The organism is Bacillus sp. N12A5, from assembly GCF_026790125.1.
Taxonomy (GTDB): Bacteria; Bacillota; Bacilli; order Bacillales; family Bacillaceae; genus Bacillus.
Genome location: NZ_JALAMR010000008.1, coordinates 169,743 through 227,413, shown reverse-complemented (window position 1 = coordinate 227,413; position 57,671 = coordinate 169,743). Strand labels below are relative to the sequence as shown.

56 protein-coding genes, 1 pseudogene and 1 other annotated feature (2 of these 58 cut by a window edge) are annotated in these 57,671 nt (G+C 45.4%); of the genes and pseudogenes, 10 read left to right on the top strand and 47 right to left on the bottom strand.

All coding sequences use genetic code 11. The features are described 5' to 3' along the window. Together pheT and pheS are read right to left on the bottom strand one after the other, a co-directional pair. On the bottom strand, nucleotides 1-2,274 hold the 5' portion of the coding sequence (gene pheT, locus MOC09_RS10505; RefSeq protein ID WP_268370469.1) for a phenylalanine--tRNA ligase subunit beta. 141 nt of this gene lie to the left of the window's left edge; 2,274 of the gene's 2,415 nt are visible here — the first part of the coding sequence; the start codon lies at nucleotides 2,272-2,274; its stop codon lies off the left edge, out of view. Between the two features lie 15 nt (nucleotides 2,275-2,289). After that, nucleotides 2,290-3,324: a phenylalanine--tRNA ligase subunit alpha gene (gene pheS / locus MOC09_RS10500; RefSeq protein WP_268359079.1), complete on the bottom strand. Its 1,035-nt coding sequence runs from the start codon at nucleotides 3,322-3,324 to the stop codon at nucleotides 2,290-2,292. Nucleotides 3,325-3,405: 81 nt separating this feature from the next. Between pheS and MOC09_RS10495 the strand changes: the two genes are divergently transcribed. Beyond that, complete coding sequence (locus tag MOC09_RS10495) at nucleotides 3,406-3,612, top strand: hypothetical protein (protein WP_268359078.1); 207 nt, start codon at nucleotides 3,406-3,408, stop codon at nucleotides 3,610-3,612. A gap of 67 nt (nucleotides 3,613-3,679) precedes the next feature. Here MOC09_RS10495 and MOC09_RS10490 read toward each other — a convergent pair whose 3' ends face one another. Then, on the bottom strand, nucleotides 3,680-4,426 hold the full coding sequence (locus tag MOC09_RS10490) for a TrmH family RNA methyltransferase (RefSeq protein WP_268370467.1): 747 nt from the start codon (nucleotides 4,424-4,426) through the stop codon (nucleotides 3,680-3,682). A 118-nt stretch (nucleotides 4,427-4,544) separates the two neighbouring features. Between MOC09_RS10490 and sspI the strand changes: the two genes are divergently transcribed. The 4 genes from sspI (at nucleotide 4,545) to MOC09_RS10470 (ending at nucleotide 8,784) form a co-directional block, all read left to right on the top strand. Next, entirely contained in the window at nucleotides 4,545-4,760 is a 216-nt protein-coding gene (sspI, locus tag MOC09_RS10485; protein WP_268359074.1) for a small acid-soluble spore protein SspI, read from the top strand. Between the two features lie 68 nt (nucleotides 4,761-4,828). Beyond that, nucleotides 4,829-5,938 (top strand): sugar diacid recognition domain-containing protein, encoded by a 1,110-nt coding sequence (locus MOC09_RS10480; protein ID WP_268370465.1) that lies wholly within the window; start codon nucleotides 4,829-4,831, stop codon nucleotides 5,936-5,938. Between the two features lie 102 nt (nucleotides 5,939-6,040). Beyond that, the gene (glcD, locus tag MOC09_RS10475; protein WP_268370463.1) at nucleotides 6,041-7,453 is read left to right on the top strand and encodes a glycolate oxidase subunit GlcD; all 1,413 of its coding nucleotides are present in this window, start codon (nucleotides 6,041-6,043) and stop codon (nucleotides 7,451-7,453) included. Next, nucleotides 7,450-8,784 carry a (Fe-S)-binding protein gene (locus MOC09_RS10470; protein WP_268370462.1) on the top strand — a complete coding sequence of 445 codons (1,335 nt, stop codon included), beginning with the start codon at nucleotides 7,450-7,452 and terminating at the stop codon, nucleotides 8,782-8,784. The genes glcD and MOC09_RS10470 overlap by 4 nt, the downstream gene beginning before the upstream one ends. A gap of 38 nt (nucleotides 8,785-8,822) precedes the next feature. Here the strand turns inward: MOC09_RS10470 and MOC09_RS10465 are convergent, their stop codons facing one another. From MOC09_RS10465 to MOC09_RS10385, 17 genes are all read right to left on the bottom strand, one after another. Continuing rightward, complete coding sequence (locus MOC09_RS10465) at nucleotides 8,823-9,203, bottom strand: VOC family protein (protein ID WP_268359068.1); 381 nt, start codon at nucleotides 9,201-9,203, stop codon at nucleotides 8,823-8,825. A 32-nt stretch (nucleotides 9,204-9,235) separates the two neighbouring features. Continuing rightward, complete coding sequence (cstA, locus tag MOC09_RS10460) at nucleotides 9,236-11,032, bottom strand: carbon starvation protein CstA (RefSeq protein ID WP_268359067.1); 1,797 nt, start codon at nucleotides 11,030-11,032, stop codon at nucleotides 9,236-9,238. Nucleotides 11,033-11,143: 111 nt separating this feature from the next. Further along, a complete protein-coding gene (locus MOC09_RS10455) occupies nucleotides 11,144-11,899 on the bottom strand; it encodes a DUF4097 family beta strand repeat-containing protein (RefSeq protein ID WP_268370460.1) in 756 nt (251 codons plus the stop codon). Continuing rightward, nucleotides 11,896-12,036: a hypothetical protein gene (locus tag MOC09_RS10450; protein ID WP_268370458.1), complete on the bottom strand. Its 141-nt coding sequence runs from the start codon at nucleotides 12,034-12,036 to the stop codon at nucleotides 11,896-11,898. The genes MOC09_RS10455 and MOC09_RS10450 overlap by 4 nt, the downstream gene beginning before the upstream one ends. Before the next feature lie 54 nt (nucleotides 12,037-12,090). Further along, complete coding sequence (locus tag MOC09_RS10445) at nucleotides 12,091-12,579, bottom strand: DUF1700 domain-containing protein (protein ID WP_419901065.1); 489 nt, start codon at nucleotides 12,577-12,579, stop codon at nucleotides 12,091-12,093. Next, nucleotides 12,576-12,902: a PadR family transcriptional regulator gene (locus tag MOC09_RS10440; RefSeq protein ID WP_268359060.1), complete on the bottom strand. Its 327-nt coding sequence runs from the start codon at nucleotides 12,900-12,902 to the stop codon at nucleotides 12,576-12,578. Before MOC09_RS10440 ends, MOC09_RS10445 begins: the two co-directional genes overlap by 4 nt. 144 nt (nucleotides 12,903-13,046) lie before the next feature. Further along, a complete protein-coding gene (gene abfA / locus MOC09_RS10435) occupies nucleotides 13,047-14,549 on the bottom strand; it encodes an alpha-L-arabinofuranosidase AbfA (RefSeq protein ID WP_268370456.1) in 1,503 nt (500 codons plus the stop codon). 18 nt (nucleotides 14,550-14,567) lie between these two features. Then, nucleotides 14,568-15,413: an arabinose ABC transporter permease AraQ gene (gene araQ, locus MOC09_RS10430; protein WP_268359056.1), complete on the bottom strand. Its 846-nt coding sequence runs from the start codon at nucleotides 15,411-15,413 to the stop codon at nucleotides 14,568-14,570. Beyond that, nucleotides 15,414-16,355 (bottom strand): carbohydrate ABC transporter permease, encoded by a 942-nt coding sequence (locus MOC09_RS10425; protein WP_268359054.1) that lies wholly within the window; start codon nucleotides 16,353-16,355, stop codon nucleotides 15,414-15,416. Nucleotides 16,356-16,390: 35 nt separating this feature from the next. Next, nucleotides 16,391-17,692, bottom strand: a complete 1,302-nt coding sequence (locus tag MOC09_RS10420) for an ABC transporter substrate-binding protein (protein ID WP_268370454.1) — start codon at nucleotides 17,690-17,692, stop codon at nucleotides 16,391-16,393. Nucleotides 17,693-17,722: 30 nt separating this feature from the next. Beyond that, entirely contained in the window at nucleotides 17,723-18,907 is a 1,185-nt protein-coding gene (egsA, locus tag MOC09_RS10415; RefSeq protein WP_268359050.1) for a sn-glycerol-1-phosphate dehydrogenase, read from the bottom strand. After that, entirely contained in the window at nucleotides 18,904-19,722 is an 819-nt protein-coding gene (locus MOC09_RS10410) for an HAD-IIA family hydrolase (RefSeq protein WP_268359120.1), read from the bottom strand. The genes egsA and MOC09_RS10410 overlap by 4 nt, the downstream gene beginning before the upstream one ends. After that, nucleotides 19,700-20,389, bottom strand: coding sequence for an L-ribulose-5-phosphate 4-epimerase (gene araD / locus MOC09_RS10405; RefSeq protein ID WP_268370452.1), 690 nt, complete (start codon nucleotides 20,387-20,389; stop codon nucleotides 19,700-19,702). Before araD ends, MOC09_RS10410 begins: the two co-directional genes overlap by 23 nt. Nucleotides 20,390-20,405: 16 nt before the next feature. Next, on the bottom strand, nucleotides 20,406-22,088 hold the full coding sequence (gene araB / locus MOC09_RS10400) for a ribulokinase (RefSeq protein WP_268370450.1): 1,683 nt from the start codon (nucleotides 22,086-22,088) through the stop codon (nucleotides 20,406-20,408). Between the two features lie 15 nt (nucleotides 22,089-22,103). After that, nucleotides 22,104-23,594 carry an L-arabinose isomerase gene (gene araA, locus MOC09_RS10395; protein WP_268359042.1) on the bottom strand — a complete coding sequence of 497 codons (1,491 nt, stop codon included), beginning with the start codon at nucleotides 23,592-23,594 and terminating at the stop codon, nucleotides 22,104-22,106. Between the two features lie 178 nt (nucleotides 23,595-23,772). Next, entirely contained in the window at nucleotides 23,773-24,744 is a 972-nt protein-coding gene (gene abnA, locus MOC09_RS10390; protein WP_268370447.1) for an arabinan endo-1,5-alpha-L-arabinosidase AbnA, read from the bottom strand. Between the two features lie 195 nt (nucleotides 24,745-24,939). Beyond that, nucleotides 24,940-26,025 (bottom strand): M42 family metallopeptidase, encoded by a 1,086-nt coding sequence (locus MOC09_RS10385; protein ID WP_268359039.1) that lies wholly within the window; start codon nucleotides 26,023-26,025, stop codon nucleotides 24,940-24,942. A 184-nt stretch (nucleotides 26,026-26,209) separates the two neighbouring features. Between MOC09_RS10385 and ysdB the strand changes: the two genes are divergently transcribed. After that, nucleotides 26,210-26,602 (top strand): sigma W pathway protein YsdB, encoded by a 393-nt coding sequence (gene ysdB / locus MOC09_RS10380; RefSeq protein WP_268359037.1) that lies wholly within the window; start codon nucleotides 26,210-26,212, stop codon nucleotides 26,600-26,602. A 16-nt stretch (nucleotides 26,603-26,618) separates the two neighbouring features. Here ysdB and MOC09_RS10375 read toward each other — a convergent pair whose 3' ends face one another. From MOC09_RS10375 to infC, 4 genes are read right to left on the bottom strand one after another with little or no spacing between them, the layout of a single operon-like run. Further along, nucleotides 26,619-26,888 (bottom strand): DUF1294 domain-containing protein, encoded by a 270-nt coding sequence (locus tag MOC09_RS10375; protein WP_268370445.1) that lies wholly within the window; start codon nucleotides 26,886-26,888, stop codon nucleotides 26,619-26,621. 55 nt (nucleotides 26,889-26,943) lie between these two features. After that, nucleotides 26,944-27,303, bottom strand: coding sequence for a 50S ribosomal protein L20 (gene rplT, locus MOC09_RS10370; protein WP_003222420.1), 360 nt, complete (start codon nucleotides 27,301-27,303; stop codon nucleotides 26,944-26,946). Between the two features lie 31 nt (nucleotides 27,304-27,334). Continuing rightward, the gene (gene rpmI / locus MOC09_RS10365; RefSeq protein ID WP_003222418.1) at nucleotides 27,335-27,535 is read right to left on the bottom strand and encodes a 50S ribosomal protein L35; all 201 of its coding nucleotides are present in this window, start codon (nucleotides 27,533-27,535) and stop codon (nucleotides 27,335-27,337) included. A gap of 12 nt (nucleotides 27,536-27,547) precedes the next feature. Continuing rightward, nucleotides 27,548-28,069, bottom strand: coding sequence for a translation initiation factor IF-3 (gene infC / locus MOC09_RS10360; RefSeq protein ID WP_010886591.1), 522 nt, complete (start codon nucleotides 28,067-28,069; stop codon nucleotides 27,548-27,550). Between the two features lie 58 nt (nucleotides 28,070-28,127). Beyond that, nucleotides 28,128-28,258: a sequence feature (ribosomal protein L20 leader region), on the bottom strand. A gap of 444 nt (nucleotides 28,259-28,702) precedes the next feature. Between infC and MOC09_RS10355 the strand changes: the two genes are divergently transcribed. Continuing rightward, nucleotides 28,703-29,365: a hypothetical protein gene (locus MOC09_RS10355; RefSeq protein ID WP_268359033.1), complete on the top strand. Its 663-nt coding sequence runs from the start codon at nucleotides 28,703-28,705 to the stop codon at nucleotides 29,363-29,365. A gap of 31 nt (nucleotides 29,366-29,396) precedes the next feature. On the opposite strand, the gene lrgB is transcribed toward MOC09_RS10355, so the two are convergent. The 4 genes from lrgB to lytS all read right to left on the bottom strand — a co-directional run bounded on the left by lrgB (nucleotide 29,397) and on the right by lytS (nucleotide 33,174). Further along, nucleotides 29,397-30,092: an antiholin-like protein LrgB gene (lrgB, locus tag MOC09_RS10350; RefSeq protein ID WP_100275556.1), complete on the bottom strand. Its 696-nt coding sequence runs from the start codon at nucleotides 30,090-30,092 to the stop codon at nucleotides 29,397-29,399. Between the two features lie 20 nt (nucleotides 30,093-30,112). Beyond that, entirely contained in the window at nucleotides 30,113-30,556 is a 444-nt protein-coding gene (lrgA, locus tag MOC09_RS10345; RefSeq protein ID WP_268359031.1) for an antiholin-like murein hydrolase modulator LrgA, read from the bottom strand. A 133-nt stretch (nucleotides 30,557-30,689) separates the two neighbouring features. Beyond that, nucleotides 30,690-31,415: a two-component system response regulator LytT gene (gene lytT / locus MOC09_RS10340; RefSeq protein WP_268370443.1), complete on the bottom strand. Its 726-nt coding sequence runs from the start codon at nucleotides 31,413-31,415 to the stop codon at nucleotides 30,690-30,692. Then, a complete protein-coding gene (gene lytS, locus MOC09_RS10335; protein ID WP_268359028.1) occupies nucleotides 31,393-33,174 on the bottom strand; it encodes a two-component system sensor histidine kinase LytS in 1,782 nt (593 codons plus the stop codon). The genes lytT and lytS overlap by 23 nt, the downstream gene beginning before the upstream one ends. A 171-nt stretch (nucleotides 33,175-33,345) precedes the next feature. Here lytS and MOC09_RS10330 point away from each other — a divergent pair, with 171 nt between their 5' ends. Then, on the top strand, nucleotides 33,346-34,128 hold the full coding sequence (locus MOC09_RS10330; protein WP_268370441.1) for an HAD family hydrolase: 783 nt from the start codon (nucleotides 33,346-33,348) through the stop codon (nucleotides 34,126-34,128). A 38-nt stretch (nucleotides 34,129-34,166) separates the two neighbouring features. Here the strand turns inward: MOC09_RS10330 and thrS are convergent, their stop codons facing one another. The 9 genes from thrS to MOC09_RS10285 form a co-directional block, all read right to left on the bottom strand. Then, nucleotides 34,167-36,098, bottom strand: coding sequence for a threonine--tRNA ligase (gene thrS / locus MOC09_RS10325; RefSeq protein ID WP_268367071.1), 1,932 nt, complete (start codon nucleotides 36,096-36,098; stop codon nucleotides 34,167-34,169). Nucleotides 36,099-36,496: 398 nt separating this feature from the next. Beyond that, the gene (gene ytxC, locus MOC09_RS10320; protein ID WP_268359023.1) at nucleotides 36,497-37,342 is read right to left on the bottom strand and encodes a putative sporulation protein YtxC; all 846 of its coding nucleotides are present in this window, start codon (nucleotides 37,340-37,342) and stop codon (nucleotides 36,497-36,499) included. A 78-nt stretch (nucleotides 37,343-37,420) separates the two neighbouring features. After that, nucleotides 37,421-38,062 (bottom strand): TVP38/TMEM64 family protein, encoded by a 642-nt coding sequence (locus tag MOC09_RS10315; protein ID WP_268370439.1) that lies wholly within the window; start codon nucleotides 38,060-38,062, stop codon nucleotides 37,421-37,423. 33 nt (nucleotides 38,063-38,095) lie between these two features. After that, nucleotides 38,096-39,031 carry a primosomal protein DnaI gene (dnaI, locus tag MOC09_RS10310; protein ID WP_268370437.1) on the bottom strand — a complete coding sequence of 312 codons (936 nt, stop codon included), beginning with the start codon at nucleotides 39,029-39,031 and terminating at the stop codon, nucleotides 38,096-38,098. Nucleotides 39,032-39,058: 27 nt separating this feature from the next. Next, a complete protein-coding gene (gene dnaB, locus MOC09_RS10305) occupies nucleotides 39,059-40,483 on the bottom strand; it encodes a replication initiation membrane attachment protein DnaB (protein ID WP_268359017.1) in 1,425 nt (474 codons plus the stop codon). Nucleotides 40,484-40,597: 114 nt separating this feature from the next. After that, entirely contained in the window at nucleotides 40,598-41,056 is a 459-nt protein-coding gene (gene nrdR / locus MOC09_RS10300; RefSeq protein ID WP_003223586.1) for a transcriptional regulator NrdR, read from the bottom strand. A 274-nt stretch (nucleotides 41,057-41,330) separates the two neighbouring features. Beyond that, on the bottom strand, nucleotides 41,331-41,711 hold the full coding sequence (gene speD, locus MOC09_RS10295) for an adenosylmethionine decarboxylase (protein WP_003223584.1): 381 nt from the start codon (nucleotides 41,709-41,711) through the stop codon (nucleotides 41,331-41,333). 238 nt (nucleotides 41,712-41,949) lie between these two features. Continuing rightward, complete coding sequence (locus MOC09_RS10290) at nucleotides 41,950-42,972, bottom strand: glyceraldehyde-3-phosphate dehydrogenase (RefSeq protein ID WP_268370435.1); 1,023 nt, start codon at nucleotides 42,970-42,972, stop codon at nucleotides 41,950-41,952. 202 nt (nucleotides 42,973-43,174) lie between these two features. Then, a complete protein-coding gene (locus MOC09_RS10285) occupies nucleotides 43,175-43,555 on the bottom strand; it encodes a winged helix-turn-helix transcriptional regulator (RefSeq protein ID WP_268359014.1) in 381 nt (126 codons plus the stop codon). Between the two features lie 183 nt (nucleotides 43,556-43,738). Here MOC09_RS10285 and MOC09_RS10280 point away from each other — a divergent pair, with 183 nt between their 5' ends. Together MOC09_RS10280 and ytbE are read left to right on the top strand one after the other, a co-directional pair. Next, a complete protein-coding gene (locus MOC09_RS10280) occupies nucleotides 43,739-44,929 on the top strand; it encodes an MFS transporter (RefSeq protein ID WP_268367070.1) in 1,191 nt (396 codons plus the stop codon). A gap of 23 nt (nucleotides 44,930-44,952) precedes the next feature. Next, nucleotides 44,953-45,795 carry an aldo/keto reductase YtbE gene (ytbE, locus tag MOC09_RS10275; RefSeq protein ID WP_268359010.1) on the top strand — a complete coding sequence of 281 codons (843 nt, stop codon included), beginning with the start codon at nucleotides 44,953-44,955 and terminating at the stop codon, nucleotides 45,793-45,795. 39 nt (nucleotides 45,796-45,834) lie between these two features. On the opposite strand, the gene coaE is transcribed toward ytbE, so the two are convergent. The 10 genes and pseudogenes from coaE to MOC09_RS10225 all read right to left on the bottom strand — a co-directional run. Then, nucleotides 45,835-46,428: a dephospho-CoA kinase gene (coaE, locus tag MOC09_RS10270; protein WP_268370433.1), complete on the bottom strand. Its 594-nt coding sequence runs from the start codon at nucleotides 46,426-46,428 to the stop codon at nucleotides 45,835-45,837. Nucleotides 46,429-46,443: 15 nt separating this feature from the next. After that, nucleotides 46,444-47,094, bottom strand: a pseudogene (gene ytaF, locus MOC09_RS10265) (sporulation membrane protein YtaF); the annotation flags it as partial. 151 nt (nucleotides 47,095-47,245) lie between these two features. Then, the gene (gene mutM, locus MOC09_RS10260) at nucleotides 47,246-48,073 is read right to left on the bottom strand and encodes a DNA-formamidopyrimidine glycosylase (protein WP_268370431.1); all 828 of its coding nucleotides are present in this window, start codon (nucleotides 48,071-48,073) and stop codon (nucleotides 47,246-47,248) included. Nucleotides 48,074-48,095: 22 nt separating this feature from the next. Next, on the bottom strand, nucleotides 48,096-50,738 hold the full coding sequence (gene polA, locus MOC09_RS10255; RefSeq protein ID WP_268359002.1) for a DNA polymerase I: 2,643 nt from the start codon (nucleotides 50,736-50,738) through the stop codon (nucleotides 48,096-48,098). Between the two features lie 240 nt (nucleotides 50,739-50,978). Further along, complete coding sequence (gene phoR, locus MOC09_RS10250; RefSeq protein ID WP_268370429.1) at nucleotides 50,979-52,718, bottom strand: sensory box histidine kinase PhoR; 1,740 nt, start codon at nucleotides 52,716-52,718, stop codon at nucleotides 50,979-50,981. Beyond that, nucleotides 52,711-53,433 carry a two-component system response regulator PhoP gene (phoP, locus tag MOC09_RS10245; protein WP_268358998.1) on the bottom strand — a complete coding sequence of 241 codons (723 nt, stop codon included), beginning with the start codon at nucleotides 53,431-53,433 and terminating at the stop codon, nucleotides 52,711-52,713. Before phoP ends, phoR begins: the two co-directional genes overlap by 8 nt. 211 nt (nucleotides 53,434-53,644) lie before the next feature. Next, on the bottom strand, nucleotides 53,645-54,583 hold the full coding sequence (mdh, locus tag MOC09_RS10240) for a malate dehydrogenase (protein WP_268358996.1): 939 nt from the start codon (nucleotides 54,581-54,583) through the stop codon (nucleotides 53,645-53,647). Between the two features lie 43 nt (nucleotides 54,584-54,626). Continuing rightward, on the bottom strand, nucleotides 54,627-55,898 hold the full coding sequence (icd, locus tag MOC09_RS10235) for an NADP-dependent isocitrate dehydrogenase (RefSeq protein WP_019259153.1): 1,272 nt from the start codon (nucleotides 55,896-55,898) through the stop codon (nucleotides 54,627-54,629). A gap of 163 nt (nucleotides 55,899-56,061) precedes the next feature. After that, nucleotides 56,062-57,180: a citrate synthase gene (gene citZ / locus MOC09_RS10230; protein WP_268358994.1), complete on the bottom strand. Its 1,119-nt coding sequence runs from the start codon at nucleotides 57,178-57,180 to the stop codon at nucleotides 56,062-56,064. Nucleotides 57,181-57,513: 333 nt separating this feature from the next. Then, nucleotides 57,514-57,671: the 3' end of a DUF441 domain-containing protein gene (locus MOC09_RS10225; RefSeq protein WP_268370427.1), read on the bottom strand. 307 nt of this gene lie beyond the right edge of the window; 158 of the gene's 465 nt are visible here — the last part of the coding sequence; its start codon lies off the right edge, out of view; it ends in the stop codon at nucleotides 57,514-57,516.

Here is a 57,671-nt window from a genome sequence, read left to right as displayed (position 1 = left end):
CATATGCTCGCCTTCGTATACGTCAAAGACGGATACTTCTTTCAGAAGCTTGCCGCCAGCCTCTTTAATGACGCTTTCGAGCTGGCCGCTTGTGACGGATTTATCTGTGACTAGCGCAATGTCACGTGTCACAAACGGATATTTTGGAATCGCCGTGTAAACAAGCGGCGCTGTTTCCGCTGCAAGCAGCGCATGAAGATCAAGCTCAAACACGTATGTCTCTTTTATATCGAGTTCTTTTTCCAATGAAGGGTGCACTTGGCCGATGAAGCCAATAAGAGAACCATTCAATAGAATGTTCGCTGTTCTGCCCGGGTGCAGCTGTTTGCGTTCAGACTGAACAAATTCAATGCTGTCGAGGACGTTCAGTTTGTCTAACAGCCCTTCCACAATTCCTTTGGCGACAAAGAAATCAACCGGTTTTTTCTCGCCCTGCCACAGCTGCTTGCGCCATAATCCGGTAACAGCCCCTGCCACGCGTTCTGTTTCAACCGGCTTTGTGTCCTCTTCCTTTGTCAGGAAAACGGAGCCGACTTCGTACAGCGCGACTGAGTCAGTCTGTCTCGCCAGGTTGTAAGAAACGGAGTCAAGCAGATTCGGAACAAGGCTGTGTCTGAGAATGCTTCTTTCTTCACTCATTGGAAGCGCAAGCACAGTGTTCAGTGATTTTTCAATCGCAAACGCTGCCGCTTTCTTCTCGTTTGTCAGTGAGTAGGTGATGGCTTGTGATAAACCTGCGCCTTCAAGGAAACGTCTAACCTTACGCCGTTTTGCCTGATATGGCGTTAATCCGCCTGTTGTTCCCGCTGTCTCAGGAAGTGTAGACGGAATGTTATCGTAGCCGTACAATCTTGCCGCTTCTTCAATTAAATCCTCTTCGATTTTAATATCACCGCGGCGTGATGGGACTGTCACAACAAGAAGATCATCCGCTTCACCGACAGTAAAGCCGAGACGCTTGTAAATGCTGATGAGTTCTTCTTTGCTGATTGTCATGCCAAGAACACTGCTCACTTTGTCAGCAGATATATGAATGTTATTCGCTTCGATTGTCAGGTGATCATCCTCAACCGTTCCAGCGAGCACTTCACCGCCGGCATACAGATGGATCAGCTGCGCAGCCCGTTCTGCCGCGAGACGTACGCGCGCCGGATCAATGCCTTTTTCGAATCTTATGCTTGATTCACTTCTCAAACCAAGATCCTTGGAAGCCTTGCGAACCGTTTGACCGTTGAAGTACGCAGCCTCAAGCAAAATCGTTTTCGTATCTTCCTGAACCTCTGACTCTGCTCCTCCCATAACACCGGCAACGGCTTGCGCTTTCGTCCCGTTCGTAATGACAAGGTGATCGGCAGACAGCTTTCGTTCTTGATCATCAAGGGTTAAGATCGTTTCATTATCAGCTGCTTTTCTTACGACAACTTCCTTGGAGCCGAATCTGTCATAATCAAACGCGTGAAGCGGCTGACCGTATTCCAGCAAGACAAAGTTTGTGATGTCAACGACATTGTTGTGCGGGCGAATGCCTGCGTTCATCAGCTTCGTCTGCATCCAAAGCGGTGACGGAGCAATCGTGACGTTTTTAATGATTTTAGCTGTATACAGCGGGTTCGCTTCTTGATCTTCGACTTTGACAGCGATGTAATCAGACGCTTGTTCTGAAGCAGCCGGATAATCGGTTTGCGGAAGCTTTACCTCTGTGTCTAAGATCGCCGCAACTTCGTAAGCAACACCAAGCATGTTCATGGCATCCGCGCGGTTTGGCGTTAAACCAAGCTCAAGGATCGCATCGTCAAGCTGTAAAGCCGCTAAGGCGTCGCTTCCTGTTTCAGCGTCATCCGGGAATACGAAAATGCCTTCCGCATACTCCTTCGCCACAAGCTTGCTTTCAATGCCAAGCTCCTGTAAAGAACAGATCATGCCGTTTGATTCTTCACCGCGAAGCTTTGCTTTTTTGATTTTGAAATTGCCCGGCAGCACCGCTCCGACTGTAGCAACTGCGACTTTTTGCCCTTTATCCACATTCGGCGCGCCGCAAATGATTTGTACAGGTGCTTCCGCTCCGATATCCACAAGGCATTTATTCAGCTTATCAGCATTCGGATGCTGCTCGCGCTCCAGCACGTGGCCGATGACTACGCCTTTGATGCCTTCCCCTTTGTATTCAATTCCTTCAACCTCAATACCGGCTCTTGTAATTTTCTCAGCAAGAACAGCCGGGTCCATGCCTTTTATGTCAACATAATCCTCTAACCATTTATAAGAAACAAACATCCTAGCATCCTCCTCTTACGCCTGTTTAAACTGCGAAATAAATCTGACATCGTTTGTATAGAAGTGGCGGATATCATCAATGCCGTATTTCAGCATCGCGATGCGCTCAACACCCATTCCGAATGCAAAGCCTTGATATTCCTTCGGATCAAAGCCAGCCATTCTCAGCACGTTCGGGTGAACCATGCCGGCTCCTAGGATTTCGATCCAGCCTGTTCCTTTACATACTGAGCAGCCGTTTCCTCCGCACTTAAAGCATGTTACGTCCACTTCTACTGAAGGCTCTGTAAACGGGAAGAAGCTTGGGCGCAGCCTGATTTCGCGGTCTTGACCGAACATTTTTTTCGCAACGAGTTCAAGCGTTCCTTTTAAATCACTCATGCTAATGTTTTTGTCAACGACAAGCCCTTCAATTTGCATAAATTGATGAGAATGCGTCGCATCATCGTTATCACGGCGGTATACTTTACCAGGGCAAATGATTTTAACGGGCCCTTTGCCTTCATGCTTTTCCATCGTCCGTGTCTGAACCGGAGAAGTTTGCGTTCTCATCAGAATTTCCTCTGTGATGTAGAAGCTGTCCTGCATATCGCGTGCAGGGTGTTCTTTCGGCAGGTTGAGCGATTCGAAGTTGTAATAATCTGTTTCAACTTCAGGTCCTTCCTCAACGGTGTAGCCCATACCGATAAATAAATCTTCAATTTCTTCAATGACAACAGTAAGCGGATGGCGGCCGCCGACTGCGACAGGATTCCCTGGCAGCGTGACGTCGATTGTCTGTCCCGCAAGCTTCTGCTTCATTTCCTCTTCTTCAAGCTTCTCATTTTTGGCTGCAATGGCATTGGCAATACGCTCTCTTACTTCGTTCGCGAGCGCGCCCATTTTTGGACGCTCCTCAGCAGAAAGTTTGCCCATTCCGCGCAGCACTTCTGTGATCGGCCCTTTTTTCCCGAGATATTTCACCCGAATCTCATTGACAACCTTCAATGAGCTTGCCGCTTTTACTTGTTCTAAAGCTTCTTGTTCCAGCTGTTTCAGCTTTTCTTCCATTTTGCATCCTCCTTTTATGTAAACAAACCGTCATATGTCTTTGGAAAATAAAAAAACCCGCCCCTTATAAAAAGGGACGAGTTGTGGCCGCGGTACCACCCTTATTTCAGACAGACTGATGCTGTCGTCAGCTTCATTGACATAACGGAATCAGATTCCGGTTCACCTTTACGCGCAGTGTGCACGGTCCCGGCGACAACTCAAGAGGTGAAGCCAATCTCCGGCTGCATTAAAAATGCTCTCAGTCAGCGGCATTTTCTCCCTGGAAAGCAGTTGATCAGAAATTGAGGTCCTCTGTCACGGTTTTTCAAATATTATTGTTCTATTATAGAGAAATCCAACGCTTCGCGCAACACTATCCTCGCAAGTGATATACGATAATAGCAGCCGCGATGGCAACGTTCAGTGATTCAGCCTGTCCGTAAAGCGGGACGTACAGATTCAAATCCGTTTTTTCCAGCAAGGCAGCATCCACCCCTGCCCCTTCATTTCCTACAATGAGCGCAAAGGAATCAGACTGGGATATATCCCGGTAAGGCGCTCCATTTTGCAGCGCCGTGCCGTACACTTTTACGCCCTCTGCCTTCAATTCATCCACATATGTAAGCAGGTTTCTTCTCACTACAGGAATGTGAAAGTGAGAACCTTGAGCGGACCGGAGCGTTTTTCCGTTAAACGCGTCCGCCGTGCCGTCACCGAGCACGACCGCATCTAACCCAGCCGCATCAGCTGTCCGAATCATCGTTCCAAGGTTTCCAGGATCTTGAACAGCGTCAATCAGCAGCACCCGCCGAGACGACGCCAGTTTTTTTTCAGGCATATGGCACACAGCAGCGATCTGCTGCGGCGTTTCGGTTTCAGTCACAGCTGAAAACGCCTCTTCACTCAGCACGTAGCACTGGATGCTCACATCAAGATCTGACGGAATGTTCGCCTCATCCTTTACAAGGATTTCTTTTACTGTGCCCGGGCTCTTAAGCGCCTCTTCAACAAGATGTTCTCCCTCTATCAGGAATGAATTCGTTTTTGTTCGTTCTTTTTTTGTGTGAAGCTTTTTCCAATCCTTCACTTTTTGGTTTTTAGCCGATTCTATTTGTTTCACTGTCTGTGTGGCTCTCCTTTTTTTAACATGATGTTATTATATCGCAAGAACAGCACATAATAAACCAGGTGCAGGGTTAGAATATACGTATAACTTTTTAGGAAAAGGAGCGTTTCACATGGATCTTAATTTACGTCACGCCGTCATTGCCAATGTAACCGGCAATAATCAGGAGCAGCTTGAACATACAATTGTGGATGCGATTCAAAGCGGTGAAGAAAAAATGCTCCCGGGGCTCGGCGTTTTATTCGAAGTCCTTTGGCAGCACGCATCAGAGAGTGAGAAAAACGAAATGCTAAAAACGCTTGAAGGCGGATTAAAACCCGCCCAATAAGACATGAAACCGGGTGACAGCTCCCGGTTTTTTTCTTATATAATAAAAACATGATGAGGGGGATCGCCATGTTTTTACAGCCGTTATTAGCGAAAAAAATTATTGCTGAAGTCAAAAAAATGTACGAGCGTGAAGTCATTATTGTGAACACAGACGGGCATATCATGGCTAGCACAAATGATGAGCGGATCGGGCGGTTTCATGAAGGAGCGCTTATCTGCGCAAAAGAGAAACGCAATGTCATTATCACAAAAGAAGATGAAAAAAGGTTAAAAGGAGTGAAGGCGGGCCTGAACCTCCCTGTATTTTCTGACCGTGATGTGATCGCCGTCTTCGGGCTGACAGGTGAGCCTGCTGAGATTCAGCCATACGGGGAACTGCTTCGAAAAATGACGGAGCTGTTCATTAAGGAATCGTGGCATTTAGAGCAGTCCCAGTGGCGTGATAGGATGCTGGAGTCCTTTATGATCGATTGGCTGCAATTAAAAGAATGGTCTCCCGGTTTTCTTGAGAAAGCCCAGCTTCTTGGCGTTGACCTTGCCTCCCGGCGCCAGCTTATCCTCATTCAAGGTTATGAGTGGTCATCTTATGAGATTGATCAAATGACACATATCTGGAAATCCGCGTACCCTTCGGATTTGTTCATCATCAGGTGGGGAAATGAACGGATTCTGATTAATCACGAAGTGCCAAAGCACGAACAAAGAGACCGGCTTTTGCAGCTGCTCCTTCGCATTTGTTCATTTGCCCATACCGCAAACAGCCGAATGGCAGCAGCTGGCGCCGGGAGGGCTGTCGAAAGCTCAAGCCTGACAGACTCATACGAGCAAGCGGAAAAAGGGCTGGCTGTCAGCCTTAAGCGAAAAACGCCCGTATTTGAAGAGGATCTGAAGCTTGATATGTGTCTGACAGAGATCAGCACGGGGACCCGAAACGAATTTCCACAAAGAGTATTCGGGGCGGCGCTAGAGCATCAGGAGCTTATGAATACGTTACGGACTTTCTTTCATCACGATTTGTCTTTGAAACAAACCGCAGAAAATATGCATATTCATATCAATACATTGCGTTATCGCCTGGCTAAGGCTGAACAGCTGACGGGTTTACGTTTTGACCGCACCGAGGACATCGTCACGATGTACGTTGCACTCTATTTTTCAGATCAAGGTACAAATTAGAAAGAGTTTTAGTTTCATTTTTTGTATGTTTCTCCATGGAAGGCTTTGCTTTTTTTCTTTTACAATAGATTGAAAGCGTTTTTTGACAGGGGGATGGGTGAAATGATCACCAAAGATGTAAAAGAAAAGCTGATTCGGGTTGTCGGACCGGAAAACTTTGATGACTCGAATGCCGGCCGTCTCGTCTATTCGTATGATGCGACGCCGCAGTTTCAGTCTATGCCTGATGCTGTGATTGCTCCGCGAAATACCGAAGAAATATCACGAATTTTAACGATTTGCAGTGAGCATCAAGTGCCGATCGTTCCAAGAGGATCTGGGACAAACCTGTGCGGCGGCACGTGCCCGACTGAAGGCGGGCTTGTACTTCTCTTTAAGCATATGAACCGGATTCTTGAAATTGATGAAGAAAATTTGACCGCGACAGTCCAGCCTGGCGTTATTACATTGGATATGATCCGTGCGGTTGAAAGCAAGGGTTTGTTTTATCCGCCCGATCCGAGTTCTATGAAAATATCAACCATGGGCGGAAACATCAATGAAAATTCAGGCGGGCTTCGCGGCTTAAAATACGGTGTCACCCGCGACTATGTTATTGGACTGGAGGTTGTGCTCGCAAATGGAGACATCATCCGGACCGGCGGAAAACTCGCAAAGGATGTAGCCGGATATGACCTTACACGTCTTTTTGTCGGCTCTGAAGGAACACTCGGCATTGTGACAGAGGCAATCGTCAAACTCGTTCCAAAGCCTGAAACAAAAAAGACGCTGCTTGCCCTATATGAAAATATCGATGCCGCTGCTCAAACAGTATCAGACATCATTGCCGCAAAAATTATACCAGCCACACTAGAATTTCTCGACCAGCCCACACTTTTGGTGATTGAGGATTATGCCAAAATCGGACTTCCGACAAACGCAAAGGCTGTGCTGCTCATTGAGCAAGACGGGCCGCTTGAAACTGTTGAACGGGATATGAAAAAGATTGAGGCGATCTGCAAAAAAGGCGAGGCCGTTTCCGTTCAGGCCGCCCAAACGGAGGAGGAAGCATTTGCCCTGACAGAAGCCCGGCGTTCTGCACTTTCTGCTCTTGCCCGCCTCAAGCCGACGACCATTTTAGAGGACGCGACCGTTCCTCGCTCAGAAATCGCCAATATGGTAAAAGCCATTAATGATATTGCCGCCAAATACGATGTTTCCATCTGTACCTTCGGCCATGCGGGGGACGGGAACCTTCACCCAACATGCACGACAGACGTAAGAAATGAAGATGAGATGGAACGTGTCGAACAGGCTTTTGCCGAGATTTTCGAAAAAGCAATTGAACTGGGCGGCACGATAACCGGGGAGCACGGAGTCGGGGCCATGAAAGCGCCTTACTTGGAAATGAAGCTGAAAAAAGAAGGCATTGCCGCGATGAAAGCGCTGAAAGCGGCATTTGATCCCCGGAACATCTTGAACCCGGGCAAAGTGTTTGCGAAAGACGCCAGAAAACGGGTGGTGGCAGAAAGATGACAACAGATAAAGAAATGAAACTGATCCAGCATGAGTTTAAAGAGCGCATGGATGAAGGCGAGCTTTTGAATTGTATGCGCTGCGGCTTCTGCCTTCCTTCCTGTCCGACCTATATCGAATCGGGTTTTCAGGAAACTCACTCTCCACGCGGACGCATCGCCTTAATGAAAGCCGTGGCCGACGGCCAGATTGAACCGGATGAAGATGTCGAACGATCGCTGTCACTTTGCCTCGGCTGCCGCGCATGTGAGCCTGTATGCCCGTCAGGCGTGAAATACGGGCAGCTGCTCGAAGAAGCCAGAGATATTATCCACCAAAATAAAAAACACTCGCTCGGCACACGCGTCATGCGAAAGGCAGCTTTTCACGAGCTGTTTCCGCATCAAAATCGCATGAGGTCAGCTGTAAGCCTTATTGGTTTGTATCAGCGGTCAGGACTGCAAACCGCTGTGCGGAAAACCGGTATGCTTCGCGTCCTGCCTGAGCATTTACGAACGATGGAAGCCGTTCTTCCTGATGTGCCAAAAGGCAAAGACATGAAGCATCGGCCGCATTTGCTGCCATCAATTGGCCCTACAAAAAAACGGGTTGCCTTTTTTTCGGGCTGCTTAATGGATACAATGTTTTTACCGACCAACAATGCCACACTAAAGCTTTTACAGCTGGCAGGCTGCGACATTGTCATTCCTCCTGAACAGGCTTGCTGCGGTGCCCTGCATGGACACAGCGGTGAAAAAAATGCAGGCAAAGAGCTCGCGAAACAAAATATTGCTGCTTTTGAAGCGTTAGACGTGGATGCAGTCATTACAAATGCAGGCGGATGCGGAGCCTTTCTCACTGAATACGATCATTTGCTGAAGGATGATCCCGAGTGGTCGGAGCGGGCCGCTGCGTTTGTTCAGAAGCTGAAAGATTTTTCGTCCGTTTTGGTTGAACTCGACTTTCATCAAATGGACTTAGTGCTCGAGACGCCGAAGGTCATTACCTATCAAGATTCATGTCATCTAAGAAATGTGATGCTTACGTCTCTTGAGCCCCGACAGCTTCTTCATAGCATCAAGGGGGCCGAATTCAAAGAAATGGATAAAGCGGACAGCTGCTGCGGATCAGCGGGAATTTATAACATCGTAGAAGCCGAGATGTCTATGAAAATACTGGACAGTAAAATGGCTGCCGTCAAAGCAACCGAAGCGATCGTCATTGTGACAGCAAATCCCGGCTGCCTGCTGCAGATGAAGCTCGGCATCGAACGCGAAGGACTAAGCGGTAAAGTCAAAGCCGTTCATTTGGCTGATTTGCTGCTGGAAGCAGCTGGACACAAAACATCATAAGAAAGCCCAAAACAGAAATTGTTTTGGGCTTTTGTACGTTATTCCATCGGGCTGCAAATTTCGATATAATGTCCATCCGGGTCGGAAATATAGGCGACCGTCTGTCCCCACGGCTTCACTTTCGGCTCTCCAATAATCGTGACGCCTTGTTCTCTTACCCTTTTGATAACCTCTTCTACGTTTTCAGTGACAAACCCGATTTCAAATGTGTGTGAAGCAGATGCATCTGGAATGTCTAGCTGTGTGATTTCTCTGGCGCTTTCCCGCGTATTAAGCGCCAATATCGTAGATCCTGTTTCAAATTCAACATACGTTCCGTGTTCAGCACGAATCGGCAGCCCTAAAATATCCTTGTAAAAATGAACGGCCCGCTTGCTGTCGGATACGTATAGAATAAGATACTTCATTGATAGATTCATGTCCAAACCTCCTCAAAATGTTCATTAACCTTCTATCCAGGGATAGATGCTTCCATCCTTAAGCTCGGATCTCTCCACATCTGCGCCCATTTTTTCACAGCTGCCACGATTATGATAAAGCCTAACAGCAGCATGATGATCGATAATACGCCATTCAAAACACTGTAGCCTGATGCTTCTGGATTCAGATACACATTGCGCACCATCCAATAGCCCGCATAATTGACAGTGACATATAAATAGGCAAGCGGGATAAGACAGGTCAAAATGTAACGGCGTTTATCGGCTATTTTCAGCACGATGGTCGCTCCGATAATCAGCCCTACTGAAGCCATCAGCTGGTTGGACACACCAAAGAGCGCCCAAATGGAACCGATATCCCCTGAATACAGCAAATAGCCCCACATCAAGCAGGCAAGCGCGCTGGCAAATACAGAGCCCGGAATCCAGTCAGTTTTCTTCAGCGGTTTATACACCTCTCCGAAGAAATCCTGTATCAAATAACGGGCGACCCGTGTGCCGGCGTCAATTGCCGTTAAAATAAATACCGCTTCAAACATAATGACAAATTGGAAGAAATATGATGCCAAATGGCTGAAAAACGGCATTCCGGTAAAAATATAAGTCATTCCCACTGCAAGCGTGACGGCTCCCCCTGTTCTTCCTTCTAAATCCAAACCGATTTCCCTGCTCAATTCAGGCAAATGTACGACATCCATACCGAGCGTACGGAACACCTCTGGCGTGCTGTTAATTGCAAAGTAATCTGCAGGCTGCAAGGCGGTTGCCGCAATCAGCGCCATGATGCCGACAAGACACTCAACAAGCATTGCGCCGAATGCAACCGGCTTCATATCACTCCATTTATTCAGCATTTTCGGCGTCGTTCCTGAACCGACAAAGGCATGGAATCCAGAGATCGCACCGCAGGCGATGGTTATAGAAATGAATGGCCAGACGGGTCCTGCCAGCACCGGCCCTCCGCCTTTTACGAATTCTGTAAATGCAGGAAACGGGATGGACGGATTAACGACAAACACCCCTGCAATCAAAGCGATAAAAACACCGATTTTCATAAAGCTGCTTAAATAATCACGCGGTGCGAGCAGCAGCCAAACGGGAAGCGCCGCTGCAAAGAACGCATAAACAGGAAGCGCGATTGCAAGCGTTTTCGTATCTAGCGTTAAAAAGTCACCGAGCGCCGTAGTCTGCACCCATGGGCCGATAAAAACTCCTGCCATTAAAAAGAGAAAGCCGATCGTTGACGCAAGCTTTAAATTTCCCGTTTTCTTATAATATAAGCCCACACCCATCGCAATCGGGATCGTAATCCCTACCGCAAATGTCCCCCAGGGATTGCGTTCAAGCGCGTGCAGCACAACCATCGACAGGCCCGCCATCGTAATCGTGATAATAAACAGCATAGACAGTCCGGTACAAAAGCCGGCAACAGGGCCGAGCTCGTCCTTGGCCACTTCCGACAGCGATTTTCCATTTTTGCGCATCGATGCAAACAGCACCACAATATCATGGACGGCTCCCCCGATTACCGCCCCGATTAACAGCCATAACAACCCCGGCAAATAGCCAAACTGCGCCGCCAGAATCGGTCCGACCAGCGGCCCGGCCGCTGCGATCGCCGCAAAATGGTGGCCGAACGAAACCCATTTATTTGTAGGCACATAGTCTTTTCCATCCTCAAGCGCATGAGCAGGCGTCGGCTTGTCATCATTCACTTTGAGAACCTTCACCATCATAAATGTTCCGTATAAACGATAGGCGATAGCCAAAATACACATTGACGCTATCACGATTGTAACCGCATTCATTTTCTCCCATCCCCTTTGCTGTTTTTCATAAATATATCATAATTTCATGATGAAAAGCGGTCATTTTTTCCTATACAAAAAAGCCGGCTGGAATGGGCCGGCTTGAGACAGTTAGTTTAGTTCAATATCTCCAGATGTTGTACGAACTTTTAAATGGTTAGAGATCCCGCTATCACCTACATAACCTACAATACGGTGCTCTGATTTTTCTTTATAAAGGATTTGATCGAGATTGACCGAGGCATCACCGGAGTCAGCCTGAAAATCTACTGCCAAAGATGCCGGTTCTTTCTGATATTCTACGGACACATCTCCGCTCGTTGTATTGATGCTGATGTCTTCGTTCTCTTGCCCCTGAAGAAGATCAATATCCCCGGAGGTTGTCTTATAGCTCAGCCTTTTAGATGTTGTGCGGCTGCTTTTTATTGATCCGCTTGTTGTCTTTACCTCACCTTGCCCCAATGAATTTTGGTCTGCTTGAACATCTCCGCTCGTTGTTTTTAATGTCATCTCGTTTTTGATACGTGAGTCCTTCAGCTCAATATCTCCTGATGTAGAGTCAGCCGCTGATTGATCCGTTTGCACATTTTCAATTAGAATATCGCCAGAGGTTGTCGTTACGGTTATCTCGTCATACTTCTTTTCCGGAATAATGATTGTGATTTTCATATCCTTTTCGCTGCTCCACGGTATAAAGGAGATGCTATTCCTGTGCTCTTTTTGGTTAATCGTTAACGATTTGCCATCTTGGCTCACGTCGAATAGCTTTTTGCTTTTATCACTGACTTTTCCTTGAGCAGCTACCTGAATATCATCTGTTTGCCCGCTTTTGACCTCTGCATCCAGCGAGCTCGTTGTTACCTTCATTTTTTTAATATCTGCAGTTCATAGATTTCAGCAGCTTTCACCTTTTCATTTGTAAAATCTGAGGCAACTGCAGAGATGACAGCTCCGATTACCCCAACTGCAAATACTGCGATCAATCCAATTATGATCTTTTTCATGCCTGCGCCCCCGTCACTAGCTTTAGATTGTATCTGATATACCGTAAACTCATGCTATACAGCAGCTTGCCTAAATACCAAAGCCCTATACAAGATAGCAGCCCCAGACTGCCAAATACGAGCGATAAAAAGAACTCCAGCATCATGTGCGTATTCGTTTGAAACATTACTATGCCGACAAACATAATCGGTGACACAGAAAGTGCAAGCGCCGCCCCGCATAGACCCACATACAATGCCAATAGCCGGTCCCAGCACGAAAATCAAATTTAAGATGCTTACCGCTGCTGCTGAACACACCATGTGAAAGAGGTTCTTCTTAGGGCGCTGCAATGCTGGGGCAGTTTCTGTGACATCGGGCACCAATTCCTTTGCAATTTGTTTTGGAGAGCCGAGTTCTCTGATGATGTCAGCTTCTAGCCTGCCTTCTTTCATCCCTTCGGTAATATGTTCTTCAAAATCAAATAAGACCTCATTCCGCTCTTCTTCAGAAAGCGGCTGTAACGCTTTACTTAACTCCTGTAAAAACAATTCTTGATTCATCGTTCTCCTCCCCTTGCCGCATCAATGATTTGATTGACAGACGCTGTGAACTGATCCCATTCTGCCAGCAGCAATTTCATTCGCATGAAACCAAGCTTTGACATCGTGTAATATTTTCTGGCAGGCCCTTCGGAAGACGGCGCCATATATGTTTCTAAATACTCTTCTTTCGTCAGTCTTCTGAGTAGAGGATATAAGGTGCCTTCTGCAATCGCCATGTGCCTGGAAATGTTTTGAGAAAGCTCATAACCGTATTGGTCTTTTTCAGATAGTAATACGAGCACACATAGCTCCAATGCTCCCTTTTTAAATTGAGCATTCATCATAAGATCCTCCTTGAGACCTGTATTGTTTATTTTTTCCACTAACTAACCATATAGTATCATCCACTACTGAACATTGCAAGGTACTGAATCATATCTACTCAAAAAGAAAAACCGGAGAGTGATCTCCGGTCTCTCTTTCTCTTATGACTGTTTTTTCAGGCGGATCACATTCCAGGAAAGCGGCGTGAGATGGGCAGTTAAGCCGTTTTCGCTGATTGACGATGTGCCGTTGGTATGCGGGACGACATTTTTTCTGTTATGCTGGTTTGTCGCCTTGATATCCTGATGCTCAAGTACGATGTGCTCTGCGATTTGGTAGGATTCAAAGCCTCTGAGCGAAATCTCCGTCTCCATCTGATCCTCAGCCTTGTTTACCGCAAAAATAGTGAGTGTTTCTTCCTCTTCAGAGTACACAACAGCAGCATCAACATATGGCACATCAGTGAAATCAGAACAATCGTACTTAGGAGAAGAAATAAGCGGTTTCAGTGACTCGCCCCTTCCGTAAACAGAAGCATGCATGTATGGATAGAAAATCGGCTGTCTCCATGCTTCTCCGCCTTTTTCCGTCATGATCGGCGCGATGACATTGACAAGCTGAGCAAGACACGCAATTTTCACACGGTCTGCGTGCTGCAGCATCGTAATGAGCAGAGAGCCGACTAATAAGGCATCTTCAAAATTATAAATATCCTCTAAAATCGGGCGCGCAGTAATCCACGGTTCTACTTTTTTATCAGCCTCATTTGAGTGATACCAAACGTTCCATTCATCCAGAGAGAGATTGATTGTTTTCTTGCTGCGTGTTTTCGCTTTAACATAGTCACAGGTTGCAGCGACAGATTTAATAAAATGATCCAGATCCATGGAACGGGCCAAGTAGTTTGGCAGATTGTTATCCCGGTTTCCGTAATACGTATGGAGAGAAATATAGTCGACATGCTCGTACGTATGCTCCAGCACCTTCGCTTCCCAATCGATAAAGGTCGGCATGCCGCTGTTTGAGCTGCCGCAGGCTACGAGTTCAATTGATGGGTCAACCCATTTCATGACCTTTGCCGTCTCCGCAGCAAGCCGTCCGTATTCGTCAGCTGTTTTGTGGCCGATTTGCCACGGACCGTCCATTTCATTTCCTAAGCACCATGTCTTGATTCCGTACGGCTGCTCATAGCCATGCGATCTCCTTAAATCACTCCAGTAAGAGCCTTTCGGGTGGTTGCAGTATTCAACGAGGTTGCGGGCGGCATCTATGCCTCTTGTCCCAAGGTTGACCGCCATATTAACCTCAGTATTCACCTTTTTTGCCCAGGTTAAAAATTCATTTGTTCCCACTTCATTGGTTTCTGTCGTTTGCCATGCCAAATCAAGACGTCTTGGGCGGTTTTCGACTGGCCCAACACCGTCCTCCCAGTTGTATCCGGATAAAAAGTTTCCTCCCGGATAGCGGATGATCGGAACCTGCAATTCTTTGATCAGCGACTGGACATCTTTTCTAAATCCGTCTTCATCCGCTTCAGGATGATCAGGCTCATATATGCCTTCGTATACCGCACGCCCCATATGTTCAATAAATGAGCCGTAAATCCGTTTGTCTACTTCACCGATTTTATATTCTTTGTCTACAATCATTCGCGCTTTTTTCATCACACGTTTCCTCCTTCATTAACCTTTGACTCCCCCTACCGTCAGGCCGGAGATAAAGTACTTTTGGAAAAACAAGAAAATGATAATGACCGGCAAAATGGCAAATACTGAGCCGGATATGAGCATGTCATAGTTGTTTCCATATGGGCTCAGCAAGCTGGACAGCCCAATTGGAAGCGTAAACATTTCTTTCGAGCGAAGCACAATCAGCGGCCATAAGAAGTTGTTCCAGCTGTTTAAGGACTGAAGGATGATCATCGCTCCAAAAGCCGGTTTCATCAGCGGCGCCATAATCCTGAAAAAGATGCCGAATTCCGTACAGCCGTCCATCCTTGCAGAGTCGAGCAGATCTCTGGGCAGACCAAGCGCATATTGCCTGAAAAAGAAAACAGCAACAGGTGAAACGATGAACGGCAAAATGACACCTGTATATGAATCGATCAAGTGCAGTCCGACTGTAAGCTTAAACAGAGGAAGCATCATCACTTCAAGCGGAACCATCATAATAATCAGCACAAGAACAAAGATGATATTTCTTCCCTTAAAATCATAAACTGCAAGCCCGTACCCGATCATCGAAGAAAAAAACAAAGTGAGCACGGTCGTGAAAAGCCCAAGCACAAGACTGTTAAAAAACCATTTGAAATAAATGCTGCCGCCGTTAAACAGAAATGTATAATTATCAAGACTCATCACCTTAGGATCAATGTCAAGATTCAGCCCGACACGCAAAAGTTCAGATGACGGCTTTAATGATCCTAAAAGCAAACAGAAAATCGGAAAAATATACAATAGGCTCAGCATCATAAAAAATAGGGTCAGCGCGATTCTGTAAACGCTAAACTGAGGACTGTGCCGCAACATTTATCCCTCCCCCTTAAACGAGCCTGACAGCTTTAATGAAATCAGGCTGACAACAAGGATCACAATCAAAAGCACAATGCCGATGGCCGCTCCGTAGCCCATTTCATTGTAAGCAAGCCCCTGCTGATACAAATATCCGACAAGCGTCAGACCGATATTACCCGGGGAATTATTCTGCCAAAGGACGTAGCTTTCCTCAAACATCCTGAATCCGCCGATGATGCTGATGGTCAGCACATATACAGTAACAGGCTTGAGGAATGGAAGCGTGATGTGCATAAATTTTTTCATCGTATTCGCTCCGTCAATATCAGCGGCTTCGTACAGCTCTTTCGGCACATTTTGCAAACCGGCCAAAAAGTATAGGATGTTAATTCCCATCCATCTCCACGAAGCAAGCAGCACCATCAGAAACATGCCGGTATGTTCATTGTTCATCCAGTTCTGAGGTGAAAAGCCAAGTTTGAGTAAGATGGAATTGGCCAGAGACGTTTCCATTTCTCCGAAGATCAGCCGAAAAATGATTCCCGCCACAATGGTGGAGGTCAATGCCGGGATGAATAACGCTGATTTGAATATATTTCTGAATTTGACCAGCTTTGAATTCAGGAATATGGCCAGAAGCAATGGGACAGGAATCAGCACGATCAGCGTCCAAAAGGTGTATTCCAGCGTATTCCAAAGGGCGGTATAGAACGTCGGATTGTTTAGCGCAGTGTAATTGGACAATCCGACAAACGTCACCTCTCCCGGCAATATTCTTTGAAAGCTCATGATGAAGACACTAATGATGGGGTATAGAAAAAATACGAGAAAGGATAAAATGAAAGGCGCTGTAAACAGATAGGGCGCCGCTTTTTTCGAATAAAACAGATCTCGCCAGCCTGATTGTTTCGATGCTGAAGGAACGGGATGAACCGTTCCCGTTTTCACAGGTTTCATGAGAACCTCCCCGCTTTCACTTTTTGAATGGGATTCTATTTCTGTTTCAGTTCACCTGCCGCTCTGTCCAAGGCTTGTTTAGGCGTTTTTTGCTGAGATTTAAGTGCGTCGAACAATACGCTTCTGTTGACAAGGTCTGAAGCCTTGGCAAAATCCTCATGTAAATAAATCGGATTGATTTCATCCTTGATATCGAGCAGCACAGAAAAAATGCCTGTTCCGTTTTGGAAATAATCCGTGTATTTGTTTTTCTCTTTCAATTCATTGGAGCTCCAGACATCCCAGCGAAGCGGGTCAAATCCGAGTACACTCCAGAGCTTTTTGTTTCCTTCTTTAGAGCCCTTCGCAAAAGCCAAAAACTCTTTTGCTAATTCAACATGCTTGGCTTGCTTCGGCACAATAGTTGCCGTACCGCCCAAACCTGCTGAACGGTCGCCCCCCTCTTTCCATGCCGGAAGCGGCCTGATGGCAATCTTCCCTTTCAGATCAGGCATATAATCTATGAATCTTCCCATATACCAAATCGGCATCAGAACGGAAGCGGCCCCGCCTTGGTTCATAAAGCCGTAATATTCTTCACTGTGATGCCCGCCGCCCGGCGCAGGTATCATCGTTTTATCATTGATCATGTCTTTTAAATATTGAAGTGTTTTGACGTTGGTGTCATTATTGAGGATCAGCTTGCCGTTTTTATCAAAATAGCCTGAGTTTTGCTGTGAAATCATGGATAAGAACGTTCCGGAATCGTTCGTTTCTACCGTTCCCATCGGCTTACCGGTTACTTTGCGCACTTTCTGTCCGGCTTTATGGTAATCATCCCATGTTTTAATATCATCAGGATTGACGCCAGCTTTTTTCATCACATCCATGTTATAAAACATGACTGTCGTCCCTACATGCGTATCCAGCCCATAAAGCTTGCCGTTTTTGCTGTACAGGGTAAGCCGCGCCTCAACGAATTTATCGCGGTCCTTTTCAATCAGCGGAGTCAGGTCGGCAAGCGGAATATCAGAGCCCTTCAAAAAGTTTGAAAAACGGGCCAATTCGATATCGGCAATATCAGGAACGCCTTCTCCCGCAATTAAGGAGATCGACAAGTTATCGTGCATTTGCCCATACGGATAAACAACCGTATTCAGCTTAATTTTGCGGTCAGGATATTTTTTGTTCCATTCCTTCACCATCTCCACATAAAACTGCTCATGAAGTCCGTTAAATGTCCAAAAGGTCAGCTCAGTTTCACCCGATTTTCCGGATGATCGTTCTGCTGAACACCCAGCAATGATTAATGTCAGCAGCATCATGAGCACAAGAAAACAGGCAGTCATTTTTTTCATCTGCGTTACCCCTTCCATTCGAGGTGCGGGCTATTCATATAGACCATGATTGATCAGCGTTTTGTTTTCATTGATAATTCTTAATCCGGTGCAGCGGTCTCTTAAGGTGTGGGCGTGTCTAAAGGCATTCTTGACGGAATCCTGCCCGACACCGATTTCGCCAAAAGACGCAGGGCCTCCGGCTGATCTCAGCCAATCGGCCAGCACTTCTCCTTTCGGGAGCGTTTCATAAGCCGATTGAATGGCTTCCCGACGGCCCGGAGAAAATTCGTTTAGCCCGTCATCCTGAGCGAGTTTTCTATAAGTGTCAGTTAATAAAACAGCAGCACAGCCCACCTTTGCCCCATGAAGAATCTGAGGACGGTTTTTCTCCATTAATTCCATCTCAATCCAGTGAGAAATATGATGTTCTCCGCCTGATGCCGGGCGGGAATGATCTAAGGCCAGCATGACAAGCCCCGATACAATTAAAGACTCCATTAAAACCCGTATGCCTGTTTCGGTTTTCATCGCAATGTCTTCTGTGTGTGCGATACAGGCATCAAGCGCCTCCTGAACGATCTTAGCCCCTGTGGGAGAATAAGGCTCGCCTGCAAGATGTCTGGAGATTTCCCAATCAGCTAAAGACGTGATTTTACCGAGCATGTCACCAAACCCCGCCGCCACCATTGACTGGGGTGCCGCTTTTAATAGATCCAGATCAGCGAACAGCGCAGACGGAGCCTTTGTTTGAATGGTTGTTTTCGTTCCGTATAAAATAATTGGCGCCCCGGCTGATGTAAATCCGTCTACTGATGGAGCAGTCGGATAGGAAATAAACGGCAAATTCCTCTGAAACGCCGCAAAGCGCACGATATCGTGAATCGTGCCCGAGCCGACTGCGATCATGACATCTGTTGTTTTTTTCGTATGGATCAGTGCATGAATGAGCGATCGTTCATCAGCCACTACATCTCCGGCTTCATTTTCCGGAATAATCAGGCATTTGGCCTGGAATCCTTCTTGATTCAAGCGGTCTTCCAAATCAATTCCTGCAATGCGATGTGTATTCGAGTCACACACTAGCACGATCTGTTTGTAATTTTTTCTTTTTACATACTCTAAAAGCGAATCGGCTGCTTGTTTTTCAAGAGCAATTTCTTCCATTTCGATAGGAAACGTCTTTTCTCCGGCTTGTTCAAAAGCACGCTGAACGTCAGCTGCGATACGATTCATAACAGAATCCCCTCCTCAGCTAATTTGGTTACATCCTTAATAGACTCCAGCACATAATCCGGTGTGTACAAACGCTGTTCACCCGGTTTCGCAGAACCGGTCAGCACTAAGGCGCTTTTCATGCCATAAAGCTTCCCCATCGCAATGTCTGATTCAATGCTGTCTCCGATAATCATGCATTCATGTGCGGCCAGCCCCATTGCTGTACAGGCGGCCTCCGCCATCAGCCATGACGGCTTTCCGACAACAAGCTCCGTTTTCGCTTGAGCTGAAGCCTCTATCGCTCCAATCATTCCGGCCACATCGATGGCGTTGCCGTCTTCGTTCGGAAAGGAGCGGTCTTTGTTTGTAGCAATGATACGAGCTCCGCCCGCGGCCGCTTGAAAGGCTTGATTTAAATCTTCGTACGTGAGCGTTTCATGAAGGGAGATCACAAGCCAATCCGCTTCCTTCGGTTCGTTCGCTTGCTGCACGCCAGCCAGCCTCAGCTCGTCAACCAAACCTTGTTCTCCAAGCACCCACACCGTTGCAAAACGATAATGGTTTTTCAGAAAAGCTGCTGTGACACTTGACGACAAAACAATATCGCTTACATCCGCCTCTATTCCCGCGCCGAGAAGCTTTTTTCTGCACATGGCACGGGAAATATTCCCCCGATTGCTCAAAAAAACAATTTTCTTCCCCATTTCTCGGAGTGTATTGATCGCTTCTCTTGCCCCTTCTATCAACTCATTTCCTCTAAATACAGTACCGTCCAAGTCAATCAGAATGCCTGCCGGTGCCACAGCGGAATTATGACTGTCCATAATACGCATTTGCTCCGTGTTTTCGATAAAAATGCTTTTCATGAAGGACTGTATTGATTGGATTTACATCCTTGTTCAGCATAATGGAGTGATAAGCCATTTCCGCAACCGTTTCTAATACGACTGCGTTATGAATGGCGTTTAAGGCGTCCGTGCCCCAGCAGAACGGGCCGTGATTATTCACGAGTACACCCGGCACCTGTTCGTAGTTATGATGCTGAAAGGTTTCTGCTATGACTTTTCCTGTATTCCGTTCGTAGTCATGAATGATTTCTTCATCATACATTTCTCTTGTACACGGAATCGCGCTGTCAAAATAATCAGCATGTGTCGTGCCTAATGGCGGAATGTCTCTGCCCGATTGCGCCCAGCTTGTCGCCCATTGAGAATGGGTATGGACAATTCCCCCGATATTCGGAAAGGCTTTATATAAATAAACATGGGTGGGCGTATCTGAAGAAGGCTTAAGCGAGCCTTCGACGACCTCTCCTTCAAGGTTTAAAACAACCAAGTCATCTGCTGTCAGGTCGCTGTATTCGACTCCGCTAGGTTTGATGACAATTCTTTCTTTTTCACGGTCAATGCCGCTGACATTTCCCCACGTAAAGGTTACCAGCTGATGCTCTTGAAGCTTCAGGTTGGCAGCCAGCACTTCTTTTTTTAATGTTTCAAGCATGCTCCATCACCCTTTATCAATTCTTTTTGGCGGCAGATGAAAATTGAAGATTTTTAATTGTTTTCAGACGTTTCATGACATGGTTTTCTTCTCCGAAATAGTGAACCAGCTCTTTATATTCAGCGTATAATTTTTCATACACCACAGCGTTTTCGGCGTTTGGCGAATAAGAAATATCTTTCAGTTTTCCCATGTGCGCCGCTGCCTCTTTGATGTCGTCGTATCCGCCGTTTTCTTTACCTGCGGCAAGCGCGCCGAAAATGGCAGATCCCAAGGCAGGGGCTTGCGGGGAACCAGAGATTTTAATATCCATGTTTGTCACATCCGCATAAATCTGCATGACAAACGGGTTTTTCTCAGCAATTCCGCCGGCTGCGTACAGCTCCTCGATCGGAACCCCGCTTTCTTTGAACGTTTCGATAATCATCCGGGTTCCGTAAGCTGTCGCTTCAACTAGCGCTCTATAAATCTCTTCAGGCTTCGTCAGCAGCGTCATGCCAAGCAGCATCCCTGTTAAATCAGCATCAACAAGAGTTGAACGGTTTCCATTCCACCAGTCCAAAGCAAGCAGACCGCTTTCACCCGGCGCTTGAAGGTTTGCCTTCTCGCTCAGCAGTTCATGGATGCCCATGTTTTTTTCCTCTGCTTCCTCTTGATACGCTCGCGGAACACAAGTTTTCACAAACCAGTCAAAATGATCGCCGACACAGGACTGTCCGGCTTCATATCCCGCATAGCCGGGAAGAATCCCGTTATCCACGACACCGCACATACCAGGCACGATATGCACCTCTTCGCCTAGAAGAACATGGCACGTTGAGGTTCCCATAATCATCAGCATTTTTCCTGGCTCTGTGATGCCGACCGCCGGCACGGAAACATGGGCGTCAACATTGGCAACTGCAACAGCCGTCCCCGGAAGAAGGCCTGTGAGCTGTGCCATTTTTTCTGTCAGTTCGCCTGCTTTTTCGCCCACTGAATGAATAGAACCTGCTAATTTGTCTTTTGTAATCGTTTTCATTAAAGGATGTAATTTGTCAAAGAAATCATCTGACGGATATCCCGCTTTTTCACTCCATATCGCTTTATACCCCGCTGTACAGTTGCTTCGCTTGAGCGAGCCGCACAGCTGGTACACGATCCAGTCCGCAGCCTCGATGATCCGGTCAGCCGCTTCATAAATGTGAGGCGCTTCTTCGGCAATCTGCATAACCTTAGGAATCATCCATTCAGAGGAAATTTTTCCTCCGTACCGCTGCAAAAAAGCTTCTCCTTCTTCTTCCGCAATTTGATTGAGCCGATCAGCATGTTTTTGGGCCGCATGATGCTTCCAGAGCTTCACATAACTATGCGGCTCCTCTTCATATTCCGGCAGCATGCATAACGGCTGCCCTGACTTGTCAACAGGCAGGATCGTACAGGCCGTAAAATCAATTCCAATCCCGATAATGTCTTTCGGTTCAACGCCCGTCTGTTCGAGTAAAGACGGAATGGTTGTTTCCAAGACTTCGAGGTAATCCGCCGGATGCTGCAGCGCCCAGTCCCTCGGCAGCTTTTGGCCTGTTTTTGGAAGGGCGGTATCAATGACAGCGTGCCTGTATTCTTTCACAGCAGCCGCCAGTTCCTCCCCTGTTTGAACATGAACGAGTACCGCTCTTCCTGATAAAGTTCCGAAATCAACCCCTATTGTGTAAGCCAAGTGACATCCCCCTCTCTACTTTTGAAGCCGGTAAAGCGCCTCGTTCCATTTTAATTCGTGTTTTAGTTTATGAATCGTCGTATCACGGGAAATGAGCACACTTTCAATCCCCGCCATTTCCGCCCAATCGAGCATTTGCTCTGCTGTCAGTTCATAAGACAAGCAGGTATGGTGTGCGCCGCCTGCTAAAATCCATGCCTCCGCCGCTGTTTTCAATGACGGCTCCGGTTTCCAGAGAACACGGGCTACCGGCAGATTCGGCATGTCTTTTTCAATTTCCTGGCCGTTGACCTCATTCAAAACAAGGCGGAAACGCCCCCCGATATCAACAAGACTTGCTTGAATGGCTGAACCGCTGATGCCGTTAAATACAAAACGTGCTGGGTCTTCCTTGCCTCCTATAGAAAGCGGATGAACCTCGATTCTCGGCTGATCCAAGGCAACAGTCGGACACACTTCAAGCATGTGCGAACCCAAAATCATTTCATTTCCCGGTTCAAAATGGTACGTATAATCTTCCATGAAGGACGTTCTTTTTCCTTCGGCCATGATTTTCATCATCCGCACAAGAGCCGCTGTCTTCCAATCTCCTTCGCCGGCGAACCCGTAGCCCTTCTCCATCAGGCGCTGAACGGCAAGTCCCGGCAGCTGCTTCATTCCGTGCAGCACTTCAAATGATGTCGTGAAAGCTGTGTATCCGCCTTGTTCAAGAAAAGCGGTTAAGCCAAGTTCTATTTTCGCCTGTTCCTTGATGGACGCTACCTTTGCTTCGTCACGTTTTGTTTCCTCGCTGATTACATAAAGCCTGTCATACTCCGCATAGAGCGTGTCAACCTCGTCATCCGTAATGCGGTTCATCACTTCGACAAGATCTCCGATGCCATATCCGTCAACCTGCCAGCCAAATTGAATATGCGCCCCCACTTTGTCTCCATCCGTTACCGCGACGTGACGCATGTTATCTCCGAATCTGGCAACCTTAATATGTCTGCTTTCATTTAATGCAGCCGCCGTATCCATCCACTGGGAAATCTCTTTCTTCACTTCTTCATCATCCCAATAGCCGGCGACGACTTTCCGGTTCAGTCCCATTCGCGAGTTGATGTAACCGTATTCACGGTCGCCATGTGCGGATTGGTTGCTGTTCATAAAATCCATGTCAATCGTACCCCAAGGGATATCGCGATTATATTGAGTGTGCAGATGCATAAGCGGTTTTTGATAAGAGGAAAGGCCTTCTATCCACATTTTTGCGGGAGAAAATGTGTGCATCCATGTAATGATACCGGCGCATGTCTCACTGTACTCCGCTTCTCTTAACAGCTGTCTGATGGTTTCCGGTGAAGTGACGACAGGCTTATGCGTGATTTTGTATCTGGAAGAAACCCCGCTGAGCCCCTCACAAATGCTTTTCGCATGCTGATCCACCAGTTCCAGCGTCTCTTCCCCGTATAGGTGCTGGCTTCCTGTTACAAACCAGAATTCATAATCCTTTGTCTGAAGCATGTAAACTGCCCCTTTCTTATAAAATAAAACGCTTTCATACATTACAAAAGATACGTACTAATGATAAAAAATAAATCAATAACTATTAATTTGTACGAACAATTTCATTATAGTAACTGACTATTATACTGTCAATCTTTTCTTTTAAAAAAAGCCGGGCGCTGCCCGGCTTTTTCACTCAATAGGACGGCCAGCCCGAACTCCAATTCAAATCATTGATGAGAAGCTTCGGAATGCCGTTGTCATTGGCGTCATAGGCATGACGAACAAGAATGTTTCCGTTTACAATATCCTGGCCTCCGGGTCCTTTCCATTGGTCATTCCCGGAATCCAAAATGGTACCCCCGCCTTCCAGCATGCTTTTTCCGCTTTTATCAAGATAAGGGCCTGTAATGCTTTTAGATCTTCCATAAGCAATTTTGTACGTACTGTTTACACCGTCACAGCATTTATCAAATGAGACCATTAAATAGTAATAGCCATTTTGATACGTAAGAGTAGGAGCCTCCAGCGCCCCGCCATTATTCGGTCTGGCAGCAATCGAATAGAGCGAGCCTGTCGGCTTCATCGTATTCTTATCAAGCTTGGTCAGCTTAATGCCGGTCCAAAACGAGCCGAACGCAAGCCACGGGTTGCCATCCTTGTCGAATGTCAGCTCCGGATCAATGGCGTTATAATTATTTGAGCTTGTCGAACGAATCACCAAGCCCTCGTCCTTCCAGCTCCCTGAACTGATGCTTGTTGAAGATGCCAGGCCGATGGCAGATGTATTGCTTCCAAAAGAAGAAACAGAATAATACAGCCAGTACTTTCCGTTATAGTATTGGATGTCCGGCGCCCATTGGTTTGGCTCGTAATTCGGCACATAATTGGACCACCACGATAGCGGTGTGCTAAAAATGGACTTTTGTACGGTCCAATTTTTTGCGTCTGAAGACTTCAACACCCGCAGCCCCCGTTCTTCCGTAAGCCCTGTGCCAAGCGCATACCACGAGCTCCCCTCTTTGATCATGGTCGGATCGTGAAGCAGCTCATTGGATGCCCCCCAAAATGCGGCCTCTGCAGGAGCAGCGGAAGTGAATATCAAGCCAGCAGCCAGAGCGGCACTCGAAAAATGAAAGAAGCGTTTCCATGTTTTTTTCTTTTTCAACTTTTCTAACCTCCTTTAAATTAGAAAGCGCTTACAAATATATTGTTTTACCCTCCTTTCCTTACAAATGAGCGGCGTATCGTATGTCGTCATGTTCAGGACATTTTCGGTATCATCTTTATTGTAGTCACTCCGTCTTAATTTGTACAGACAAAAAAATAGAATCTGCCTTGAAAGGCAGATTCCTCCGTATCTTTATTGGTACGTAATCTCATCAACCGTTTTCCGGTCTAGCTTCTTGATGACTTCTGTAATTAATTTTACCGCGTTTTCATAATCGTCACGGTGCAGCATAGCCGCGTGCGTATGAATGTAGCGGGTTGCAATGGTAATGGAGAGTGCAGGCACGCCATTTGCCGTCAAATGGATGGCTCCCGAATCTGTTCCGCCGCCGGCAATGGCATCAAATTGATACGGAATGCCCGCTTCCTCTGCGGTAGCCACAACTATATCACGCAAACCTTTGTGAGAGACCATAGACGCATCGTACACGATAATCTGCGGCCCTTCGCCCATTTTGCTTTGCGCTTCCTTCTCGGAAATGCCAGGCGTGTCTCCTGCAATGCCTACATCAACACCAAACGCAATATCAGGCTGAATGGCATGGGCAGCCGTTTTCGCTCCTCTGAGGCCGACTTCCTCCTGAACAGTCCCGACGCCATACACAATGTTTGGATGATCTGTGTTTTGTAAATTTTTTAACACATCAATGGCAATCGCACAGCCGATGCGGTTGTCCCATGCCTTTGCCAATAGGAATTTTTCATTGTTCATCACCGTAAATTCAAAATGAGGTACGATCATGTCTCCCGGAAGTACACCCCATTCCAAGGCTTCTTCTCGGCTTGAAGCTCCAATATCAATAAACATGTCTTTTATTTCCACTGATTTTTTTCTCGCTTCTGGAGATAAAATATGAGGCGGCTTAGAACCGATAACCCCTGTGATTTCCCCTTTTTTCGTGACGATGGTAACACGCTGAGCCAGCATGACCTGAGCCCACCAGCCGCCAACAGTTTGGAAACGGATAAAGCCTTTATCAGTGATTTGCGTCACCATAAAGCCCACTTCGTCTAAATGCCCGGCGATCATAATTTTAGGGCCATTTTCCGCACCCGTTTTTTTGGCAATTAAACTGCCAAGACGATCTGTTGTCACCTCATCAGCAAATGGCTCTATGTATGATTTCATCACTTGCCTTACTTCTCTTTCATTGCCCGGTATGCCTTTTGCATCTGTTAAATCTTTCAGCATGGTCAATGTTTCATCTAATTTTGCCATGTTCCAAAACCCTCCTTCATCAGTCCTGCATTCTTATTATACAAAACCTGGCGCTAACCATACGACTATTTCACTTGAAAATCGGGTATATGTTTTTAGAACTTTCTTTTAGAAAAAGTGAAACCTTTTTCTATGCTCTTCGTATTACATCAGATCATCACCATAAGGGAGGTGCCTTCACACAATGTTTGTCATGGTTCTAAGGATTATTTTGCTTGCACTTTTTGCTTATTGTATTTATGCCGTGGTCAAATTTGTCGCGAATCCAAAGAGAAGGCTTAAGCTGGCCCAATCAAAAGAACATTTTTATATTATCGATGAACAAAACAATACCCGAAAGAATTTTCAGCTGACGTATAAAGGCGTGCTTTTTGAAGGAGAAAAGCATATTCCTTCCAAGGACCACCCGCTGTTTATCCACACGATCTTTGTCTGGACAGAATCTCCTGAGAAGCTGAAACATTTCTCTGCAAAAGATTTTGAGAACATTGAAGAAAAAGTGCTGGAACGTTATCCGAATTGTAAGATTGACTGGGACCAGCCCATTAAACTCGCAAAAAAAGCAGAAGAGCGTTAAAACGCTTTTCTGCTTTTTATAAATCAAACGGGCTGTAATAAATGACGATAAAGATCGCTTCAACCACCAGAAGAAGCGGCACTCCGTATTGAAAAGACGCGTGCTTCGTTTTATGTCTGAAGGTTTGCATGCCAAGCCAGATCCCGAGCGCGCCAAACACGAACGCAATCAGCCACAGCCGCTCTTCGGAAATTCTCCATTTGTGCTGCTGCGCTTTTCGTTTGTCAACGCCCATCACCCAAAATCCGCAAAGATTGATCAGTACCAAATAGACAGCGATAATCATGTTGCCTCACCCTTTATATAAAAAAGCCGCTCTGCTGGAGAGCGGCCCTATATGATTACTTGTTTAATTGAGCTTTAGCAGCATCAGCAAGCTGATTGAATGCAGTAAGATCATTTACAGCAAGATCAGCAAGCATTTTACGGTTTACTTCAATACCAGAAAGCTTAAGACCGTGCATTAAACGGCTGTAAGAAAGACCGTTCATACGAGCAGCTGCATTGATACGAGTGATCCAAAGCTTACGGAAATCACGTTTTTTCTGACGACGGTCACGGAAAGCATAGTTTCCAGATTTCATGACCTGCTGGTTAGCTACTTTGTATAATGTATGTTTTGAACCGAAATAACCTTTTGCTAATTTAAGAACCTTTTTACGACGCTTACGTGTAACAGTTCCGCCTTTTACTCTTGGCATTAAATTTCCCTCCTAATTGTTCCTTATCCGATTACTTGATGTTAGCAAGCATTTGTTTGATACGTTTGAAGTCTCCTGCGCTTACAACAGCACTCTTGCGAAGCTTACGCTTTTGCTTTTGAGATTTGTTGGCGAATAAGTGACTTGTGTACGCGTGAGAACGCTTTAACTTCCCAGAACCTGTCTTTTTAAAACGTTTAGCAGATCCGCGGTGAGTTTTCATTTTTGGCATGGGATTTCCTCCTTATTGCTTTTCGTTTTTCGGCGCGAGCATTAAGAACATGCTGCGGCCGTCCATTTTTGGTTTTGTTTCGACAGTCGCAACCTCAGCACATGCTTCAGAAAAACGGTCTAACACACGCTGACCGATTTCTTTATGAGTGATTGCGCGTCCTTTAAAGCGGATAGAAGCTTTCACTTTATCGCCTTTTTCAAGGAATTTAATCGCATTGCGCAATTTCGTGTTAAAGTCATGCTCATCGATTGTCGGACTTAACCGAACTTCTTTTAAGTTAATGATTTTTTGATTCTTGCGTGCTTCTTTTTCCTTTTTCTGCTGCTCAAATCGGAACTTACCGTAGTCCATGATTCGGCAGACAGGCGGTTTTGCATTCGCTGCAACTAACACCAGGTCAAGATTTGCGCGGCCGGCGATTTCAAGTGCTTCCTGACGGGACTTGATTCCAAGCTGGTCGCCATTTTGTCCGATTAAACGGACCTCACGTGCACGGATACCCTCATTAACCAATTGATCTTTGCTAATAATGAGCCACCTCCATAGTTTCTTCGAATTGATTCACAACTCATTTTGACTGCATTTTGCAGGCAAACAAAAAGTGCGGGCATTATAAAACACCCACACTACGAACATCTGTATCAATAAAAATGTACGGTCAACCTGCCAACTACATGCATGTGTCAATCAGGTGAGAAGCGGGTGCTTCTGCTTGTGATTTATATTCAATTCAATAACTATTCTACACAATGCCGGATCTTTAGTCAAGGACGACTTATCCGGAACAACTTTTACATTGTAACATGGGTTTTCTATGAGTGCAAGAGTGAAAAAGAAAATCTTTCATCCTCATCCAGAAGGTATCGTTCTGAACCGTTCAGCCATGCATCAAGTGTTCTGTTGAAAAACATCGGCTGGGCGATCGGTGCTACATGACTGGTTAAAATCAGGAGAGCGAGGCAATGAAAATGGCTGATTCGTGCTCACATCACCCGCTGACAGCTCCACACGAATAAACCTACTGTGCAGAGTATGGTGTAAAGAGCAACAGTCTTCCCCCATCCTTCTCCTTCATTCGCTATCCACAACAAAACCATTGACAGGTAGAAATGTAAAACAAAGTTAATCCATAACCGATATAAGAAGGAGAAGGGAGTCTGACACATGAACAAACTGATACAGCTTGCTTTATTTTTCACATTGATATTAACCGGTTGCTCGAATAGCAGCACATCTTCTGAACCAAAAGCTGAAACGGTTAAGACAGCCGTAGTATTTAATCAAAAGGAACTAGAGAAAGAGCTGAAAAAACTAAAACCCGTTTCACTGGACATGGATTTCGAGAGTCCACTCGCTGCTGAGTTAGGAAAGCGGAAGGCAAAAGAAGCAGCCGAGAAGCAAAGACAGATCGCAGCCGAGAAAAAACGTGAAAAAGAGCGGGAGGCGAAACGAAAGAAACAGCAGGAGGAAGCAGCGGAGAGACAGCGATTGGCAGAGCAGCAGGCTGCAGAGAGACAGCGATTAGCGGAAGCGGAAAGACAAGCTGAACTTGAAAGACAGCGGCAGGCGGCAATCCAAAAAGAGCAGAAAGCGAACGCTGAGAAAAAGCGGCAATCACAGCCACAACGGCAGCAGACCGAGGCACCCTCGTCTAATAGTCAAGATTCACCATCCTCCTCGAGCCAAACAGATGAAACCAATCAACAGCCGGCTTTAGAGCTTCCTGATGACGATGGTTATGGTTATGAGGAACGAAAAAAGTGGCATGATGATCAAGTGGAATGGGGCATTAAGCAAGGATATATCGATCCTGAAGACGCACCATAAAATAAAAAAAGCCAAGGCATTCAGCCTTGGCTTATCCTCCGATCAGCTGCATGAAAACAGGTATGACCAGAACCGTTACCACTCCTACTACGACAACAGCGATACTTGCCATCGCAGCTTCAACTTCTCCCATCTCGATCCCGACCGCTACACCGAGTGCATGTCCGGACGTTCCGAGAGCCAATCCTTTAGAAATCGGATTCTTTACTTTAAACACCTTTAAGAACAATGCCCCGAGCGCATATACAATGACAGCGTTAAAGATGACCGCAAAGGCAGTGATGTCGCTAATGCCTCCGATGTCTTTTGATAACGGAAGCGCAATTGCCGTTGTTGCAGCCTGCGGCAGCATGCTTTTCATGACAGCCGAATCGAGATGAATGCCTTTTGCAAGCAAATAAACAATCGTGACAGAGCAGATAGAGCCGACAATAATGGAGGACATGATTTGCCACCAATATTTTTTGAGCTTGTCTCTTTGTTTGTACAAAGGAATGGCAAAAGCGATCGTCGCCGGTTCAAGGAAAAACTTAATGATTTCTCCTCCGTTATTATAGTCCGCGTAGGAAAAACCGCCGATTTTTAAAAATGCGATCCCAAGCACCATGGCAACAAACAAAGGAGTGAAAAGGAAGAAGCCTTTCGTTTTCTTGAATAAAAAGGTGCCGATGCCGAATGCAGCAAGTGATACGACAATTCCGAAATAAGGACTCATTGTGCTTTCCATCTGATGAACCTCCTGTTTCCTTAATGGTGAACGAGTTCGTTATTGTTCTGCGGGCTTTGCACTGTTTTTGTTGTTTTCACGTCTGCCGCAGTCTTGCGTTTTCCGCTGATTGAAAGAATCAGCTGAGAAAACAATCCCGTAGCCCCCAGCAATATAATGGTCGCAAGCAGAATGACAAGAACAATTTGCAGACCGTATTGCTGCATCACACCAAGCGAATTCATAACAGATATACCAGACGGAACAAATAAAAATCCGATCAGAGAGGTTAAAGACGTTCCGAGCGTTTCTACTTGTTCCAGTTTAATGACTTTCAAACATAATAGGAGAAATAATAAGACCAACCCTACAACCGATGCCGGGATAGGGATTGGGACAATAGCGGCAATCATATTTGAAACCAGCATAATGACGGCAAAAATAAATGCTTGTGTTAAAAACCCGTACACTTTTTTAGCACTCATTTTCTTCACCTCTTTCTCTTTGGTACCCCCATTATAAATAAGAATCCCTTGTTATAAAGCGCTTACAAGATAACATGCCGAATAGCGGGACTGAGTTGCAGAAACAAATGGCTGAAATGCAAAAAGCCGCCCATCAAATATGGAGCAGCTTTTTCAATTCCTTCGCATATGTCCGGCTGACCGGTATTTTTGATCCATCTTTCATAATCAGGTTATAGGTTGAATTAAACCACGGCTGAATTTCTTTAAGATATTCGGTATTGACGACAAAGCTCCGATGGACGCGGATAAAACCAGCATCAGACAGCTTTTTCTCAATGACAACGAGCGTATCGCTGACCGTATACGATGTATCGAAGGTTTTTACATTGACGTGACCATCTTCCGTTCCGGCATAGATAATGTCCTTCGTATCTACGATCACTATTGATTCTCCTACAGATAGTGCGAGTTTGTGCTGGCCGGAATGACTGCTCTGATCTGTTTCAACAATATCCCGATTGACTTTTTTATATTTTTTCAGCGTTTGCTGAATTCTTTCCTCATCGAAAGGCTTGGTTAAATAATCAAGGGCGTCCACCTCAAATGCTTTGAGTGCATACTGGTCATATGCCGTCGCAAACACAACAGCAGGAGGATGCTTCATGTTCTTCAATCTCTTTGCAATATCAAAACCGTTTTCTCCGGATAAATCAACGTCTAAAAACAGCAAGTCAGGCTTTTGATCCATCATTTGGTCAAAAGCAGATTCAATATTTTCCGCTTCATTGATTTCCATTTCCTCATTGGTCCGCTTGAGCAAGTAAGCCAGTTCATCCCTTGCCAGCATCTCATCATCAACTATTAACACCCTGAGCATGTTCTTCTCCCTCTTTCATATGTTGCATTGGCACTCGAAAGGAAACCTCTGTCCCTTTCTGAACCTCACTCCTGATATTCAGTGCGGCCTGCTGTCCGAATAAACCAATCAGGCGCTGATTCAGGTTATAGAGCGCCGTACCGGTTCCCTCCTTAGACGGAAACGGTTTCTTTCCCAGCTCCGGAAGGATGTCTGGCGGAATTCCCCGTCCGTTATCCGTCACCTTCATATAGACGGATGTATCATCAGATAAGACACAGACCGTAACTTTGCACATGTCTTGTTTCTTCGGAAACGCATGCCGAAGCGCGTTCTCCACAAGCACCTGTAAAACAAACGGAGGAATTTCAATCTGCTCCAGCCTGCTGTCGATATTGAGCTCAATCTTATATTTCCCGGGAAAACGCGCCTGCTCTAATGACAAATAAGCGTGAAGATGGTTCAGCTCCTTTGAGAGCGGAATCAGCAGCTGTCTCGCTCCTTGAAGGTTTGAACGAAAATAAACGCTGAGCTGCAATAAGAGCTTACGGGTTTTTTCAACATCCGTGCGGCATAACGCAGAAATTGTATTGATCGCATTAAATAAAAAATGCGGATTCACCTGTGCTTGAAGCGCTTTGATTTCAGCATCCTTGAGAAGCTTGCTTTGCAGCTCTGCTTCCCCAAGCTCAAGCTGTGTCGAAAACAGCATGGCCAGCCCCTCAGCAAGCTCCTCCTCTACCTGACTCAGGCCTGCCGGATTTTTAAAGTACATTTTTAAGGTGCCGATTGTATTTCCGTTTGATGTCAGCGGCAGGACAATTGCCGCGTGCAAAGGGCATTCAGAATGTGTGCATTCAATCTCTTCCTGTGAAATCGCCTTCATAATTTGCCCTGTTTTAATCACCTTTTTGGACAGGCCGGTGATCAAGCTTTTTGATGGGATGTGATGATCCATTCCCGCGCCGACATGCGCAAGGATCTTTTCTTTATCAGTGAGAGACACCGCATCCGTTCCGGTCAGCTTATGGATAATAGCGGCTACACTTTTACAGGAGTTTTCATTTAGTCCTTGGCGAAAAAATGGAAGCGTCTGATCAGCAATTGTCAGTACTCGGTGCGTTTCAAGCGCCCTTGCCTGCTCTTCCTTGCGATTGATCGCTTGAATAATCGACAGAAAAATAAAACTGCCAGTCCCATTGATGAGTATCATTGGAATCCCGATCATGCTGACAAGCTCCCAAGCGTCACTGAACGGCTTTGCCATCAGCAAAATAATAATCATTTGCAGTGACTCCATGCCGATTCCCACAAGTGCGGCGACACGCGGCGTCGGCATTCGGTAGCGCTTCGTAAAATACCTGCCGATCAAGCCTGCAAGAACACCTGCTAAAACAGATGATACCGCACAGCTTAAGGCCGTGCTGCCGCCGAGCGAAAAACGATGCAGCCCCGCCAGTACGCCGATTCCAGCCCCTACAAACGGGCCTCCGAGAAGGCCTCCGATTTCCACGCCTAAAATACGGGTATTCGCAATGGAGCCAGACGGATCGATCGCAAACACCCAGTCATTGTTCACAATCATATTTTTTTGAATTTCAATGCCTGTATAATTACTGATGATGCTGAAGAGAGAAAAAATAGAAATTAATACGGCTTTCCCTTTATAGCCGTCCTGATGTTGCAGCGCTTGTCTGAAAAGCTTCGTATGGGCGAGAATGAACCCCAGTATAACAATAATCCCTACCCTCTCAAGCATCATAATCATTAAATGAATCATGCATGTCACCTGTTCTTTCGCTTTCATTCTAGCATGTTTCGGCAGGAGTTTCATGGCTGACTGTTTTTTTAAAATCATCTGAAAACATATTTCACAAGGCTATTATCTATTGTAAAATAAAACATGAGCCTTTTGGCAGAAAGATTTGAATCTGAAGCAGAGGAGAAGATCATGAAAGCCGTATTTTTTGATTTAGACGACACACTACTTTGGGACGAAAAAAGCGTCAGCACAACATTTGCAGAAACTTGTTTACAGGCGGAGAAAAAATATGGCCTTGACCCGCAGAAATTCGAAGAAGCTGTTCGCGAAGCGGCGAGAGAATTGTACATGTCTTATGAGACGTATCCATATACAGTGATGATCGGCATTAACCCGTTTGAAGGCCTGTGGTCCAATTTCTCAGAGCCGATCAGTGAAGGATTTCAGAAGCTGAACAAGATTGTGCCGGAGTATAGAAGAAACGCATGGACAAACGGACTGAAGGCGCTTGGCATCGATGATCCGGCATACGGCGAATTTTTAGGAGAGTTTTTTGCGGCAGAGCGCAGAAGACGCCCGTTTGTATATGATGAGACATTTGCTGTACTCGATCAACTAAAGAGCAAGTATGAATTGCTGCTTTTGACAAACGGCGATCCGAGCCTGCAAAAGGAGAAGCTCGCCGGCGTGCCTGAGCTCACCCCTTATTTCAATGAAATCGTCATTTCAGGCGCTTTCGGCAAAGGGAAACCGGATGTTTCCATTTTTGAACACTGCCTTAAGCTGATGAATATTGAAAAAGATGATGCGATCATGGTCGGCGATAATTTGAATACTGATATTTTAGGCGCTTCAAGAGCCGGAATCAAAACCGTCTGGATCAACCGGACGGATAAGAAAAAAGAAACTGACGTAACGCCTGATTACATCATCAGCAGCCTTCATGATTTGTTTCCTATATTGGAGAAATAAAAAAGCATGATCTCTTCAATGAGATCATGCTTTTTATCTTATTTTTTCGCTTCAGCTACTGCCTTTTTCACAAAATCATCAAGTGAAATGGTGTCAGATTTCTGTTCTCCGTACTTACGAACGTTTACCGCTCCGTTTTCTGCTTCTTGGTCACCGACCACAAGCATGTACGGAATTTTTTGCATTTGCGCTTCACGGATTTTGTAGCCGATTTTTTCATCGCGGCTGTCGACTTCTACACGGAGGCCTTCACGCTGCAGGCGTTCCTGCACTTTTTTCGCGTAGTCTAAATGCACAGCCGGGGAAACCGGGATGACTTGGAATTGAACCGGTGCAAGCCATGTTGGCAGCGCGCCTTTGTGCTCTTCAATTAAGAAGGCAACAAAGCGTTCCATTGTTGATACGACACCTCTGTGAATAACAACCGGACGGTGCTGCTTGCCGTCTTCACCGATATAAGTCAGATCGAACCGTTCAGGCAATAAGAAATCAAGCTGAACTGTAGACAATGTTTCTTCTTTGCCGATCGCTGTTTTCACCTGAACATCTAGTTTAGGACCGTAGAATGCCGCTTCACCTTCTGCTTCGTAATAGTCATGGCCGATTTCGTCCATTGCCTCTTTCAGCATGGATTGCGCTTTGTTCCACATTTCATCATCATCAAAATATTTCTCTGTGTCTTCCGGATCACGGTAAGACAGACGGAAAGTGTAATCACTTAAGCCGAAGTCTTCATATACTTCCTGGATTAAACGGACAGTACGGATAAACTCATCCTTAATTTGATCGGGGCGCACAAAGATGTGTGCATCGTTTAATGTCATGCCGCGCACGCGCTGAAGACCTGACAGCGCACCTGACATTTCATAGCGGTGCATTGTTCCTAGCTCCGCAATACGAATCGGAAGCTCGCGGTAGCTGTGGATGTCGTTTTTATAGATCATCATATGGTGCGGACAGTTCATCGGACGGAGCACAAGTGTTTCATTATCCATTTCCATCGGAGGGAACATGCCTTCTTGATAATGATCCCAGTGTCCAGATGTTTCATACAGCTCTTTGCTTCCAAGCACAGGTGTGTATACGTGCTCATAGCCGAGGCTGATTTCTTTATCAACAATATAGCGCTCGATTACGCGGCGGATTGTCGCGCCTTTTGGCAGCCAAAGCGGCAGGCCTTGTCCGACTTTTTGAGAATTTGCAAACAGCTTTAATTCTTTGCCGAGCTTTCTGTGGTCACGCTCTTTCGCTTCCTCAAGCATACGAAGATGCTCTTCAAGATCAGCTTTTTTGAAGAAGGCGGTGCCGTATACGCGCTGAAGCATTTGGTTGTTGCTGTCACCGCGCCAGTATGCGCCTGCAAGACTTAGCAGCTTAAACTCTTTGATTTTTCCTGTTGAAGGAACGTGTACGCCGCGGCACAGGTCAAAGAATTCGCCTTGCTCATAGATCGAAACAGTTTCTCCTTCAGGAATCGCATCCAATAGTTCAAGCTTCAGATCGTCGCCGATTTCTGCAAAACGGGCTTTCGCTTCTTCACGGCTGACTTCTTTTCGAACGATCGGAAGGTTCGCATTGACGATTTTTTTCATTTCTTTCTCAATTTTCGGCAGATCTTCCGGAGTAATCGCTTCTTCCATTTCTACATCATAGTAAAAACCGTTTTCGATCACCGGACCGACACCGAATTTGACATCTTTGTATATGCGTTTAATCGCTTGAGCCAGCAAGTGAGCCGTACTGTGGCGCATAATTTGAAGACCTTCTTCTGAGCCTTCTGTAATGATTTCCACTGTACCGTCCTCATTAATCGGTGTTCTCAAATCGATTTCTTTTCCGTTCAGTTTTCCGGCTAATGATTTCTTCTTTAATCCCGGACTGATGGATGCCGCGATATCTTCTGTTGTTGTTCCTTTCGCAAACTCCTTGACTGCTCCATCAGGAAATGTGATTTTTACCATATCTGACATCTTTGTCACTCCTTTTTTTGCATATAAAAACCCCGCCCCCTATGAAAGGGACGAGGTTGAATAAACGGAATCGTGGTTCCACCCTTTTTTCCGCAAAGCCAACTCATGGCTCCTGCGGCTCTAAGCTCTATAACGGGAGTTCCCGTCAGCCATTACTGCTCCTTGTCAAAGGGGTTCACAGCTGAAGTTCAAAGGCGGTAAAGCGAATGGTCCTTAGCTGGGAAGCTTTCAGCCGTGGCTTCCCTCTCTTTGAGCCGGTATCATTCCTTCATGTCCTTATCAATACGTGTGTCTTTCTTAATCTCCTATGTATTATAAATTGTTCATTCCAAAAAATCAACACGCTCGCATTTCCTTTTTTCCAAACCGACAGCCTTATATATACAGGCTGCCGGTTCTTATCCTTCTGAGTGCTTTACCGGTATTTCTGTGTCCGTAAAAGCATGCAGAGGAAGCATTTCCATTCTCTCTTGAAATACGTTTTGAATGGTCCTTGCCATCATGTGCTCGGGCTGGTCGGTATAGAGCACCACTTCATCAGGCGCGATGGAAATCAGCGGCGCGAGCAAATGAGAATCAATGTACATAGGATGATCCCGGACAAATCGCCTGTCTATGTATTTCATTTTTTCCCGTTCCGGCACATAGCGCAGCTCCCATATTGTGAATGATCCATCATGGACAATATGCACCTTTTTGATTCGCGGCTGTTTGGCTGTTACATAGTCTCTGAGTGTTTGAATAAAATTTTGATATTCCTGTTCCATCTTATATTCATCTATCGCCGCTTCCGTAATATCTCTCAGCTGCTTGTAATATTGTCCGAGTCGGAAGGTCTGAAAGGAACGAATGGAAAATACGCCTTCCTCTAAACAGATCGTTTGAAGTTCATCCAAAATAGATTGTTTCCGCGAAAGCTTGAGCGGCTCAAACGGAAAGTCGTCAGCTTCTCCTTCAATAATACTGTGTGCGAGCTGAAGGATTTGCTGCTGTTCATCCTGGTCCGTGAAGAAATATGTTCCCTCAATTAATGACAGCATATGCTCGTCTTCTTTGCATTCTAAAAAAAATTTGACCAGAATCGGCTCCATAAAACGCTGAATAGAGAAAGCCGGCTTCGCCTTTTCAATCCCGATTTTTCGTATGCCTTCACGGACAATGATATTGTTCCGATCGTCCGAATGCTGAATGAGATGTAAAAAAGCAGCTGCATCATGGTCATCTTCAAAGATTATTTCAAGCATGTTTGTCCCCCCTTACGGCATCTGTTACAAGTATATGGGGGATGTTTTTAAAATAGACGTAAAGGTCACTGGCAAATCTTAATTTGATTCTTGGAACAAGTTTTGCATTTTCTTTCTGAAGATGAACGGCAGTGAGATAAACACGATATACAAAGCGAGCACCATAAAGAAAGCGGGCAGATTGCCAGCCAAAAAGCTCGCACCCAGCACATTAAGCGCAATCGTCCCAGGAATGATTCCCGCGGCCGTCGCCGCAAAATACGGGAGCGCTTTGACATTGGAAAGGCCTGCCGCATAGCTGACAAAATCAAAATTGATCGGCAGGATTCTTAAAAGAAAGATATAAAAAAATCCGCTATCCTCCATCTGCTTCTGGATGGCTTCCAGCTTTTCGTAATGACTGTTCTTTTTTCCCGCAAACAATCCGGCCGCAAAAAACGATACAGCTGAAGCGCACATCGAACCGAATAAAGTGTAAAGTGTGCCGAGAAGCGGACCGAACGCAAGTCCGCCCGCTATAGAAATAACAGATACCGGAAATAAAACAAGAGGCCTGACGATGGATATCCCGATAAACATAAGCGGCGCAAAGACCCCAAATGACAATATCCATACCCTGATTTCTTTCGGCGATACATTCAAATACGTTTTATTTCCCCAATAGAGTAAACCAGCACCTGCAAGCACTGCCAGCCATTTAACAGCCGTTTTTCGTTTCATACCCTCAGTTCCTTCCCCTTTGAACCGCAGCAATTATGGATGTCGGCGGTTTTCTCCGTCAAGGCGGATCGGAGCAGCCAGATATAATATCCGCTCCATTAATCTTGCCGCTTTTACTTCTTCTTTTTCTCCCCTCTGCGAATACGTAAAATGATGCTTCAGCTCGTCAGGTGAGAAATTAGAAGAAAAGAACGTTGGCAGCTGCTGGGACATTCTGTGCTGAAGCACCGTTCCGATGACTTCATCCCTTACCCAGCTTGTCATTGATTCTGCTCCGATGTCATCAAGCATCAATACGGGTGTTGTTTTTACCATGTTAAGCTTCTCTTCCAATGTCTGGTCTTGCAGCGAATTCTTAAGCTCTCTCACAAATTCGGGCACATAGACGATCATGGAGGAATACTCTTTTTCCGCCAGCTCATTGGCAATCGCAGCGAGCATAAACGTTTTTCCTACCCCGAACTTCCCGTATAAATACAGTCCTTTCCCTTTTCCCGTCTCATTATAGCTTTTCAGAAAATCTGTAACATGCTGGAACATCGCAAGCCTGCTCGGGTCACTGATATCGACCTGCTGGAACGTCGCTCCGAGGAGATCCTTCTGGATATACATGCTTTTCATAAGAGACTTTTGTTTTTTCTGCTGGTCGAGCTTCCGTTTGACCGGACATTCATAATACTCGATATCAATAGCACGTCCATTGACAACAAGCTTCGGATGGTAGCCCTCCAATAAATTGTTGCAATCTTCATCATCTGAACAGTAGGAGCAATTCTTGCTTTGCCCGATATATTCATAAAGCTTATTTAAGCTCTTTTCGATCATTTTTTGGTCAATCACTTCTTCGTTTTCCTTCAAAAAGGCCTGAACATCTTGATCTTTCATCACTTTAGCCTTCATTTGCTCAAGACGTTTTTGGAAATCCGGCCTGCCGGTTACGCCCTGCAGGGAACGGCCGATTGGTTCCATCTATTCCTTCACCCCGCATCTCTGTCTTTAATAGGCAGAGTATTTTTTCAGTTTTTGCATTTCTTCCATCATCTTTTTCTTCTGTTCTTCCAAATCCTGCGGATGCAGCTTCTGCTGTCCGGTCTCTGAACCTGACGCAGTTTCTTTTTCTTTCTTCATCCAATCAGGCAGTTTTTCTTCACGTATCACTTTTTGGTTTCGCTTCGAAGACTGATTTGCTTTTCCTTCAGCCCATTCAAGGTACTGGCGGTTTTCCTCTATCGCAAGCTTCATCGCTTCTCTGACTGTTTTTACCTTTTTGCGTGCCCAATGCGAGGCGATTTTTTGGATATAGTTTTTCGACAGCTTCATGTCGGTTTTCAGCATGACATAATAAATTAACACATTTGTGACGCCTGGCTCGAGCTTTTGTTCAAACATAATTTCTTCTATGATTTTCAGATCAGCTTTTGACGGCTCTGTTCCGTCGGCAATGTCCTGCAGCAGCTTCTTCGGAGAAATTGCCTCAAGCAATGCGATCAGCTTCCCGTCCAGTGAATCCTCTTCGGCCGGTTTTTCGCCTTCACGCAAATGGATCGGCTGTGTTTTTTCCACTAAGTCAGGCAGCTGTCCGTTTCTCTCGATTTGATACCAGTCGCTTGCCGCTTTTCTTAAAGCCTCCGTCGTAATCACGTCACGCTCATCAATGGCGCTCATGACGACATTTTGCATCTGCAAAGGGTCTATGCCGTACAGATAAGATAGCTTTTTGATTGTCTCCCGCACCTGCTGGGTCATCGCTTTTCTCGGAATCATCGTCTCAGATAGCCCCGCTAAAAACAAATCAAAATCAAATACATCCTCCGTTATGGTGTAAGACGGAGCTTGTCCGACAGAAGTATATTCTGTGCCCGGCTCAAGTCTCACCGTTTCCTCCATATGAGGTGTGAGCTTCCATTCACTCGGCTGGAGTGATTCAAACGCATGATTAAACGGCCGCGTGATGTCCTTCGCATCTTCTGAAATAGCCGGGTGCGTGAAGAATTGTTTTAATTGCTGATATTTTGTTTTCCCGACTCTATTGTACAGGAAAACATTCAGCATTCCGTCTTCAAAAAACTCGTTTGGCCTAAGCGGCGGAAGAAGTTCATATATAAAGAGGCGCTCCTGCCGCTCGGATTCTTTCATATATACCTTCAGCAATCCGATGCCCTCGAGCTTTCCCTGTTCCTGATGGATCGTTTTTAAGTTGGACTGCGTCATTCCCATCAGCTGTCGATGTGTAGACTCCCCGCCCCACAGGCGGTTTTGTTCAAGCTCTCCCCACAATGTCATATAAAGAGAGAATGCAACAGGGCCGATTAAGGGCTGATACAGTTGTGTGATAATTTGTCTGTCAATATCCTGCAGCATTGATCTGCTTTTGACCACATACGGATCTACAGGCAGTACATCTTTCCAATAGTCAGCCATACATTCTCAAACCTTCCGAATTTGTTTCTACCTTTCATTTTACACCGTTTCTTATATCTATCAAATGCCAATTTTGCACATGAGAAAAGAGCTAGAAGAATCCTCTTAGCTCTTTTAACGCTCTTTCTTTATTAAATCTTTTAATTCATCAATAAAGACATTTATATCTTTAAACTGCCGATAGACGGACGCGAACCGCACATACGCGACTTCATCAATCTTAGCCAGCCGGTCCATGACCATTTCTCCGACAAGCTCGCTTTTCACCTCAGAGCAGCCTTGATTGCGAAGTTCTTTTTCAATATCAAAGCACATGTCTTCAAGCGTTTTGAGTGAAACAGGTCTTTTTTCACATGCTTTTATGAGGCCGCGCAGCATTTTTTCTCTGCTGAATTCCTCACGCACGCCCTCTTTTTTCACGACGATCAGCGGGGTTTCCTCCACTTTCTCAAAGGTTGTAAACCGGTAGTGGCAGGATTCGCACTCGCGTCTTCGGCGAATGGATTTTCCGTCATCCACAGGCCGTGAATCAAGGACTCGCGTTCCGTTATGCTGGCATGAAGGACATTTCAATAAAATCAGCTCCCAACTATTTCGTTCCCTGCAATGTATTTTCGGCAGCCTCCGCCTTTTCAAAATAAATGTGACAGCCATCTGTCGGGAGAGCCGTTGTGTAAGCTGTATCTACAGCATCAGGTGGTTTGTGAAAATCTCTTTCTTATTTTACAAAAAAAATGAAAAAAGAAAAAGCTGACCGCCCTTGTTTGTTTATAAAAATAAAAGGAGCATAAGCTAAAAAGCGCATAATGGCTTTTTAGCTACAGCTCCCTTTGTGTTCGTGTTTACATTATAGTACTTTCGCTTGCGCCTGCTTAATTTGCACAGGCCCCATTCCTCTCGGTATTTCAATGTTTTCTCTTGTATCAGCATGCAATGCCTCTGCGATGTAATCAGCAGCAACATTAGGATCTAAGTCTCCACAAGTATAAACATCAATGCTCGCATATCCGTGCTCAGGAAAACTGTGAATCGTTAAGTGTGATTCAGAAATAATCACAACTCCGCTTACGCCTTGCGGTGCAAATTTGTGAAATGCAACCTCTCGCACCTCAGCACCTGATTTTAGAGCAGCATTTACAAACGTTTTTTCAATAAAATCCATGTCATTCAGCTTATCAAAATCGCATCCCCATAGCTCGGAGATAACGTGACGCCCCATTGTTTCCATAGTCATGGACCCCCCTTAACAAGAATTAAAAAGTGAAATTCCAACAACTGGGTCGGCCATTTACCACGGGGGAAAGTTAGTCCGGAGAGGTCCTAACCCTTTAAGTAATTCCGAAACAGTCTCAAGCAAGAAGTTCACGAAAAATAGTATACTGTGTTTAAGTCTAATTTGCAAGGTGCGTTTTTTCAGAAATATGCTGTTAAGGGTTTTTTCTTTAAAATGTGTCCATGACTTTATTTTATACAGCAGACGGATGTTTCATTCGTGCCGCTACATGGCGGATCAGATCAACCACTCTGCACGAGTAGCCCCATTCGTTGTCATACCATGCAAGCACCTTGACTTTCCTGTCTTCCATTACCATTGTCGTAAGCCCGTCAATGACCGCTGAGTGAGGATTCGTATTGTAATCAGTTGAAACGAGCGGTTCATCTGAATAATCAAGCACACCATACATCGACGTTTTGGCCGCCTGCTTAAATGCCTCGTTTACCTCTTCAGCCGTTACGTCAGTTTTCAGATCGACAACAAGATCAACTAGTGAGACGTTTGGTACAGGGACACGCAAGGCGAGGCCGTGAAGCTTTCCTTTCAGATGCGGCAGCACGAGCGAAAGCGCCTTTGCTGCCCCGGTTGTCGTCGGAATGATCGATTCGCCGCATGCCCGCGCCCGCCGCAAATCTTTGTGCGGATTATCAATATTTTTTTGGTCATTCGTATACGCGTGGACTGTTGTCATCAGGCCGCTCTCAATGCCAAATTCTTCATCAAGCACTTTTACGACAGGTGCAAGACAGTTTGTCGTGCATGATGCATTTGAAATGATGACATGGCGGTCAGCGTCGAATTGATCCTCATTTACGCCCATCACAATGGTAACGTCTTCATTTTTTCCCGGAGCAGTCAGAATGACCTTTTTCGCACCCGCTTCTATATGGCCCATCGCTTTATCTTTTGAATTAAATTTCCCTGTTGCTTCAACGACAATGTCAATATCATATTCTCCCCAAGGAAGCTGTTTTGGATCACGGCTGTTTAACAAAAGCACTTTCTTTCCATTTACGATCAGGCTGTCTTCACTAACCACAACCTCTTTTTCGTACCTGCCGTGAATTGTGTCATACTTTATTAAATGAGCCAGCGTTTCTGCGGAATAGCTGGCGTTAATGGCCACTAGTTGAATTTGATCGTCTAACATTGCTTTTCTAAAAACCATTCTTCCGATTCTTCCAAACCCGTTTATCGCTACTTTTACCTTCATGTTGGACACCCCTTATCAATTATGCCATCCTAATTTGTTACTATCTAAAATTAGTATAACACATTAAAACGAATTCGCCAGTACATATTGATAAAAATCAACGATTACAACACTAATTTATGATGCATCATAGGCTTTCTTGCACACAATATCAGGCGTAAGATCCAAAAAAGCAGCCAGCGCTCCGCACTGACTGCTCTTTTTATGATTCCTGTTTTAGCTTATCATTGAGCACACTTTCTTCTAACACAGAAAATGTATCTCCGTACACTCTGTTTATATGATTCGCTCCCCAAGCACACAGCATGTCTAAAATCCCTTCTAAGCTGCGGCCATATTCGCTGAGCTCGTATTCCACTTTAGGGGGAACCTGGTTATACACGATCCGGTTTATGACACCGTCCGCTTCCAGCTCACGCAGCTGCTGGGTCAGCATTTTTTGCGTAATGTTAGGCATCAGGCGCTTTAATTCATTCGTGCGTTTTTTTCCGTGCGTCAGATGGCATAAAATGACGCATTTCCATTTCCCGCCGATGACTTCAAGGGTCGCTTCAACAGAGATATTATATTTTTTCTTCTCCATACTGTTCATTCTCCTTACAGGCACCAAAAAGTGACTATAGCACTTTAAAGTACGTACTTTTCTTTCTTGACGATATCTTTCATAATCACATTTGCCGGCTGATTTGAATCTGCTCTTTTTTATTTATATAGCTTACTCGGCAGAATTTCAATCATACAACACATGACACAAAGGAGGATTATAATGACTTCAGCCAATAAAAGCAGCATTCCTGCATTACTGGCGTTGGCCGTAAGTGCTTTCGCCATAGGGACAACCGAATTTATCAGCGTCGGCCTTTTGCCGTTAATTGCAAATGACCTGGACATTCCTGTCACAACAGCGGGATTGACCGTTTCCCTATATGCGCTTGGCGTTACATTCGGCGCCCCTATTTTAACTTCATTGACTTCAAGCATGTCACGAAAGACGCTATTGCTTTGGATCATGTTCATTTTTATTGCGGGGAATACGATGGCCGCTACGGCCTCGAGCATCGGGATTTTATTAGCAGCACGTGTGATATCAGCTTTTTCACACGGAGTGTTTATGTCGATCGGTTCAACGATCGCAGCAGATATTGTCCCGGAGGATAAAAGGGCCAGCGCGATTTCGATTATGTTTACGGGCCTCACTGTGGCAACTGTAACCGGAGTTCCTTTCGGCACGTTTATCGGCCAGCAGTTCGGCTGGCGTTTTGCCTTTATGGTCATTATCGCCGTCGGAATCATTGCTTTCATTACAAATGGCATTCTTGTTCCGTCCAAATTACGAAAAGGGACAAAAACAACAATGCGGGATCAATTGAAGCTTGTGACAAACGGCCGGTTATTGCTTTTATTTTTCATTACAGCGCTTGGATACGGAGGAACATTCGTTGTATTCACGTATCTGTCTCCCCTGCTTCAGGAAGTAACAGGCTTTAAAGCCGGAACTGTAGCAGTGATCCTGCTCGGGTACGGAATCGCCATTGCAATCGGCAATATGATCGGCGGAAAGCTGTCAAACCGAAATCCGATTGCCGCTTTATTTTATATGTTTATTGTACAGGCACTCGTTCTGTTTGTACTCACATTTACGGCTCCATACCAAACAGCAGGCCTCATTACCATTCTCTGTATGGGATTGCTGGCCTTTATGAATGTGCCTGGCCTTCAGGTGTATGTCGTTATGCTGGCTGAGCGTTTTGTCCCGAGTGCAGTTGACGTCGCATCCGCGATGAATATCGCTGCCTTTAATGCCGGGATTGCGCTTGGCTCATACCTTGGCGGTGTGATCACCGATTCAATCGGATTGATTCATACCGCTTGGATAGGCGGATTAATGGTAGTCGGTGCAATTATTTTAACAGGCTGGAGCCGTTTGATGGAAAAACGGGATTTGCAGGAAGCCTGACAATTTTAAAGGAGGAAATCAACATGACAACACATTTACAAGCAACAGCAACACTTCATAACGGAGTAAAAATGCCATGGTTCGGGCTCGGCGTATTCCAAGTGGAAGAAGGATCTGAACTGGTAAACGCAGTTAAAACTGCCATTGTTCACGGATACCGCAGTATTGATACTGCCGCTATCTACGGAAATGAAGCTGGAGTCGGAGAAGGACTTCAGCAAGGTATTGACGAAGCAGGCATCTCAAGAGAGGACCTATTTATTACATCAAAAGTGTGGAATGCAGATTTAGGATACGAGGAAACACTCGCCGCTTTTGAAACAAGCCTGTCAAAACTTGGTTTGGACTATTTAGATTTATACCTCATCCACTGGCCTGTAGAGGGAAAATACAAAGAAGCATGGAGAGCGCTTGAAACACTTTATAAAGAAGGCCGTGTCAAAGCGATCGGCGTGAGCAACTTCCAAATCCATCATCTTGAAGATTTGATGACGGCTGCCGAAATCAAGCCTATGATCAACCAAGTAGAATTCCATCCGCGACTTACACAAAAAGAGCTGATGGCATACTGCCAAAAACAGGGCATCCAGATGGAAGCCTGGTCGCCTTTAATGCAGGGGCAGCTGCTGAATCATCCTGTGCTGGCAGACATTGCTCAAACATATAACAAATCTGTCGCACAAATCATTTTGCGCTGGGATCTGCAGCATGGCATCATTACGATTCCTAAATCAACGAAGGAACACCGCATTAAAGAAAATGCAAGCGTATTTGACTTTGAATTAACACAGGACGACATGAACCGAATTGATGCGCTGAATGAAAACCTGCGCGTCGGTCCTGATCCGGACAACTTTGATTTTTAATGAAAAAAACACCGTTCATTTTGAACGGTGTTTTTTGTATTATGCCCAGCAGGCGATAATTTCATCCAGCTGGCGTTTGGTCACTTCAAGCGTGCCGCTGTTATCGATGACTTGATCTGCTCTTGCTGTTTTTTCCTCTAAGGGCATTTGAGCAAGGATACGGCTGACCGCTTCTTCTTCCGTCAGCTGATTGCGCTTCATCAGACGTTCCAGCTGAAGCTCTTTTGTCACACTGACCACAATAATTTTATCAACCAATGATTCCAATTTACTTTCGAACAATAGCGGGATATCCAATACAACAAATACCTCCCGATTTGCAATGGCTTTATCACGGCGCTTGAGCATTTCCTGCCTGACTGCGGGATGAACAATTGCATTTAAAGCAAGACGCTTTTGTTCATTTGTAAATACCAGCGCTCCAAGCTTTTTTCGATCTATATCGCCATTTGAGAGCAGTATGTCTTCACCAAATTCGTCAATGATTTGCCGGTAGGCCGGCATCCCTTTTTCTACCGCTTGTTTTGCAATGATATCTGCATCTATAACTGTTATCCCTTTTTCAATCAGCATATTGGCTACCGTGCTTTTGCCGCTAGCTATTCCTCCCGTTAAACCAATGACTAAGGTCAAGAGATCCACTCCTTTTTACAATTTCCAGAGCCCAATCGTGATCAGCAGAAGCCCCGGCAAAAACGCCATTTTATCAATCCATTTCCACTTAGACAGAAAATGGCCGGCGTTGATTCCGATTGATACAAACAGCGAGCTCATGAAGGCAACGGCAATGCTCATCACAATCGGTGAAAAACCGAGAATGGCTGCCCCGATACCTGCTCCGAATGCGTCAATCGATAAGGCAAATCCCAATAAGACCGCCTCAATTCCATTGATCACACCCGATTTGTCGATATCCGCACTCATAGGCTTTCTCAAAATATGAATCACAATCCCTAATGACCGAACCTCTAAATTAAGCAGCGTTTTTTCATGCAATAGGTATTCTTTATCTTTTGCCGGTTTGAAGAATTGATACAGAACCCACGCACCGATTCCAACCAATATCAAACCGCCAAGCTTCTCCGTCACATATACAGGAAAAAACTTTGTGAGAAAGCTTCCGATCAGCATGGAGATAAACATGACAGCACCGGAACAGCAGGCGATAACCAAAATCGCTTTAAACGGTATTTTCATTTTTCTCAATCCGTACGTAAATCCGACTGAAAAACTGTCCAAGCTGACAGCCAACGCCAGCAGCAGTATAGAAACCATTTGCATATCCGTTTCTTCCTTTCTGTTGGTGCTCTTGTATCAGATGTGAAATGCCCGGGATTCATCACAATCATATATATGGGAAAGTGAAAAATCCGTGTTTCGAAAATGGCATCCTCAATTCCAGAGTTACTGATATATGCACCAACAGCTTGGACGATGAAGCATTATGCTGCTATTTTTTCTGGCACTTCGCACAAAAATGCGTGCCCCTGCCTCCGACGACAATTTTTGAAATCATCGTTCCGCAATTTTTGCACGGCTCGTCTTTTTTTCCGTACACAAAATGCTGCAGCTGGAACATTCCGATTTCCCCTTGGGAGTTGATATATGAACGGACTGTGCTTCCGCCCGCATCAATCGCCTCCTGCAGGGTGTTTTTGATTTCAGCGTGAAGGGTTTTGATTGTTTTATCTGATAATTGATTGGCTTTTGTCTCGGGATGGACACCCGCTCTGAAAAGAGCCTCATCCACATAAATGTTCCCTAGTCCAACTACCGTTTTTTGATCCAGTAGAGCAGTTTTGACAGCGCGGTTTGTTTTCGCAAGCCGTTCTTTTAAATACGCACTTGTAAATTCTTCTGCATCCGGCTCCGGCCCTAACTGAGAAAGCGGGAGCTCGCCCGCTTCTTCTCCCGGTTTAAATAAGTGCATAGTTCCAAATTTCCTCACATCCCTGTAACGGAGCTGTGTTCCATCCGTCATCGTGAATATGACATGCACGTGTTTATCGTCAGGCTCCTCCGCTTGATGAAGACCGTATTTTCCTTCCATTCGAAGGTGAGAAACCATAACATAATGATCTAAATGAAACAGCAAAAACTTTCCCCGTCTTCCGATGGACTGTATCGTTTCTCCTGCTAGAATTCGCGCAAATTCCTCCGGTTCGGCAGGCCGTTTGATGATATTCGGCCATCTGATCTCTACCGATTTGATTGTTTTTCCCTTTACAAGCCCGGTCAGAGTGCGCCGGACTGTTTCAACCTCTGGTAATTCCGGCACATCCATCACTTCCTATCTCTGTTTATTTCGCATCGTACCAAGATGGGCCTGACGCAAAGTCCACCTTTAACGGTACATCCAATGCAAGCGCATGCTCCATCACTTCAGGAACAAGCTTTTCAAGGATTTCAATTTCTTCCTTTGGCGCTTCAAAAATCAATTCATCATGAACTTGAAGCAGCAGTCTTGCCTTCAATTGCTTTTCTTTCAGCTTGGCAGCCATATCTATCATGGCTTTCTTTATAATATCAGCGGCGCTTCCTTGAATCGGTGTATTCATTGCCGTCCGCTCCGCAAAACTGCGGATATTAAAGTTTCGGCTCGTCAGCTCAGGAATATAGCGTCGGCGATGCATAAGTGTTGTTACGTAGCCTTTTTGCTTCGCGTCCTGAACCGACTCTTCCATGTACGCTTTTACGCCTTGAAAACTTTCCAAATAGCGGTCGATGAATGCTCCGGCTTCCTTTCGGGTAATGCCGAGGTTCTGTGACAGCCCGTAATCACTGATGCCGTAGACGATGCCAAAGTTGACCGCTTTTGCCTGGCGCCTCATCGCAGATGTCACTTCCTCTTCAGCAACATGGAACACATCCATTGCCGTTTTCGTATGAATATCCATATCATTTGTAAAAGCTTCGATAAGATTTTGATCCTTAGAAATATGGGCAAGCACCCGAAGCTCGATTTGTGAATAATCTGCTGCAAAAATGATCCAGTCTTTTTCAGACGGCACAAAAGCTTGGCGGATTTTGCGCCCTTCCTCAAGCCTGATTGGAATGTTTTGCAGATTCGGATCAGTCGAGCTGAGGCGCCCTGTTTGGGTTAAAGCCTGGTTAAAGCGCGTGTGCACCTTATGCGAATCCGGTCTCGTCACCTTTAAAAGCCCTTCAATATATGTCGATTGAAGCTTGCCGATTTGTCTGTACTGCAAAATATAGTCAACAATATCATGCTTGTCAGCCAGCTTTTCAAGCACATCGGCAGACGTGGAATAGCCTGTTTTTGTTTTTTTCACGACAGGCAACCCGAGCTTTTCAAACAAGATGACACCGAGCTGTTTAGGCGAATTGATATTAAACGGCTCTCCCGCAATCTCATGGATTTTTTCTTCATATTCCTTCAGCTTCGCGCCCAGTTCTTCACCCATGCGTTTTAAACGGTCAACATCGACCTTGACGCCAGTTGATTCCATTTCACCGAGGATAAGGGCAAGCGGCATTTCGAGCTCTTCAAACAGCTCAAGCTGATCGTTGTTCTCCAGCTCCTGAACGAGCTTTTCACGGAGGCTTTGGATGGCTAACGCTTTTCGGACAAGGTGCTCAGACAGTACATCTTCTGACGGCACCGCCCGTTTTGCCCCTTTTCCGTAAACCGATTCGTCGCTTTGAACGATATGCAGGCCATAATCCTTAGCAACACTCGCAACGTCGTCATATGAATTGCCCGGGTTGATGATATAAGCCGCAAGGAGCGTATCAAATTCGGCTCCTTTCAGCTCAATGCCCTGCCAGCGCAAAGCGACAACAGCCCGCTTGCTGTCGAAGACCCATTTCTTCTGCTCGTCATTTTGCACCCATTCTTTAAACACCTCAGACTCAACGGCAATGTCTTTCGGAATAAAATAAGATCCCGTTTCATTTACGATCGAAAATCCGAGAATTGGCTCTTCATGATAATTATCGCCAATCTGTTCAACAACAAATGAGGATGGAGAAACCAATATATCGCTTGTCACGTCTGTGACTGTTGTGACATTTATTTCTTCAAACGATTGATCCTGTTCTGCTTCTTCACTATCTTCCCCTAGCCGTTCAAGAAGCGTGTTGAATCCAAGATCTTTAAAGATGGCAATGACCTGTTCACGATTAAAGCCTTGATATTCCAGACCGGAAACAGATACGTCAATCGGCGCATCCGTCATAATCGTGGCAAGCTCCTTGCTCATCAATGCCTGATCCTTAAATTCCTCTAGCTTTTCCTTCAGTTTTTTTCCGCTCACCTCGTCAATGGACTCCAGCAGCTTTTCAACGGAATCAAACTGTTTTAAAAGCTTAATTGCAGTCTTTTCTCCGACGCCGGGAACACCTGGGATATTATCTGAGGAATCGCCCATCAAACCCTTCATATCAATGATTTGTTCAGGCGTAAGCCCGTATTTTTCTTTGACATGCTCGGGTGTGTAAAATTCAACATCGGTAATTCCTTTTCTCGTAATGGCAACCGTCGTTTTGTCTGTTGCCAGCTGGGTTAAATCCTTATCTCCAGAAAAAACCTTAACTTCAAACCCTTCTTTTTCAGCCGATTTGGCCAGTGTGCCGATAATATCGTCAGCTTCGTATTGCTCCAGTTCGTAGCGGCTGATCTGATAGGCATCCAGCAGCTCGCGGATAAAAGGCATTTGTTCGGAAAGCTCAGGCGGGGTTTTCTGTCTGCCGCCTTTATATTCTTTAAATGTGCCGTGACGAAATGTTGTTTTCCCGGCATCAAATGCGACCAGCATGTGCGTCGGTTTTTCATCCTCAAGCATCTTCATCAAAATCATCGCAAAGCCGTATACCGCATTCGTATGAACACCTTTATCATTGCTTAACAGCGGCAATGCAAAAAACGCACGGTAAGCCAAACTGTTTCCGTCTACAAGCACTAATTTTTTTCGTTCCGTCATTCAATATCCTCCTAAAAAAGCCGCAGCTTCCGTTCATCTCTTAGTAATCATAGCTTCTCTTATTTTAACAAAGTTCAATTTGAAAGGAAAATACGTGAACTGAAGAGAAGACACAAAAAAGGACGGGAACACAAAAAGGTTCCCGCCGTCAAAATTGGCTCCTTGGATGAAGGGGTTCTACTACATCCTACCAGCATAGGTTTAACAGTGCATGAAGATATTGTTAAACCTTTGTAAACATTAAGCGGACTTTTCAGCGGCCCGTTTCAATGTCACTGTAAAGACGGTTCCCTGCCCCGGCTCACTTGTGACATCAATTTTCCCTTCATGAGCCTCTATAAGATGCTTGACGATCGCAAGGCCTAGTCCGGTTCCGCCTGAATTCCTGCTTCTGTCTTTATCCACGCGATAAAAACGTTCAAAAATACGCGGAATTTCTTCTTTCTGAATGCCGATTCCGGAATCGGCAACTTCAATCTGAATGTCTGTTTCTCCGGGCTTTACATTGATCGCTACAGAGCCCCCCTCAGGCGTGTAGGTTAACGCATTGTTTACGAGATTCAGAAATACCTGTTTCAGCCTGTGCGGGTCCCCCGAAACATAGATCGGGTCTTTCGGGACATTCAGTTGCAGGGAGATTCCTTTCTCATCCGCCTTATGGTTCAGAAGCGTTTCAATCTCACCAAGCATTTTGGCTGGCTCAAATGTTTCGATGCTGAGCGTGAAGTTTTGCTGCTCGATTTTTGAGAGATCGAGAAGATCCTGAACCAAAGACTGAAGCCTTTCGCTTTCCTTTAGAATAATAGAGAGAAACTCACTAAGCGCCTCTTTGTCCTCCATTGCCCCGTCCAATAACGTCTCCGTAAACCCTTTAATAGACGTAATCGGCGTTTTCAGCTCATGAGAAACATTAGCCACAAAATCCTTTCTCATCTGCTCTAATTTCTTCGTCTCTGTCATGTCATGGAAAACAAGTACAATTCCTTTCCATTCATCATCCGGCCCCATAATAGGAACGCCGTCCACCTCAAAATAACGCCGTTCAATTTTGATCGGCAGCCTTAACAGCTTGCACTTCTTTGTCTCCGTCATAAAGATGTCTTCGACAAGCTGGATCACTTCTTCATGTTCAAATGCATCATGATAAAGACGGCGCAGCATCTGATTCGGGTTGATATGAAACTGTTTGGCGTAAGATCTGTTTACGAGATTGATAAAGCCTCTTCCATCAATCATAATCAGCCCGGAGCCGATATTTTCAATGACTGTCAGCAGCCGGTCCCGCTGCATTTCCTGCGTTCTCGTCATTTCCATCAAATCAACGGCAAGGCTGTTCATCGCACGGCCAAGCTTATCAGAGCGCCTGATATAGCCGCCGTACGTTCGGGCATCGTAATTCCCCTTGGACAGCTCTGTTGCTACGTTTGTGGCTGCTTCAATTGACCTTTTATAACGCGAGGTCATAGTGGAATAAAAATAAATAATAACGATAAAAGCGGTACAAAGACTGGCCGTCAGCATCCCCCACAATTCGCCGTTCAAGCCGGAGTTATGTTCAGGGGCAGAAAGCAGCATATATCCTGTTTTCTCGCCTTCGCTTCTAAGCGAAAGCCCGTAATAAAGCTTGTTATCTGCTGTTGAGAGAACACCCTCATGGCCAGAAACAAGCGCCTGCACCTTTTGAGAATCTGCCGCGCTCCCGTTTGACCCATACAGCACCTTGCCGTCTGTATCGAGAACGGATGCGTTCACATCAAGTGCGCCGCCTGCATCTTTAATGATTTTCTCATTTGCTTGATCATTCAGATTGCCGGCATCAAGCAGCGAAGCCATGTATTTGGCTTCTTTTTCAATGTGTTCCTCTGCTTTCCTTTGATCAGATGTTTCAAAGAGCTGCTGCAAAAACAGCCCGAGGACGCTAAACACCAGAATCATACAGACAACGAGTACAGAAAAAAGGCGCAAACGGTATTTATTCATTCATTTTTGGCTCCTCCAATTTATACCCCAATCCCCTAATCGTTTTAATATAGATCGGTTTTTTTGTATTGCTTTCAATTTTGTCGCGGAGATGGCTGATATGCACATCAACAATCCTGGTATCTCCGGCAAAATCATAATTCCAGACAGCGCTCAGCAGCAGGTCTCTCGTCAGCACTCTGCCTTTATGCCTGCCTAAATAGAGCAGCAGTTCGAATTCTTTCGGTGTCAGTTCAAGCTGATTTTCTTTAAAGTACGCTTCATAATGATCAGGCAGGATTTTCAGATCGCCAATTACAATCTGGCCTTCCGTTTCATCGTTTTTCACTTCACTAGAGGGCGCAGCCATTTCGGAACGCCTTAAAATCGCTTTGACTCTTGCATTGACTTCCCTTGGACTGAACGGCTTGGTCATATAATCATCTGCACCGAGCTCAAGCCCTAATACTTTGTCGAATTCCTCATCCTTCGCTGTCAGCATTAAAATGGGAAACATCAGTTTCTGCTGCCTCAGCTGCTTACACACTTCGATTCCGTCCAGTTTTGGAAGCATTACATCAAGCACAATCAAATCAGGCTTCTCTGTTTCCGCTTTTTTGAGTGCTTCTTCTCCATCTGAGGCGGTAATGACATCATAGCCTGACCGTTCCAGATTGTACTGTAAAAGAGTAACAATAGATTCTTCATCATCCACAACTAAAATTTTCTTGTTCATGCTGTGCCTCCAGTATTATAATTCCCCGACATCCTATTTCTCTATTTTATGTCATCTTAACATGTTTCATGATTTTATTTTAGCGAAAGCAGGACATTCCGACAATTCGCCTTTTACATCATTTTTAAAAGAAATAAAGAAGGCTGTGATAACGCTTTCATTTATAGTAAAAAGAGAAAGGCTTTATCAAGCAAGCCTTTCTCTCTTTTTATTAGGATAATACTTTCATGACATTTTTGACAGATTCAACTGATTTATTCAGCTGTGCTCTTTCATAGTCTGTCAGTTCAAGCTCAATGATTTGCTCAAGACCGTTGCCGCCTACAATTGTAGGAACGCCAAGGTAGATGCCTTCATAGCCGTATTCACCTTCAAGATAGGCAATTGTAGGAAGGACGCGGCGCTGATCTTTCAAGATCGCTTCGACCATTTCCGTAAGAGAAGCTGCAGGCGCATAGTACGCGCTTCCGTTTCCGAGAAGATTCACAATTTCGCCTCCGCCCTTTCTTGTGCGCTCCACAATGGCGTCAATCCGTTCTTTCGGAATGAGAGTTTCAAGCGGGATACCGCCGGCATAAGAATAACGCACAAGCGGCACCATGTCGTCACCGTGTCCGCCAAGCACAAAACCAGTCACATCTTTCACTGACAGGTTTAATTCCTCTGCTACGAACGTTCTGAATCTTGCCGTATCAAGCACACCGGACTGGCCGATGACGCGCTCTTTAGGAAAGCCTGATTCTTTATACACCGCGTAAGTCATTGCATCAACAGGATTTGTCAGCACTACAATGATAGAGTCAGGAGAATATTTCACGATTTCTCGTGTAACGCTTCTCATAATTTTTTCGTTTGTAGAGACCAGATCATCTCTGCTCATACCAGGTTTTCTTGCGATACCGGCAGTAATGACAACAATGTCAGAACCTGCTGTATCCTCATAGTTGGATGTTCCCGTAATTCTTGCGTCAAAGCCTTGAACCGGGCTTGCTTCAAACATATCAAGCGCTTTTCCTTTTGTCGGGTTCTCCAACTGCGGAATATCAACAAGAACAACGTCCGCCAGCTCTTTTTGAGCAATTAAAAATGCAGTTGTTGCTCCGGTAAAACCTGCTCCGATAACAGAAACTTTTTTACGAGTATTTCCCATGTCTCTCTTCTCCTTTATGGCTAGTTTTAGGCTGTTTCCTTGCTTAGTCCATGTTTTTAATCAGTTCTTCTCCAAACTCTGAACATTTCACTTCAGTCGCGCCATCCATTAATCTGGCAAAATCGTAAGTTACGACTTTAGAAGCAATTGTTTTTTCCATAGATTTGATAACTAAATCAGCCGCTTCGTTCCATCCTAAATGCTCAAGAAGCAGAACGCCTGAAAGAATAACTGAAGATGGGTTTACTTTATCAAGTCCGGCATATTTAGGAGCCGTTCCGTGCGTTGCCTCGAAAATCGCATGCCCTGTTTCATAGTTGATGTTCGCTCCAGGAGCAATACCGATTCCGCCGACTTGTGCAGCAAGCGCATCTGAAATGTAATCTCCGTTCAGGTTCATTGTCGCAACGACATCAAACTCGTTCGGACGCGTTAAGATCTGCTGAAGGAAAATGTCAGCAATGCTGTCTTTGATAATGATTTTGCCTGCTGCTTCCGCTTCGCTTTGCGCTTTGTTTGCAGCGTCTTTTCCTTGTTCTTCAGCAATTCGGTCATATTGAGCCCATGTGAAGACTTTTTCGCCGTATTCTCTTTCAGCAAGTTCATAGCCCCAGTTTTTGAAGGCGCCTTCTGTGAACTTCATGATGTTTCCTTTGTGAACAAGCGTTACTGATTTGCGGCCATGCTCAATCGCATAATCAATAGCAGCTCTGACTAAACGGCTTGTTCCTTCTTCAGAAACAGGCTTAATGCCGATACCGGATGTCTCAGGGAAACGGATTTTGTTGACGTTCAACTCATTTTGCAGGAAGCTGATGAGCTTTTGCACTTCTTCAGAGCCTTTTGCATACTCGATGCCTGCGTAAATATCCTCTGTATTTTCACGGAAGATGACCATATCAGTATCTTCAGGGCGTTTTACCGGTGACGGCACTCCAGTGAAGTATCTTACAGGTCTTAAGCAGACGAATAGGTCAAGCTCTTGTCTAAGCGCTACGTTCAAAGAACGGATCCCGCCGCCGACAGGTGTTGTTAACGGCCCTTTAATCGCGATGAAATATTCGCGGATCACATCTAATGTTTCAGCAGGAAGCCATTCGCCTGTTTTATTATAAGCCTTTTCTCCGGCATAAACTTCTTTCCACGTAATTTTCTTTTCGCCTTTGTATGCTTTTTCAACTGCTGCTTCCAAAACCTTCGAAGCCGCGTTCCAAATATCAGGACCGGTTCCGTCTCCTTCGATAAATGGGATAATCGGGTTGTTTGGTACGTTTAATACTCCGTTAGAGACTGTAATTTTTTCGCCTTGTGCCACAATAAAAACCTCCCAGTATGTAATTCATATTTAGAAAACATTTTATTTTTCTTATATAGAAAACAAAATGATTTTTCTCAACATTCAATATAAAGTGTAACGATTTTTGATGTTCTGAACAAGAGGCTAACCTCATTGACGCAAGCCAGCCTCCAATGGTTCTTTAGGCTCTTTCTTCAATTGGAACAAATGCTTGTTTATCAGGGCCTGTGTAATCTGCGCGCGGGCGGATCAGACGGTTGTTGTCATACTGCTCAAGAATATGAGCGAGCCAGCCGGACATTCTGCTTACAGCGAAAATCGGTGTAAACAAATCATGGTCAATGCCGAGGCTGTGATAAACTGAAGCCGAATAGAAATCAACGTTAGGCGGAAGCTTTTTCTCTGAAGTGACGATCTCTTCTACACGAATCGACATCTCATACCATTTGCTTTCGCCTGTCAGGTTGGTCAGGCGCTTGCTCATTTCTTTCAGATGCTTCGCGCGCGGGTCGCCATGCTTATAGACGCGGTGGCCGAATCCCATAATTTTTTCTTTCTTTTCGAACTTCGCGCGGATGTACGGCTCAGCGTTCTCCACTTCGCCTATTTCTGTCAGCATTTTCATAACGCCTTCATTCGCCCCGCCGTGAAGAGGGCCCTTCAGCGCGCCGATTGCGGCAGTAATGCCTGAATAAATATCAGAAAGTGTTGCGACACAGACCCTTGCAGTGAACGTTGACGCGTTCAATTCGTGGTCAGCATGTAAAATCAATGCCTTGTTGAAGGCTTCGACCTCAATTGGCGAAGGCTCTTCACCGTTTAATGTGTAGAGAAAATTCTCGGCAATGCCGTAGTCTTCTCTTGGTTCAACAGGCTCAAGGCCTTTGCGTATTCTGGAAAATGCTGCAACCAGACCAGGCACCTTTGCCTGAAGGCGGATCGCCTTTCGGTAGTTGGCTTCAGGGTTCATGGTATCAGCCTCGCTGTCAAGCAGGCCTAGTAATGAAATCGCTGTCCGAAGAGCAGCCATGGGATGAACATTTTCGAGGGAATAAGATTTGAAGTGCTCAATAATTTCTTGCGGAACGGCAGCTTCCTTTGCAAGCTGCTGCTTTAACTCATCAAGCTCTTTTTTGTTTGGCAGCCTTAAATGCCAAAGCAAGTAGATGATTTCTTCAAAACTTGCATTCTCTGTTAAATCATCGATATCATACCCCACATATGTAAGGGTATCATCAATAATAGAACTAACAGATGATGTTGTTGCTACAACCCCTTCAAGACCGCGTGTCGCTGTCATATATAACATCTCCTTTTCAATTAATTTCCCCTTTAAGAGTGTTGTAAAAACATGAGGCTTACTTAAAATGCATGATGCAAGTATTTCTCTCCCCCAAAAAGAAAATGCTTACATTTTACTGGCTGCTGGTACTGAAACCCTTTGCTTATGAAAGAACATAACAAATTCTTATAAGCTTATTTAAGTTTAAGCCTATTCTCATTATAAACAATAATCAGACATTTGTTAAATGTTTACCTATAATTTTTTTTTTCATTCTGTGATTTCCCTGAAAAAACGCCTTTATTTGCGGGTTTTTGCATATAAAAAAAAGCGGCTTTAGGGCCGCTTTTTTTATGAAGTGAACAGTTTTACGATCTGCATGGCTATATAAGCAATCCCCGCTCCGATCAGCGGGCCCACCGCAACTCCGCCAAAAAGCGCGACGGCAAGAATGGTCCCGATCACGAGGGCAGTTGTAATATGCGGGTCATTTTCCAGCAGGGTCAGGC

Excerpts from the sequence above, each read along its gene's own strand:
- MOC09_RS10450 (WP_268370458.1), bottom strand. The coding sequence starts at position 12,036 with ATGAAAAAGATCATAATTGGATTGATCGCAGTATTTGCAGTTGGGGTA.
- lytS (WP_268359028.1), bottom strand. The coding sequence starts at position 33,174 with ATGATTCATTTAATGATTATGATGCTTGAGAGGGTAGGGATTATTGTT.
- MOC09_RS10355 (WP_268359033.1), top strand. The coding sequence starts at position 28,703 with ATGAACAAACTGATACAGCTTGCTTTATTTTTCACATTGATATTAACC.
- MOC09_RS10440 (WP_268359060.1), bottom strand. The coding sequence starts at position 12,902 with ATGAATGCTCAATTTAAAAAGGGAGCATTGGAGCTATGTGTGCTCGTA.
- mdh (WP_268358996.1), bottom strand. The coding sequence starts at position 54,583 with ATGGGAAATACTCGTAAAAAAGTTTCTGTTATCGGAGCAGGTTTTACC.
- MOC09_RS10470 (WP_268370462.1), top strand. The coding sequence starts at position 7,450 with ATGACAACAGATAAAGAAATGAAACTGATCCAGCATGAGTTTAAAGAG.
- ysdB (WP_268359037.1), top strand. The coding sequence starts at position 26,210 with ATGTTTGTCATGGTTCTAAGGATTATTTTGCTTGCACTTTTTGCTTAT.
- ytbE (WP_268359010.1), top strand. The coding sequence starts at position 44,953 with ATGACAACACATTTACAAGCAACAGCAACACTTCATAACGGAGTAAAA.
- polA (WP_268359002.1), bottom strand. The coding sequence starts at position 50,738 with ATGACGGAACGAAAAAAATTAGTGCTTGTAGACGGAAACAGTTTGGCT.
- MOC09_RS10425 (WP_268359054.1), bottom strand. The coding sequence starts at position 16,355 with ATGAAACCTGTGAAAACGGGAACGGTTCATCCCGTTCCTTCAGCATCG.
- MOC09_RS10480 (WP_268370465.1), top strand. The coding sequence starts at position 4,829 with ATGTTTTTACAGCCGTTATTAGCGAAAAAAATTATTGCTGAAGTCAAA.
- phoP (WP_268358998.1), bottom strand. The coding sequence starts at position 53,433 with ATGAACAAGAAAATTTTAGTTGTGGATGATGAAGAATCTATTGTTACT.
- MOC09_RS10420 (WP_268370454.1), bottom strand. The coding sequence starts at position 17,692 with ATGAAAAAAATGACTGCCTGTTTTCTTGTGCTCATGATGCTGCTGACA.
- dnaB (WP_268359017.1), bottom strand. The coding sequence starts at position 40,483 with ATGGCTGACTATTGGAAAGATGTACTGCCTGTAGATCCGTATGTGGTC.
- rplT (WP_003222420.1), bottom strand. The coding sequence starts at position 27,303 with ATGCCAAGAGTAAAAGGCGGAACTGTTACACGTAAGCGTCGTAAAAAG.
- citZ (WP_268358994.1), bottom strand. The coding sequence starts at position 57,180 with ATGACAGCGACACGCGGTCTTGAAGGGGTTGTAGCAACAACATCATCT.
- araD (WP_268370452.1), bottom strand. The coding sequence starts at position 20,389 with ATGCTTGAAACATTAAAAAAAGAAGTGCTGGCTGCCAACCTGAAGCTT.
- MOC09_RS10445 (WP_419901065.1), bottom strand. The coding sequence starts at position 12,579 with ATGAATCAAGAATTGTTTTTACAGGAGTTAAGTAAAGCGTTACAGCCG.
- MOC09_RS10465 (WP_268359068.1), bottom strand. The coding sequence starts at position 9,203 with ATGAATCTATCAATGAAGTATCTTATTCTATACGTATCCGACAGCAAG.
- MOC09_RS10375 (WP_268370445.1), bottom strand. The coding sequence starts at position 26,888 with ATGATTATCGCTGTCTATTTGGTACTGATCAATCTTTGCGGATTTTGG.
- sspI (WP_268359074.1), top strand. The coding sequence starts at position 4,545 with ATGGATCTTAATTTACGTCACGCCGTCATTGCCAATGTAACCGGCAAT.
- glcD (WP_268370463.1), top strand. The coding sequence starts at position 6,041 with ATGATCACCAAAGATGTAAAAGAAAAGCTGATTCGGGTTGTCGGACCG.
- lytT (WP_268370443.1), bottom strand. The coding sequence starts at position 31,415 with ATGCTCAGGGTGTTAATAGTTGATGATGAGATGCTGGCAAGGGATGAA.
- araA (WP_268359042.1), bottom strand. The coding sequence starts at position 23,594 with ATGCTTCAGACAAAGGATTATGAATTCTGGTTTGTAACAGGAAGCCAG.
- pheS (WP_268359079.1), bottom strand. The coding sequence starts at position 3,324 with ATGGAAGAAAAGCTGAAACAGCTGGAACAAGAAGCTTTAGAACAAGTA.
- ytxC (WP_268359023.1), bottom strand. The coding sequence starts at position 37,342 with ATGCTTGAAATAATCTTTGAAGATGACCATGATGCAGCTGCTTTTTTA.
- MOC09_RS10330 (WP_268370441.1), top strand. The coding sequence starts at position 33,346 with ATGAAAGCCGTATTTTTTGATTTAGACGACACACTACTTTGGGACGAA.
- MOC09_RS10280 (WP_268367070.1), top strand. The coding sequence starts at position 43,739 with ATGACTTCAGCCAATAAAAGCAGCATTCCTGCATTACTGGCGTTGGCC.
- rpmI (WP_003222418.1), bottom strand. The coding sequence starts at position 27,535 with ATGCCAAAAATGAAAACTCACCGCGGATCTGCTAAACGTTTTAAAAAG.
- MOC09_RS10285 (WP_268359014.1), bottom strand. The coding sequence starts at position 43,555 with ATGGAGAAGAAAAAATATAATATCTCTGTTGAAGCGACCCTTGAAGTC.
- MOC09_RS10315 (WP_268370439.1), bottom strand. The coding sequence starts at position 38,062 with ATGAAACGAAAAACGGCTGTTAAATGGCTGGCAGTGCTTGCAGGTGCT.
- MOC09_RS10455 (WP_268370460.1), bottom strand. The coding sequence starts at position 11,899 with ATGAAGGTAACAACGAGCTCGCTGGATGCAGAGGTCAAAAGCGGGCAA.
- cstA (WP_268359067.1), bottom strand. The coding sequence starts at position 11,032 with ATGAATGCGGTTACAATCGTGATAGCGTCAATGTGTATTTTGGCTATC.
- dnaI (WP_268370437.1), bottom strand. The coding sequence starts at position 39,031 with ATGGAACCAATCGGCCGTTCCCTGCAGGGCGTAACCGGCAGGCCGGAT.
- phoR (WP_268370429.1), bottom strand. The coding sequence starts at position 52,718 with ATGAATAAATACCGTTTGCGCCTTTTTTCTGTACTCGTTGTCTGTATG.
- egsA (WP_268359050.1), bottom strand. The coding sequence starts at position 18,907 with ATGAATCGTATCGCAGCTGACGTTCAGCGTGCTTTTGAACAAGCCGGA.
- lrgA (WP_268359031.1), bottom strand. The coding sequence starts at position 30,556 with ATGAGTGCTAAAAAAGTGTACGGGTTTTTAACACAAGCATTTATTTTT.
- MOC09_RS10290 (WP_268370435.1), bottom strand. The coding sequence starts at position 42,972 with ATGAAGGTAAAAGTAGCGATAAACGGGTTTGGAAGAATCGGAAGAATG.
- MOC09_RS10385 (WP_268359039.1), bottom strand. The coding sequence starts at position 26,025 with ATGGCAAAATTAGATGAAACATTGACCATGCTGAAAGATTTAACAGAT.
- lrgB (WP_100275556.1), bottom strand. The coding sequence starts at position 30,092 with ATGGAAAGCACAATGAGTCCTTATTTCGGAATTGTCGTATCACTTGCT.
- speD (WP_003223584.1), bottom strand. The coding sequence starts at position 41,711 with ATGGAAACAATGGGGCGTCACGTTATCTCCGAGCTATGGGGATGCGAT.
- araQ (WP_268359056.1), bottom strand. The coding sequence starts at position 15,413 with ATGTTGCGGCACAGTCCTCAGTTTAGCGTTTACAGAATCGCGCTGACC.
- MOC09_RS10410 (WP_268359120.1), bottom strand. The coding sequence starts at position 19,722 with ATGCGTATTATGGACAGTCATAATTCCGCTGTGGCACCGGCAGGCATT.
- thrS (WP_268367071.1), bottom strand. The coding sequence starts at position 36,098 with ATGTCAGATATGGTAAAAATCACATTTCCTGATGGAGCAGTCAAGGAG.
- abfA (WP_268370456.1), bottom strand. The coding sequence starts at position 14,549 with ATGAAAAAAGCGCGAATGATTGTAGACAAAGAATATAAAATCGGTGAA.